49 protein-coding genes (1 of these 49 cut by a window edge) are annotated in these 56,988 nt (G+C 73.1%); 31 read left to right on the top strand and 18 right to left on the bottom strand.

Annotated elements, in window-relative coordinates; genetic code table 11:
• Positions 1-734, bottom strand: partial view of an ATP-dependent DNA ligase gene (locus ACFUJY_RS27635; protein ID WP_383304622.1) — the 5' portion only. Its footprint begins 331 nt before the window's first position; 734 of the gene's 1,065 nt are visible here — the first part of the coding sequence; the start codon lies at positions 732-734; the stop codon falls past the left edge of the window.
• A 97-nt stretch (positions 735-831) separates the two neighbouring features.
• On the opposite strand from ACFUJY_RS27635, the gene ligD reads away from it, so the two are divergent.
• From ligD to ACFUJY_RS27620, 3 genes are all read left to right on the top strand, one after another.
• A complete protein-coding gene (gene ligD, locus ACFUJY_RS27630) occupies positions 832-1,842 on the top strand; it encodes a non-homologous end-joining DNA ligase (RefSeq protein WP_383304703.1) in 1,011 nt (336 codons plus the stop codon).
• A complete protein-coding gene (locus ACFUJY_RS27625) occupies positions 1,839-2,912 on the top strand; it encodes an ABC transporter permease (protein WP_383304620.1) in 1,074 nt (357 codons plus the stop codon). Before ligD ends, ACFUJY_RS27625 begins: the two co-directional genes overlap by 4 nt.
• A 146-nt stretch (positions 2,913-3,058) precedes the next feature.
• The gene (locus ACFUJY_RS27620) at positions 3,059-4,009 is read left to right on the top strand and encodes a multicopper oxidase domain-containing protein (RefSeq protein ID WP_383304618.1); all 951 of its coding nucleotides are present in this window, start codon (positions 3,059-3,061) and stop codon (positions 4,007-4,009) included.
• Positions 4,010-4,013: 4 nt separating this feature from the next.
• Here the strand turns inward: ACFUJY_RS27620 and ACFUJY_RS27615 are convergent, their stop codons facing one another.
• Positions 4,014-6,188, bottom strand: a complete 2,175-nt coding sequence (locus ACFUJY_RS27615; protein WP_383304616.1) for a DEAD/DEAH box helicase — start codon at positions 6,186-6,188, stop codon at positions 4,014-4,016.
• 149 nt (positions 6,189-6,337) lie between these two features.
• Between ACFUJY_RS27615 and ACFUJY_RS27610 the strand changes: the two genes are divergently transcribed.
• Both ACFUJY_RS27610 and ACFUJY_RS27605 read left to right on the top strand, forming a co-directional pair.
• Positions 6,338-6,592 carry a WhiB family transcriptional regulator gene (locus tag ACFUJY_RS27610; RefSeq protein WP_018100193.1) on the top strand — a complete coding sequence of 85 codons (255 nt, stop codon included), beginning with the start codon at positions 6,338-6,340 and terminating at the stop codon, positions 6,590-6,592.
• Between the two features lie 97 nt (positions 6,593-6,689).
• Positions 6,690-8,273: a GMC family oxidoreductase gene (locus ACFUJY_RS27605; RefSeq protein WP_383304614.1), complete on the top strand. Its 1,584-nt coding sequence runs from the start codon at positions 6,690-6,692 to the stop codon at positions 8,271-8,273.
• A gap of 24 nt (positions 8,274-8,297) precedes the next feature.
• Here the strand turns inward: ACFUJY_RS27605 and ACFUJY_RS27600 are convergent, their stop codons facing one another.
• Positions 8,298-9,215: a chitosanase gene (locus ACFUJY_RS27600; protein ID WP_383304701.1), complete on the bottom strand. Its 918-nt coding sequence runs from the start codon at positions 9,213-9,215 to the stop codon at positions 8,298-8,300.
• 72 nt (positions 9,216-9,287) lie between these two features.
• On the opposite strand from ACFUJY_RS27600, the gene ACFUJY_RS27595 reads away from it, so the two are divergent.
• Positions 9,288-12,827 carry a hypothetical protein gene (locus tag ACFUJY_RS27595; protein ID WP_383304612.1) on the top strand — a complete coding sequence of 1,180 codons (3,540 nt, stop codon included), beginning with the start codon at positions 9,288-9,290 and terminating at the stop codon, positions 12,825-12,827.
• A gap of 64 nt (positions 12,828-12,891) precedes the next feature.
• Here the strand turns inward: ACFUJY_RS27595 and ACFUJY_RS27590 are convergent, their stop codons facing one another.
• The 4 genes from ACFUJY_RS27590 to ACFUJY_RS27575 all read right to left on the bottom strand — a co-directional run bounded on the left by ACFUJY_RS27590 (position 12,892) and on the right by ACFUJY_RS27575 (position 16,858).
• Entirely contained in the window at positions 12,892-13,866 is a 975-nt protein-coding gene (locus ACFUJY_RS27590) for an acyl-ACP desaturase (protein ID WP_383304610.1), read from the bottom strand.
• Between the two features lie 174 nt (positions 13,867-14,040).
• Positions 14,041-15,672 (bottom strand): ABC-F family ATP-binding cassette domain-containing protein, encoded by a 1,632-nt coding sequence (locus ACFUJY_RS27585; protein ID WP_383304608.1) that lies wholly within the window; start codon positions 15,670-15,672, stop codon positions 14,041-14,043.
• 317 nt (positions 15,673-15,989) lie between these two features.
• Complete coding sequence (locus tag ACFUJY_RS27580; protein WP_383304606.1) at positions 15,990-16,403, bottom strand: SsgA family sporulation/cell division regulator; 414 nt, start codon at positions 16,401-16,403, stop codon at positions 15,990-15,992.
• A 161-nt stretch (positions 16,404-16,564) separates the two neighbouring features.
• Positions 16,565-16,858, bottom strand: coding sequence for a YciI family protein (locus ACFUJY_RS27575; protein WP_383304604.1), 294 nt, complete (start codon positions 16,856-16,858; stop codon positions 16,565-16,567).
• Positions 16,859-16,918: 60 nt separating this feature from the next.
• Here ACFUJY_RS27575 and ACFUJY_RS27570 point away from each other — a divergent pair, with 60 nt between their 5' ends.
• Positions 16,919-17,581, top strand: a complete 663-nt coding sequence (locus ACFUJY_RS27570) for an endonuclease V (protein ID WP_383304602.1) — start codon at positions 16,919-16,921, stop codon at positions 17,579-17,581.
• Between the two features lie 6 nt (positions 17,582-17,587).
• Here ACFUJY_RS27570 and ACFUJY_RS27565 read toward each other — a convergent pair whose 3' ends face one another.
• Positions 17,588-18,778 (bottom strand): saccharopine dehydrogenase family protein, encoded by a 1,191-nt coding sequence (locus ACFUJY_RS27565; RefSeq protein WP_383304600.1) that lies wholly within the window; start codon positions 18,776-18,778, stop codon positions 17,588-17,590.
• 214 nt (positions 18,779-18,992) lie between these two features.
• On the opposite strand from ACFUJY_RS27565, the gene ACFUJY_RS27560 reads away from it, so the two are divergent.
• Genes ACFUJY_RS27560 through ACFUJY_RS27545 form a run of 4 tightly spaced genes read left to right on the top strand, consistent with a single transcriptional unit; the run spans position 18,993 to position 24,751 of the window.
• Positions 18,993-20,141, top strand: coding sequence for a CaiB/BaiF CoA transferase family protein (locus tag ACFUJY_RS27560; RefSeq protein WP_383304598.1), 1,149 nt, complete (start codon positions 18,993-18,995; stop codon positions 20,139-20,141).
• Complete coding sequence (locus ACFUJY_RS27555) at positions 20,141-21,283, top strand: acyl-CoA dehydrogenase family protein (RefSeq protein WP_383304596.1); 1,143 nt, start codon at positions 20,141-20,143, stop codon at positions 21,281-21,283. The genes ACFUJY_RS27560 and ACFUJY_RS27555 overlap by 1 nt, the downstream gene beginning before the upstream one ends.
• A gap of 49 nt (positions 21,284-21,332) precedes the next feature.
• Positions 21,333-22,547 carry an acetyl-CoA C-acetyltransferase gene (locus ACFUJY_RS27550; RefSeq protein ID WP_383304594.1) on the top strand — a complete coding sequence of 405 codons (1,215 nt, stop codon included), beginning with the start codon at positions 21,333-21,335 and terminating at the stop codon, positions 22,545-22,547.
• 32 nt (positions 22,548-22,579) lie between these two features.
• The gene (locus tag ACFUJY_RS27545) at positions 22,580-24,751 is read left to right on the top strand and encodes a 3-hydroxyacyl-CoA dehydrogenase NAD-binding domain-containing protein (RefSeq protein ID WP_383304592.1); all 2,172 of its coding nucleotides are present in this window, start codon (positions 22,580-22,582) and stop codon (positions 24,749-24,751) included.
• A gap of 55 nt (positions 24,752-24,806) precedes the next feature.
• Here ACFUJY_RS27545 and ACFUJY_RS27540 read toward each other — a convergent pair whose 3' ends face one another.
• A complete protein-coding gene (locus tag ACFUJY_RS27540; protein ID WP_383304590.1) occupies positions 24,807-25,538 on the bottom strand; it encodes a MerR family transcriptional regulator in 732 nt (243 codons plus the stop codon).
• A 114-nt stretch (positions 25,539-25,652) separates the two neighbouring features.
• Here ACFUJY_RS27540 and ACFUJY_RS27535 point away from each other — a divergent pair, with 114 nt between their 5' ends.
• On the top strand, positions 25,653-26,129 hold the full coding sequence (locus ACFUJY_RS27535; RefSeq protein WP_383304588.1) for a macro domain-containing protein: 477 nt from the start codon (positions 25,653-25,655) through the stop codon (positions 26,127-26,129).
• A 165-nt stretch (positions 26,130-26,294) separates the two neighbouring features.
• Positions 26,295-26,906 carry a TetR/AcrR family transcriptional regulator gene (locus ACFUJY_RS27530; RefSeq protein ID WP_383304586.1) on the top strand — a complete coding sequence of 204 codons (612 nt, stop codon included), beginning with the start codon at positions 26,295-26,297 and terminating at the stop codon, positions 26,904-26,906.
• 27 nt (positions 26,907-26,933) lie between these two features.
• Here ACFUJY_RS27530 and ACFUJY_RS27525 read toward each other — a convergent pair whose 3' ends face one another.
• Positions 26,934-27,836, bottom strand: a complete 903-nt coding sequence (locus ACFUJY_RS27525; RefSeq protein WP_383304584.1) for an oxygenase MpaB family protein — start codon at positions 27,834-27,836, stop codon at positions 26,934-26,936.
• A 141-nt stretch (positions 27,837-27,977) separates the two neighbouring features.
• Between ACFUJY_RS27525 and ACFUJY_RS27520 the strand changes: the two genes are divergently transcribed.
• Positions 27,978-28,874, top strand: a complete 897-nt coding sequence (locus ACFUJY_RS27520) for an oxygenase MpaB family protein (protein WP_383304582.1) — start codon at positions 27,978-27,980, stop codon at positions 28,872-28,874.
• On the opposite strand, the gene ACFUJY_RS27515 is transcribed toward ACFUJY_RS27520, so the two are convergent.
• Positions 28,837-29,877 carry a LacI family DNA-binding transcriptional regulator gene (locus tag ACFUJY_RS27515; RefSeq protein WP_383304580.1) on the bottom strand — a complete coding sequence of 347 codons (1,041 nt, stop codon included), beginning with the start codon at positions 29,875-29,877 and terminating at the stop codon, positions 28,837-28,839. The two genes, ACFUJY_RS27520 and ACFUJY_RS27515, sit on opposite strands and share 38 nt — an antisense overlap.
• 179 nt (positions 29,878-30,056) lie before the next feature.
• Between ACFUJY_RS27515 and ACFUJY_RS27510 the strand changes: the two genes are divergently transcribed.
• Positions 30,057-31,382, top strand: coding sequence for a M14 family metallocarboxypeptidase (locus tag ACFUJY_RS27510; protein ID WP_383304578.1), 1,326 nt, complete (start codon positions 30,057-30,059; stop codon positions 31,380-31,382).
• Between the two features lie 74 nt (positions 31,383-31,456).
• Positions 31,457-33,202 carry a BCCT family transporter gene (locus ACFUJY_RS27505; protein WP_383304576.1) on the top strand — a complete coding sequence of 582 codons (1,746 nt, stop codon included), beginning with the start codon at positions 31,457-31,459 and terminating at the stop codon, positions 33,200-33,202.
• 118 nt (positions 33,203-33,320) lie between these two features.
• Here ACFUJY_RS27505 and ACFUJY_RS27500 read toward each other — a convergent pair whose 3' ends face one another.
• Complete coding sequence (locus ACFUJY_RS27500; protein WP_383304574.1) at positions 33,321-34,244, bottom strand: FAD-dependent oxidoreductase; 924 nt, start codon at positions 34,242-34,244, stop codon at positions 33,321-33,323.
• Between the two features lie 77 nt (positions 34,245-34,321).
• Between ACFUJY_RS27500 and ACFUJY_RS27495 the strand changes: the two genes are divergently transcribed.
• Entirely contained in the window at positions 34,322-35,959 is a 1,638-nt protein-coding gene (locus tag ACFUJY_RS27495; protein ID WP_383304572.1) for an ABC-F family ATP-binding cassette domain-containing protein, read from the top strand.
• 286 nt (positions 35,960-36,245) lie between these two features.
• On the opposite strand, the gene ACFUJY_RS27490 is transcribed toward ACFUJY_RS27495, so the two are convergent.
• Both ACFUJY_RS27490 and ACFUJY_RS27485 read right to left on the bottom strand, forming a co-directional pair.
• Positions 36,246-38,591, bottom strand: a complete 2,346-nt coding sequence (locus tag ACFUJY_RS27490; protein ID WP_383304570.1) for a Tex family protein — start codon at positions 38,589-38,591, stop codon at positions 36,246-36,248.
• 153 nt (positions 38,592-38,744) lie between these two features.
• Positions 38,745-39,602, bottom strand: coding sequence for a hypothetical protein (locus ACFUJY_RS27485; protein ID WP_383304568.1), 858 nt, complete (start codon positions 39,600-39,602; stop codon positions 38,745-38,747).
• Positions 39,603-39,736: 134 nt separating this feature from the next.
• On the opposite strand from ACFUJY_RS27485, the gene ACFUJY_RS27480 reads away from it, so the two are divergent.
• Both ACFUJY_RS27480 and ACFUJY_RS27475 read left to right on the top strand, forming a co-directional pair.
• Positions 39,737-40,702, top strand: a complete 966-nt coding sequence (locus ACFUJY_RS27480; RefSeq protein WP_383304566.1) for a GlxA family transcriptional regulator — start codon at positions 39,737-39,739, stop codon at positions 40,700-40,702.
• Positions 40,703-40,725: 23 nt separating this feature from the next.
• Positions 40,726-41,361, top strand: coding sequence for a DJ-1/PfpI family protein (locus ACFUJY_RS27475; protein ID WP_383304563.1), 636 nt, complete (start codon positions 40,726-40,728; stop codon positions 41,359-41,361).
• Here ACFUJY_RS27475 and ACFUJY_RS27470 read toward each other — a convergent pair.
• Positions 41,348-42,115, bottom strand: a complete 768-nt coding sequence (locus ACFUJY_RS27470) for an enoyl-CoA hydratase/isomerase family protein (RefSeq protein WP_383304561.1) — start codon at positions 42,113-42,115, stop codon at positions 41,348-41,350. The genes ACFUJY_RS27475 and ACFUJY_RS27470 overlap by 14 nt on opposite strands.
• A 186-nt stretch (positions 42,116-42,301) precedes the next feature.
• Between ACFUJY_RS27470 and ACFUJY_RS27465 the strand changes: the two genes are divergently transcribed.
• Positions 42,302-42,757 carry an ATP-binding protein gene (locus tag ACFUJY_RS27465; RefSeq protein ID WP_383304559.1) on the top strand — a complete coding sequence of 152 codons (456 nt, stop codon included), beginning with the start codon at positions 42,302-42,304 and terminating at the stop codon, positions 42,755-42,757.
• Between the two features lie 21 nt (positions 42,758-42,778).
• On the opposite strand, the gene idi is transcribed toward ACFUJY_RS27465, so the two are convergent.
• From idi to ACFUJY_RS27450, 3 genes are all read right to left on the bottom strand, one after another.
• Complete coding sequence (gene idi, locus ACFUJY_RS27460) at positions 42,779-43,372, bottom strand: isopentenyl-diphosphate Delta-isomerase (protein WP_383304557.1); 594 nt, start codon at positions 43,370-43,372, stop codon at positions 42,779-42,781.
• A gap of 157 nt (positions 43,373-43,529) precedes the next feature.
• Positions 43,530-44,468, bottom strand: a complete 939-nt coding sequence (locus tag ACFUJY_RS27455; RefSeq protein WP_383304555.1) for a cation diffusion facilitator family transporter — start codon at positions 44,466-44,468, stop codon at positions 43,530-43,532.
• Positions 44,469-44,873: 405 nt separating this feature from the next.
• On the bottom strand, positions 44,874-45,008 hold the full coding sequence (locus tag ACFUJY_RS27450; protein WP_265539059.1) for a hypothetical protein: 135 nt from the start codon (positions 45,006-45,008) through the stop codon (positions 44,874-44,876).
• Between ACFUJY_RS27450 and ACFUJY_RS27445 the strand changes: the two genes are divergently transcribed.
• The 11 genes from ACFUJY_RS27445 (at position 44,946) to ACFUJY_RS27395 (ending at position 56,838) form a co-directional block, all read left to right on the top strand.
• Positions 44,946-46,655 (top strand): DUF5941 domain-containing protein, encoded by a 1,710-nt coding sequence (locus ACFUJY_RS27445; RefSeq protein WP_383304699.1) that lies wholly within the window; start codon positions 44,946-44,948, stop codon positions 46,653-46,655. The genes ACFUJY_RS27450 and ACFUJY_RS27445 overlap by 63 nt on opposite strands.
• Positions 46,652-47,389 carry a sugar phosphate nucleotidyltransferase gene (locus ACFUJY_RS27440; RefSeq protein WP_383304553.1) on the top strand — a complete coding sequence of 246 codons (738 nt, stop codon included), beginning with the start codon at positions 46,652-46,654 and terminating at the stop codon, positions 47,387-47,389. Before ACFUJY_RS27445 ends, ACFUJY_RS27440 begins: the two co-directional genes overlap by 4 nt.
• Complete coding sequence (locus tag ACFUJY_RS27435) at positions 47,377-48,438, top strand: iron-containing alcohol dehydrogenase family protein (RefSeq protein WP_383304551.1); 1,062 nt, start codon at positions 47,377-47,379, stop codon at positions 48,436-48,438. Before ACFUJY_RS27440 ends, ACFUJY_RS27435 begins: the two co-directional genes overlap by 13 nt.
• Positions 48,416-49,195 (top strand): CDP-alcohol phosphatidyltransferase family protein, encoded by a 780-nt coding sequence (locus tag ACFUJY_RS27430; RefSeq protein ID WP_383304549.1) that lies wholly within the window; start codon positions 48,416-48,418, stop codon positions 49,193-49,195. The genes ACFUJY_RS27435 and ACFUJY_RS27430 overlap by 23 nt, the downstream gene beginning before the upstream one ends.
• Before the next feature lie 8 nt (positions 49,196-49,203).
• A complete protein-coding gene (locus ACFUJY_RS27425; RefSeq protein WP_383304697.1) occupies positions 49,204-50,076 on the top strand; it encodes a glycosyltransferase family 2 protein in 873 nt (290 codons plus the stop codon).
• A gap of 106 nt (positions 50,077-50,182) precedes the next feature.
• Positions 50,183-51,112: an ABC transporter permease gene (locus ACFUJY_RS27420; protein ID WP_383304547.1), complete on the top strand. Its 930-nt coding sequence runs from the start codon at positions 50,183-50,185 to the stop codon at positions 51,110-51,112.
• Entirely contained in the window at positions 51,105-51,890 is a 786-nt protein-coding gene (locus ACFUJY_RS27415) for an ABC transporter ATP-binding protein (RefSeq protein ID WP_143623765.1), read from the top strand. Before ACFUJY_RS27420 ends, ACFUJY_RS27415 begins: the two co-directional genes overlap by 8 nt.
• A gap of 439 nt (positions 51,891-52,329) precedes the next feature.
• The gene (gene hpnC / locus ACFUJY_RS27410; RefSeq protein WP_383304544.1) at positions 52,330-53,250 is read left to right on the top strand and encodes a squalene synthase HpnC; all 921 of its coding nucleotides are present in this window, start codon (positions 52,330-52,332) and stop codon (positions 53,248-53,250) included.
• A 29-nt stretch (positions 53,251-53,279) separates the two neighbouring features.
• Positions 53,280-54,200, top strand: coding sequence for a presqualene diphosphate synthase HpnD (hpnD, locus tag ACFUJY_RS27405; protein WP_383304695.1), 921 nt, complete (start codon positions 53,280-53,282; stop codon positions 54,198-54,200).
• A gap of 149 nt (positions 54,201-54,349) precedes the next feature.
• Positions 54,350-55,738, top strand: coding sequence for a hydroxysqualene dehydroxylase HpnE (gene hpnE / locus ACFUJY_RS27400; RefSeq protein WP_383304542.1), 1,389 nt, complete (start codon positions 54,350-54,352; stop codon positions 55,736-55,738).
• Complete coding sequence (locus ACFUJY_RS27395; protein WP_383304540.1) at positions 55,735-56,838, top strand: polyprenyl synthetase family protein; 1,104 nt, start codon at positions 55,735-55,737, stop codon at positions 56,836-56,838. Before hpnE ends, ACFUJY_RS27395 begins: the two co-directional genes overlap by 4 nt.
• The last annotated feature ends 150 nt before the right edge of the window (positions 56,839-56,988 follow it).

The following is a 56,988-nucleotide window of genomic DNA, read 5'->3' as shown; positions in this document are numbered from 1 at the left end:
CGCTTCATCGGGAAGGCCGCGCACACCCCGACGTGCTGGAGCGCGCCGGTGCCGTCGTACAGGCCGAGCAGCAGCGAGCCGACGACCGGGCCGCTCTTGTGGAAGCGGTAGCCGGCCACCACGCAGTCGGCGGTGCGCTCGTGCTTGATCTTGTACATGGCCCGGACGTCCGGCCGGTACGGCGCGTCGAGCGGCTTCGCCACGACCCCGTCCAGTCCCGCCCCCTCGTACCGCTCGAACCACTCCTCGGCGCGGGCCGGATCGGTCGTGGACGGGGCCAGGTACACCGGCGCCGACGCCCCGGCGAGCGCCGCCTCCAGGACCGTGCGCCGGTCCGCCTGCGGGGTGTCCAGGAGCGACTCGTCGCCCAGCGCCAGCAGGTCGAAGGCGATCAGCGCGGCCGGGGTCTGCCCGGCCAGCAGCCGTACCCGGGATTCGGCCGGGTGGATGCGCTCGCTGAGCCGGTCGAAGTCGAGGCGCCCGTCGTGCGCGACGACGATCTCGCCGTCCACCACACAGCGCTCCGGCAGATTCTCCCGGACGGCGGCGGCCACTTCGGGGAAGTAACGGGTGAGCGGCTTGCCGGTCCGGCTGCCGATCACCACCTCGTCCCCGTCCCGGTGCACGATCGCCCGGAAGCCGTCCCACTTCGCCTCGTACTGCATGCCCGGCGGGATCTTCTTCACCGACTTGGCGAGCATCGGCTTCAGGGGCGGCATCACCGGCAGGTCCATGAACCGATTGTGAACCGCACGGCGACCGGAGTCTCCCGATATGCGGCATATGTGTGCCCGGCCTACGGTGGCCGACATGGCAGCAGCGGGCACAGCGGTGGAACTGGACGCGGCCGGGCGGGCGGTCCGGCTGTCCCATCCGGACAAGGTCTACTTCCCGGAGAAGGGCTACACGAAGAGGGACGTCGCCGAGTACTTCCTCGCGGTCGGCCCCGGCATCCTGCGCGCCCTGCGCGACCGGCCCACCACCCTCCAGCGGTTCGTGGACGGCGTCGAGGGGGAGTTCTTCTACCAGAAGCGCGCCCCCAAGAACCTCCCCGACTGGATTCCGACCACCGAGATCGCCTTCCCGAGCGGGCGGTCCGCCCGGGAGATGTGCCCCACCGAGGTGGCCGCCGTCCTCTGGGCCGCCAACCTCGGCACCCTGACCTTCCATCCCTGGCCGGTTCGGGGCGGGGACACCGACCACCCCGACGAACTGCGCATCGACCTGGACCCGCAGCCCGGCACCGGTTACGCCGACGCGGTGCGCGCCGCCCATGAGCTGCGCGGCGTCCTGGAGGAGCACGGGCTGCGCGGCTGGCCGAAGACGTCCGGCGGGCGCGGCATCCACGTCTTCGTGCCCATCGAGCCGCACTGGACGTTCACCGAGGTGAGGCGCGCGGCCATCGCGGTCGGGCGCGAGCTGGAGAGCCGGATGCCGGACCGGGTGACCACCGCCTGGTGGAAGGAGGAGCGCGGCGAGCGGATCTTCGTCGACTACAACCAGACCGCCCGTGACCGCACCATCGCCTCCGCCTACTCCGTACGGCCCTTCCCGCACGCCCCGGTCTCCGCCCCGCTGCGCTGGGAGGAGCTGGACGACGCCGAACCCCGCGACTTCGACCTCCGCACCATGCCCGTGCGGTACGCGGAACACGGCGATGTGCACGCGGACATGGAACAGGAGGCGTTCCGCCTGGACTCGCTGCTCGAACTCGCCGACCGCCACGCGAGCGACGGCGGGCCCGGCGACCTGCCCTACCCGCCCGAATACCCGAAGATGCCCGGCGAGCCGAAGCGCGTGCAGCCGAGCCGGGCCCGCCGCGACGAGGGCGACGAGGCGTGAGCGAGCCGCAGGCCGGTACGGAGCACGGGGCGCACGGCCGGCCGCTGACCCGGAGCCAGAAGTGGCAGGGATTCAAGGAGTCCCCGTACTTCCCGGCGATCGTCCTGCTGTTCATCCTCTCGGCAGCCGCCGGGCTCTTCGCCGGCTCCTACACCTACGCGATGGCCAACCCGACCCCGCACAACGTTCCCACCGCCGTGGTCAGCGAACCGGACACCTCGCGCGGCCGGGAGTTCGTCGCCGGGATGGACAAGGCCCTCGACGCCTCCCTGGTCATCCACGTCTATCCGACGCCGGCCGCCGCGCGCGAGGCCCTGGAGGAGCAGAAGGTCTTCGCCATCGTGCGGTCCGGCCCCCGGGGCGTCTCCCTGGACGTGGCCGCGGCCTCCGGGGCGGCCGTCGCCCAGCTGCTCGCCGAGTCCGCCGTGAAGGTCGGCGACGCGCTGGACATCCCGGTGGCCGTGCAGGACGTCAAACCCCTGCAGAAGGGCGACCCGCGCGGGCTCGCGCTCTTTTACATCTCGCTCGCCGCGGTGATCGTCGGCTTCGTGGGCGCCATCCAGCTCAGCGTGCACGCCCGGGCCCTGATCCCGGTGGAACGGATCGGCTTCACGGTGCTCTACTCGCTCCTGGGCGCCTTCGCCATCGCCGCCGTGGTCGACTGGCTGCTGGGGGCGGTCGACCTGCCCTTCGTCGAGTCCTGGCTGATCCTCGCGTTCACGATGTTCACCTCGGGCATGGTCTTCACCATGTTCAACACCCTGATCGGCCGCTGGGCGATGCTGCCGACCTGGGGCGTCATGGTGCTCCTGGGAAATCCGTCGTCGGGCGGTGCCGTCTCCTGGCCGCTGCTGCCCTCGCTCCTCGGGCACATCGGACGCTGGCTGCCTCCGGGCGCCTCCGTGAACGCCCAGCACACCGCCGTCTACTACCAGGGCCACCAGCGCGTCTTCCCCTACCTGGTGCTGGCGGTCTGGGCACTCGTCTCGTGCACCGTCTTCTGGGTGTGGCGCCACCGGCACCCCGGCGGGCGCGAGCACATGCCGCAGCACGCGGCGACGGTCACCTGACCGGGCAGGCGTATTCCGCGACTCGCCCACCGGGCTTGGCGGCCCGGCGACGGACTTGTCCTTACTGTGGGTAAGCGAATGGCCGGGCCGCGCCACGGTCCGTCGCCACATCCTCGGCAGCACCCGTCAGCAGTGGGGAGTTCGACATGGACCGCAGAAGTCTCAGCCGGCGGATGCTGATGGGCGGCGGGATCGCGGCGGCCGCAGGGGTGACATCGTTGTCCCTGCCGGCCCCCGGCGCCGCCGCCCGGCCCCAACGGCTCCGCCGGGCCCACGCCGGTGGAGTGGTGCGGCACATCCGCATGTACGTGGAGAAGCTGCCGGACGGCCGGACGGGCTACGGGCTGGAGAAGGGCGAGGCCACCGTGCCCGGCCCGCTCATCGAGCTCAACGAGGGCGACACCCTGCACATCGAGTTCGTCAACACCCTGGACGTGCCGGCCGGGCTCCACGCGCACGGCGTCGACTACGACATCGCCAGCGACGGCACCCGGATGAACCACAGCACCGTCGCACCCGGCGCCACCCGCACGTACACCTGGCGCACCCACACCCCCGGCCCGCGCCCCGACGGCACCTGGCAGCCCGGCAGCGCGGGCTACTGGCACTACCACGACCACGCCGTCGGCTCCGACCACGGCACCGGCGGCATCCGCGAAGGGCTCTACGGACCGCTGGTCGTCCGGCGCCGGGGCGACGTCCTGCCGGACAAGACGATCACGATCGTCTTCAACGGCATGTCGATCAACAACACCCCGGCCGGTGAGAGCCCGGACTTCACGGCCACACTCGGGGACCGGCTCGAAGTCGTCATGATCACGCACGGCGACCTCTACCACACCTTCCACATGCACGGTCACCGCTGGGCGGACAACCGTACGGGGATGCTCACCGGCCCCGACGACCCGAGCCGGGTGGTCGACACGAAGATCGTCGGCCCGGCGGACTCCTTCGGCTTCCAGGTCATCGCGGGCGAACACGTGGGCGCCGGCGCCTGGATGTACCACTGCCATGTGCAGAGCCACGCCGACCGGGGCATGGGCGGCATGCTCCTCGTCGCCGACCGGGACGGCACCGTGCCCGGACACGACGGATAGGCGTTCAGCCGCCCGCCGGTGTACCGAGGCGCCGCTGCTCCTCCTCGACGATCCGGCGGGCCAGCTCGCCCTCCGACACGTCCACCGCGTCCGGCGTCGTCTCGGTGACATCGCTGCGCCGCGCGTACGCGTCGAACAGGCGCTCCTTGCGGGCCACGATGTCCAGCATGCGCTGGTCGATGCTGTCCGTGGCGAGCAGCCGGTGAACCCGCACCGTCCGTATCTGGCCCATCCGGTGCACCCGGGCCACGGCCTGGTGCTCCGTCGTCGGCTTGATCTGGGGTTCGCACAGGATGACGACGGACGCGGCCTGCATGTTCAGCCCGACCCCGCCCGCCTGGATCTGGCTCAGCAGCACCGCGTGACCGTCCGCCGCCGTGAACGCGTCGACCAGCTCCTGGCGCCGGGCCGCCGCCACGCTCCCCGACAGCGGGCCGTACACCCCGTCACCGAGCGCCCCCCGCACCGTTTCCAGGACCTCGCGGAAGTACGAGAACACCACGGCCTTCAGGCCGTTGTCCGCCGCCTCCGCGACCAGTTCGCGCAGCCGGTTCAGCTTGGCGGAGGTCTCCGGCCGGGCGTACGCCGCCCGGCGCATCCGCATGAAGTGCCCGGCGGCCACCGCCTCCCGGTACGCCAGCAGGTCGTCCTCACCGAACTCCTCCCACTCGTCCACCTGGACCACGGTGGGCAGTTCGGCCAGGACGTCCTCCTGGTTGCGCCGCAGATAGACGGGGGCCACGGCGCGGCGGAACGCCCGTGAGCCCGCCGCGCCGTGGCCGGCGCCGACCGGGACGGCCAGCTCGGGCCGGAGCCGGCGGACGAGGCTGCGGAACTCCTCCACCCGGTTCTCCATCGGGGTCCCGGTCAGGAACAGCACCCGGTCCGTGCGTTCCGACCAGCCGGAGACCGCGCGCGACCGGCGGGTCTCCGGGTTCTTCACGTAGTGCGCCTCGTCCACCACGAGCATCCCGGGCCGCACCCCGCTCTCCCCGGCGTCCGGCAGGGCGTGCAGCGCGTCGAAGGTGGTCAGCGCGACCCCGCCGGACTCCCGCCACTCCGCGAACGCCTCCCGCCGCTCGGGCCCGTGCACCGGCAGGGCGGGCAGGGTGGACCTGGCCCGGACCTCCCGCGTCCAGTTGACGAGGACGCTCGCCGGGCACACCACCAGGAAGTGCGTCTCCCCGTGCGCCGCGAGGTGGGCCAGGGCCGCGATCGCCTGGACGGTCTTCCCGAGCCCCATCTCGTCGCCGATGATCACCCGCTTCCGGACGAGTGCGAACCGGGCACCGAACGACTGGTAGCCGCGCAGGGAGACCCGCAGCCGGGCGTCGTCCAGCCGCAGTCCGCGCACCCGGTCGGCCATGTCCGACGGCAGGTACCCCTCGGCCGCGTCCCGGTCGGGTCCCGAACCGGAGAGCTCGGCGAGCAGGCTGTAATACTCGGCGGACCGCAGTTCGAAGTCGACCCAGGCGGCGGCGGGGGACCCCGGCTCCCGCAGCAGATCGGCCGACACCTGCGCGAACAGCTGCGGCAGCCGGCGCTCCACCGCGTCGGCGACGGCCGCCCGGACCCCGGCCACGGCCTCCCGCACCCCGGCCCGCGACCGCCGTCCGGCGAACAGTATCCGCAGCCGCCCCCGCGCCGGACCGGCCGCCGCCAGCAGCGGCTCCAGGCGCCCGGCCAGCGCACGCGCCCCGGCCGCCGCCCGCCGCGCGTCCGGGCCTGCCGCCACCAGTCCGTACAGCGCGCCGAGGAGCGCGGTCACGGCCTCGTTCCGGTCGTCCACGTCCATGCGCACCGCGACGGTGTCCCGCACCGCGTGCGCGATCCCGCCCGCCGCGGCCAGGGCCTGGTCGGCCGTCTGCGCACCGACGCCCGGGACTTGGCGGAGCTCGTAGCGGCCGGCCCCGTACACCCGGCCGACCGTGGTGAAACCCGCCTGTTCGATCGCCCCGAGGCGCAGCCTGCCCTCGGTGACGTCCTTCAGCCGGGAGACCGGGATGGCGGCGAGTTGGTCGCGCACGAGGGCGTCGAGCAGGGGGTCCAGGCACGTCCGGACGGCGGTGACCGCCCGGGTGTGGTCGGCGAGGACCCCGCGCGCCGCGTCCAGCAGCTCGTCGGCGTGGACGAGCATCTCCCGAGCGGCCCGCCCGGACGGTGCCCCGCCCTCGGTCATGTGCGTCCCTCTGTCTCCGTGAACCTGCCGCCCGCCGTGCAACGCGGTGGCTCATATCGTCCCATGCGGGGCCGACACGCCGACGGAACGGACGCGCCATTGACGCCGCGTTGATCAGTCGTTTATCGCGGCAGGGCACTGTGGCCGTCATGCTGATCAACACCGCGACCGACCCCGCCTTCTCCTGGCAGGAGACAGCACTGTGCGCCCAGGCGGGCCCCGAGTTCTTCTTCCCGGCCCCGGGCAGCTCCACCCGTGAGGCCAAGCAGCTCTGCAACGCCTGCGAGGGGCGGCAGGCGTGCCTGGAGTACGCCCTCGACAACGACGAGCGCTTCGGCGTGTGGGGCGGCCTGTCCGAGAAGGAGCGGGAGCGGCTGCGCAGAGTTGGCCGGGAGCGGGCCTGAAACGGCTCCGCACGTGCGAGACTTCGGCCTCCACCGTTTCCGTCCACGGGCTCCGTGACCGTGGTGGAACCCGCGTCGACCTGGAGGAGAAGCCGAGTTGAGCGAGTACGACTACGTCGTCGTCGGAGCGGGTTCGGCCGGCTGCGTGCTGGCCGCGCGGCTGTCCGAGGACCCCACCGTGCGGGTCGCGCTGGTCGAGTCGGGCGGGCCCGACGGCAAGCGGGAGATCCGCGTCCCGGCCGCCTTCTCGCAGTTGTTCAGGACACCGTTCGACTGGGACTTCAGCACGGTGAGGCAGCCGGCGCTCGGCGGCCGTGAACTGTTCTGGCCGCGCGGTCACACCCTGGGCGGGTCGTCCTCGATCAACGCCATGATGTGGGTACGCGGCCACCGCGACGACTACGACGCGTGGGCCGGGGCCGCCGGGCCGGACTGGGGCCACGACGCGATCGTGCCCTACTTCCGGCGCGCCGAGCGCTGGTCCGGCCCGGCCGGCGGGCGCACGGTGTACGGCACCGAGGGCCCGCTGCACATCGCGCCGCCCCGGAGCCCGTCCCCGCTGACCGCCGACTTCGTCACCGCCTGCCGAGACGACGGCCTGACGTTCCTGCCCGAACTGAACGCGCCCGACCACAGCGGGGTCGCCCTCACCCCCGTCAACCAGCGGCGCGGGCGGCGCTGGAGCGCGGCCGACGGCTACCTGAAACCGGCCGCCCGGCGCGCCAATCTGGACGTCCTCACGCACACCCGCGTCCGCGCCCTCGTCTTCGACGGCGACCGGGCCACCGGCGTGGAGACCGAGGGCTCCGGGACGCTCACCGCCCGCCGCGAGGTGATCCTCAGCGCCGGGGCGATCGGCTCCCCGCACCTGCTGCTGCGCTCGGGCATCGGCGACCCCGGCGAACTGCGCCGCGCGGGGGTCGAGGTCCGCGCCGCGTCACCGGACGTCGGCCGCAACCTCCAGGACCACCTCTCCTTCGCGGTCACCCTGCGCTGCCCGCGCCCGGTCACCATGACGGGCGCCGACACCCCGGTGAACATCGCCCGCTACCTGCTCACCGGACGCGGACCGCTCAGCTCCAACCTGGCCGAGGCCGTCGCCTTCGTACGCAGCGGCTCCGCGCCGTCCGCCCCGGACCTGGAACTGATCTTCGCGCCCGTCCCGTTCATCGACCACGGGCTCACCCCGCCCACCGAACACGGGGTCACCATCGGCGTGGTCCTGCTCCAGCCCGAGAGCACCGGCCGGATCACCCTGGACACGGACCACCCGGACCCCCGCTCCGCGCTGCGCATCGACCCCGGCTACCTCGCCGCCGGCACCGATCTGCGGCGCATGATGGACGGCGTCCGCCACGCCGAACGGCTCTTCGCCCACCCGGCTCTCGCCCCGCACACCTCGACGCCCATGGGCCACTACCCGGGGGAGGCGGACGACGACCGCCTGGCCGAGGCGATCCGGACCGGGGCGGAAACCCTCTACCACCCCGTCGGCACCTGCCGGATGGGCGAGGACCCCGGATCGGTCACCGACCCCCGGCTCCGGGTGCGCGGCGTCCGGGGTCTGCGCGTGGTCGACGCCTCGGTCATGCCGCGCATCACCCGGGGCCACACCCACGCCCCCACCGTCGCCATCGCCGAGAAGGCGGCTGAGCTGATCAGACAGGACGCCCGGGTGTAGGGCCCCGTGCGGGGCCGGAGCGGGTCACGACGGGATGTGGAACGTCTCTCCGTACATCTTCCAGGTCAGCGGCGGTTCCAGGTCCAGGTTCCCGTCCTCCAGGAAGAGGCGCTGCGCGGTGTCGATGCGCGAGGTGTCGTGCTGCTGGTTCTTCTTCGCCTTCATCACGGCCCGCGCGGTGTCCAGGAAGCGGTCCAGGTACACCGACTCGTCACCGCCCTCCGCGACCGTGTCCGCCTCGGCCAGCGCCGCCTGCCGGATGCCGTAGAAGGAATCCGCCTCGTGCCCGGGGCCCTGGAGGACCATGGTGTCGAAGTAGATGAACTGGCCCAGCGTGCCCAGGCCGTCCAGCTTCGCCAGGCGCACCGCCGGCTCGAAGTACTGCTTGTCGCGCACCTCCTCCTGCGCCTTGCGGAACGCCGGGTCCTCGGCCGCCTTCTTCCACGCGCCGGTGAACCCCGGGTCCAGGCCCTCGTGCGACCCGGTCCCGTCGACCTCGCGCAGGGCGGGGAGGTACGGGGCGAGCGGATTGTCCGGGTGGTCCTTCGTGAACGCCTCGACGAACGCGAGCATGTCGTGCGTACCGGAGCAGAACCCGACGAGACCGGCCGCGTAACCGGTGCCGTCGCCGCTGTCCTCGATCGTCGCGTACTGCGTGCGCCAGTCCAGCGTCGAGCCCTCCGCGCTGGCCAGCAGCTCCCACGCGATCTCGCGCATCCTCGGCGCGGCGAGCCCGGCCGGCGCCCGGCCGACCCGCTCGTTCATCTCCGCGCGCTCCTCGTCGTCCGCGCCCGCGAACGGGTCCGGGTTCACCGGCCCGGTGGCGGACGCCTCGGCGGCCCTGGGGGAGTCGGTGGGCAGCCCGGCGTCGTCGCCGCCGGTGTTGAAGACGAGGGCGACGGCTATCGCCAGCGGCGCACCGATGAGAACGAAGCGGGTCACAGGTTTCACCGGCACAGCGTACGGTCCCCGCCCGCCCCCGGGCGGCACACCCCCGCACGGCAGAATCGCCCCATGACCGACGCCCTGCTGAAGGCCCTCGATCCGCTTCCGTACCCCCGGCGCATGCGCGAACTCGCCGCCCGGGTACGCGTTCTGTCCGCTTCGGGGGAATTGCGCCCCGTGCTGGACGCACTGGACGGCGGCGGCCCGTACGAGCGGGGCATCGCCGTCGTCGCGGCGGCCGTCGGCGGCGACGCGGAGTGGACCGGCGCGCACCTCGCCGACCCGGACCCCTTCGTGCAGGGCCACGCCCTGCGGGCCGCCCGGAGCCTCGGCGTCCCTGACGAAGCGTACGAACGGGCGCTGGACGACCTGCCCCGCACCGCGCGCCGCCGTCTGCTGCGGGCCGTCGTCCACGACCGGCGCACCGACCTCGCCGCCCGCCTCGTCGAACGGGTGCGCGCCGACTGGGGCGACGCCGAGGCGGCCGTGCTGCTGCCCGGCTGCCCCGCCGGCACCGTGGCCCGGCTGCTGCCCGAGCTGCTGTACGCCGTACGCGGCTGGAGCGGCCTGGGAAGCCGCCACCCCGACCCCCTCCTGGACGCCGTCGAACGGCAGCTCGCCGAACTGCCCGAGCCGCAGCGCCCGGAGTGGTGGCAGCGGTACGCACCCGGGGTCGCCGTCGCGGTCGCCGCCCGGCCCGGCCGCGTCCTCGATCTGCTCGACCGCTTCGGCCCCGCCACCCTGCCCCGGCCGCTGGCCCGCCGCCTCGGCGCCCTCGCCGCCGCCGACCCGGCCCGGACCGCCCGGCTGCTGCTGCGCCCGGAGACCCGGCCGATGCTGGAACGCGGCGCGCGCGGGGTGCCCGACGGCGTCCTGTTCCGCCTGGCCCGCACCGCGCCCGAAGAACTCGTCGTGGAGCTGGGCCGGGCGATGGCCCAGGACTCCGCCGGACTGGCCCGGCTCCTCACCGCCCTCCCGCCCGGCCGGCGCACCGCCCTGCACGCCTCGGTCACCGCCGGGCGCGGGCCGGGCGGCCCCGCCGTCGACGCGGAGCTCCTCGACGCACTGCCCCGCAGCGGCGTCGCCGACCAGGCGCGCCGCATGGCCGCCAGGGCCGCCGAACGCGGCGAGGAATGGCACACCGTGCTGCTCGCCGAGTCCTACCTCCCGGCCGCCGAGGTCTGGGACCGGCTGCTCGCCGCCACCCGCCGGCCCGCCGCCGCGGACCGGGCCCTCGTCTGGCCGCTGCTCGTCCGCAACGCCGGGCGCACCGGCGCGCCCGGGCCCGTCGCCGTACTCCTGGACGACATGGCCAGGCTCCGCAACGAACAGGACCCCGTCCGCTCGGCCGCCCTCCTCGCCCTGGCGGGCATTCCCGCCGGACTGTTCACCGAGGCCATGGAACCGGCCCTCGACCGGATCGCGGCCGACGCCGTCGAGGCCCGCGACTCCTCCCACGCCACCCGGCACGCCCTGAGCACCCTCGCCGTGCGGCTGCTGCGCGAACACGCCGTCACCGGCCACCCCGCCCCAGGCCCTGTCGCCGAATTCCCGTCTGCCGTTCGACGCCATGCACGCACTCTCGCCGCACCGGCCCCAGACCCCGGTACGTCCAGTACAGGGGTCTGGGGCCGGCACGCCGAGAGCACCCGCCTGACGCCGCCCGGCCCGCCCTCCGGGCGGACGACGGGAATTCGACGACAGGGCCTGGTCAGCTGGTCGCTGCGCACCCTGGTCCGCATCTCCGGCAACACCGGCGGCGCCGATCTCGGACGGCTCGACCGCACCCTGCGCAGGGGCCAGGAGCACGACGTGTTCGAGGCGCTGCGGCCCTGGCTGGACGCGGGCGCGGAGAAGAGCGACTACGGGCTCGCGTTCGCGCTCGTCCGGGCGCTGGGCCGCCGCGCGGCCGGGCTGCCCGAGCTCCAGGACCTGCTGTGGCAGGCGATCCGCTTCGGCTCGGTCACCACCGCCCGGACCGCCGTCCGGCTCTGGCTGGAACCGGACGCGGACCGGGGCGAACGCGTCGAACGGCTGCTCGCGCTCGACCCCTCGGCCGGCACCCTGCCCGAGGTGCTGGCGGTCCTCACCCGCACCCGCACCGACCTCCTCGACCCCTACCTCGCGACTCCGCCGCCGCACGGCCGCTTCCTCACCCCCGGCCGCCCGTGGACCGTCCACCCCGGGCCCGAGATCCGCCGCTGGGTGCCACGCCAGCACCGCGCCGCCGAACGCGCCCTGCGCCACGCGGCGCGCGACGGGAAGCTGCCGCTGCACGGGCGGGCGCGCGCCGTCGCCGCCCTGGCCCGCGTCCCCGGGACCGGCGCCGCATCGCTGGGGGAGTGGACCGGCTCCGACGACGTCGTGCTCGCCGAGGCCGCGCTCACCGCGCTCGGCCACACCGACCGCGCCCCCGAGGTGCTGCCCACGCTGCTCGCGCACACCGGGGACGACCGGGCCCGGGTCGCCGTCTTCGCGGCCGGCCGGGCCTCCCAGGACGTCCGCCCCTCCGTCCTCGCTCCGATGCTCCGCGCCCGGCTGGCCCCCGGGACCGGCAAGGTCACCAGCCGCAAGGAGGCCGTCCGGCTCGCCGTGGCCCGGCTGCCCCGGAAGACCGCCGCCCACTTGGTCACCGAGGGCTACGAGACGCCCGAGCAGCACCCGGACGTCCGGGCCGCCTGCGTGGCCGGGGCGATCGGACTGCTCGGCGACGCGCGGATGTGGCGGCTGCTCGCGGACGCCGCCGCCGGCCCCGCCGTACTGCGCACCGCCGTGCTGCGCGTGCGGCCCATGGACCTGCCAGGCGCGCACCGCACCGGCTACGCGCGCCTGGTGCGGGAGGTGTGCGGTACGGACGACGAGGAGCTGGCCGCCGCCGCCCACGCCGTGGTGGGCCGCTGGATACCGTGGGAGCCGGGCATCTGCGAGGTGCTGGCCGCCGCCACGACGGACCTGGCGCGCCGCCGCTCCTGGCGCTCGGCCGCCGACGCGCTGGCCGGTGCCGCGCCCGCCGCGTCCGGGGAGGCCGCGCGGGCGCTGATGGGCGCGCTGGGCACGCTCACGGACTCCGTGGCCATGGACGACGCGGGCAGCGACCGCGACCGGCCCGAGCGGCAGCGGGCCGTGCACCTGGTGAACCGCCTCGCCTCGGCGGCCGGGGCGCGCGCCGACGCGACCCTGCGGTCCGTCCTCGCCGCCGCCGGCGACCGGCTGGCCCGCCACCGCGACTACGTACCGCAGGCCGCCGAGCTGCTGGCCAGGGCGGTGGACCCGGAGAGCGACGCGGACGCGCTGCACGCCGCGCTGGACCGCATCGCCCTGCTGGTCACCGGCCGGCCCGTGCTCGCCGCCCGCATCGCGCTCCTGTACGCCGCGCACCACGGGGTCCCCCGGGGCGGGGACGGGGCGGCGACGCTGCTCGCGGTGGCGGGGCGCCTCGCCGAGGACGGCGGCCTCGCGCAGGGCCTGCTGGCGGTGCGGCTGGCCGCGGCCGGCGGGCGGCACACGGGGTGGACCGGGCCGTGGCGGACTCAGCTGCGGCTGCTGCGGCGCCACCCGGAGGCGGAGGTGCGCGACGCGGCCTACGCGGAGGTGACGGTCCGGGAGTGAGCGGTCCGGCGCGGACGGGACGCTCCGGGAGCGAGCGGTCTCCCGGGGCGTCCCCGCCGTGCGGTCACCCCTGGGCGCGGGCGGCCATCCGGGCCTTCCGGGCGGCCAGCTTCTCGTCGAACTTCGCCGCCTCGGAGTCCAGGCCGTGCATGTACAGGCCCAGCTCCTCCTGCGCCCTCAGGCCGTCCGGGCCCAGGCCGTCGATGTCGAGCACCTTCAGATAGCGCAGCACCGGCTGGATGACGTCGTCGTGGTGGATGCGCATGTTGTAGATCTCACCGATCGCCATCTGCGCCGCGGCCCGCTCGAAGCCGGGCATGCCGTGGCCGGGCATCCGGAAGTTCACGACGACGTCGCGCACCGACTGCATGGTCAGGTCCGGGGCCAGCTGGAACGCCGCGCCCAGCAGGTTGCGGTAGAAGACCATGTGCAGGTTCTCGTCGGTCGCGATGCGCGCCAGCATGCGGTCGCAGACCGGGTCGCCCGACTGGTGGCCGGTGTTGCGGTGCGAGACGCGGGTGGCCAGCTCCTGGAAGGCCACATAGGCGACCGAGTGGAGCATCGAGTGCCGGTTGTCGGACTCGAAGCCCTCCGCCATGTGCGCCATCCGGAACTGCTCCAGCTTGTCCGGGTCGACGGCGCGCGAGGTGAGCAGGTAGTCCCGCATCACGATGCCGTGCCGGCCCTCCTCGGCCGTCCAGCGGTGCACCCAGGTGCCCCAGGCGCCGTCGCGCCCGAAGAGCGTGGCGATCTCGTGGTGGTAGCTGGGGAGGTTGTCCTCGGTGAGGAGGTTCACCACGAGGGCGATCTTGCCGATGTCGGTGACCTTGGACTGGTCGGCCCGCCACGCCTCGCCGTCCTCGAAGACGCCGGGGAAGTTGCGTCCGTCGGAGAAGGGGACGTACTCGTGCGGCATCCAGTCCTTGGCGACCTTGAGATGCCGGTCGAGTTCCTTCTCGACCACCTCTTCCAGTGCGTACAGGAGGTGGGCATCGGTCCACGCCTGTGAACTGGCGAGGTGGGGAGAAGTAAGGGTCACGAGGGCTCCTGGGGAGGGGAGGACTACCTACGGCTTCGTAGGTTACGAGACCGTAGGTTAAAGCGGCGGTAAGGCTCTGGCCAAGCCCGAACGGGCGAGCGGCGCTCACTCTGTGTGACCGACGCGCGAAGGGGGTGTGCGCCGGGCCCGGCGCACACCCCCCGTGTTGCCGCGTCAGAGCCCGGCACGCACCTCCTCGGCCGTGGTGTCCCGCAGTTCGCCGTCGAGCAGCAGCCAGCGGGTGATGCCCAGCGATTCCAGGAACGGCACGTCGTGACTGGCCACGACGAGCGCCCCCTGGTACGCCGCCAGCGCCTCGGTCAGCCGCGCCACGCTCGCCATGTCCAGGTTGTTCGTCGGCTCGTCCAGCATCAGCAGCCGGGGCGCCGGCTCGGCCAGCAGCAGCGCGGCCAGCGCCGCCCGGAACCGCTCACCGCCCGACAGCGTCCCCGCCGCCCGGTCCGCCCGCGCACCCCGGAAGAGGAAATGGGCGAGCCGCGCCCTGATGTGGTTGTTGGTGGCGTCCGGGGCGAACCGCGCCACGTTCTCCACCACGCTCAGCCCGTCGTCGAGCACGTCGAGCCGCTGGGGCAGGAAGCGCAGCGGGACCTCGGCCACCGCGTCCCCGGACACCGGGGCCAGCTCTCCGGCGAGCGTACGGAGCAGCGTGGTCTTGCCCGCCCCGTTGCGCCCCACCAGCGCGATGCGCTCCGGACCGCGCACCTCGTACCGCCCCCGCACCCGTGCCCCGTACGCGAGTTCCAGATCGCGCAGGACCAGCACGCCCAGGCCCGGATGGACCCGGGTGTGCGGCAGCTCGACCCGGATCTCGTCGTCGTCGCGGACCAGCTCGACGGCGTCGTCCAGGCGCTCCTTCGCCTCGGCCAGCCGCTCCGCGTGCATGATCCGGTGCTTGCCCGCGGACTCCTGGGCGGCCCGCTTGCGCGCCCCCATGACGATTTTGGGCTCGCGCTTCTGCTCGTACATCTTCTGGCCGTACCGCTTGCGCCGGGCCAGTTTGACCTGGGCCTCGGCCAGTTCGCGCTTCTGCCGCTTCATGTCGGCCTCGGCGACGCGCACCATGCGCTCGGCCGCCTCCTGCTCGACCGCCAGCGCCTCCTCGTACGCGGAGAGGTTGCCGCCGTACCAGGTGACGGCCGAGTCGCGCAGGTCGGCGATCTGGTCGACCCGGTCCAGGAGTTCCCGGTCGTGGCTGACGACGACCAGCACCCCGTGCCAGGCGTCGACCGCCGCGTACAGCCGCTGCCTGGCGTACACGTCCAGGTTGTTGGTCGGCTCGTCGAGCAGCAGCACGTCGGGCCGGGCCAGCAGCAGCGCGGCCAGCCGCAGCAGCACGCACTCACCGCCCGACACCTCGCCGATCGTGCGGTCGAGCCCGATGCGGCCGAGGCCCAGTCCGTCGAGGGTGGCCAGCGCCCGCTCCTCGACGTCCCAGTCGTCGCCCACGGCGGCGAAGTGCTCCTCGCCCACGTCACCGGACTCGATGGCGTGCAGCGCCGCGCGGACCGCGTCGATCCCGAGCGCGGCGTCGACGCGCAACTCCGTGTCCAGGACCAGGTTCTGCGGCAGGTAGCCCACGTCGCCGGAGACGCTGATCCGGCCTTCGGTGGGTTCGAGTTCCCCGGCGAGCAGCCGGAGCAGGGTCGACTTCCCGGCCCCGTTGAGGCCGATGAGCCCCGTGCGGCCGGGGCCCACGGAGAGATCGAGGCCGTCCAGGGCCCGGCCGCCGTCGGGCCAGACCAGGGAGAGGGCGGAACAGGTGATGTGGGCTGTGGGGGTAGACATGAGGAATCTCCCGGTTGCGAGGAAGGACAGGGCAACGGGACGAGACACCGGCCACTGGCGTTCGACGCGTTCCGGCGGAGATTCCGGGATCGCGGAGGGAAGGCCCTGGTCGCGGAGGACGGCTCGGAGAGAGCTGAGGTCGCACTCGGGCGCGCGGACACGGCACAGGCCGGTCATGGCACGCGACACGGTGTCTCGGGACCTCAGACCTTCAACGGCCTGCTCCAATCGGCGACGACAAGGACACCGGGAACGTTACGCGGGGCCCGGGGAGGGAGCAATCGAATTAACGGCCCCCGCGCGAGCGGGGCGCGGACTCAGCGGGGACCGAACAGATCGGTCAGATTCCGGTCCAGGTCCAGGAACCGGTGCTCGTGGCCGCAGGGCACCAACTCCTCGGCCCGCCGCAGGAACCGCCGCAGGTCCGCGGTGCGCACGTGCACCATCGCGATCCCCTCGGCGGCGTGGAACTCCAGCACCGTACGGTCGTAGCCGAACGGCCTGACCCGTACGTCCCCGAGCCCGGACGGGACCTCCATCCCGGCGGCGAGCAGGTCCCGGGAGAACTGCCAGGAGACCTCCGTCCCTTCCAGCGTCGCCGGCGCCGGGAACGCCATGCGCACGGCGAAGGGGTCCGACCGGTCGTAGCTCAGGACGGCGGGCAGCGTCTCCATCTGCGGCGCGGACGCCACCATGCGGGCCTGTACGGACTGTTCGATGACCGTGGACACGAACCTGCTCCCTCTCGCGACCGGACGAACGGTTCCCGGCACCCGTAGAGACGACGGAAGCCGCCGATCCGTGCACCGGGAGACGGCGTGAGCTGCATCACCGCACACCGCTGCCTGTTCACGTGCCCCGTTCCGGCCGGAGCACCCCGGCCGGCCGCGATTCAGAGCTGCTGGCGGTACGGGGAGAGCGCGTCCGCGGTCTTGGTCGCGATGAACTCGGTGATCCGGTACGCGCAGACGCCCTCGGCCACGAACGGGTCGGTCGCCGCCAGCCGTTCGATCGCCGCCCGGTCGTCCCCGACCGCGAGTATCACGCCGCCGTCCCGGGGCTTCTTGCGACCGGAGGCGATGAACACGCCCGCCTCGTACTGCCGGTCGAGCCAGACGACGTGCGCGTTCAGCACGGCGTCGACGCGGTCCAGCGGGGCGGTGTAGGACAGCTCAAGTACGAACATGGGTTCAGGTTACCGGCCGGTGCGGCCCGTAGTGTGGGCGCCATCATGACTGCGCTTCAGATGCCTTCCGACGCTGCCGGGGCCCGTGCCCTCCAGGACGCCCTGCGCGGGCGGGTGGTCCTCGACGAGCCGGGTCCGCCGCCGGGGACCGGCCGGGCGACCGGCGTCGACGTCGCCTACGACGACGAGCGCGATGTCGTGGCCGCGGCGGCGGTCGTGCTCGACGCCGCGACGCTGGAGGTGGTGGCGGAGGCGACCGCGGTCGGCCGGGTCAGCTTCCCGTACGTCCCGGGGCTGCTGGCCTTCCGCGAGATCCCGACCGTCCTGGCCGCCCTGGAGAAGCTGACCGCCGACCCCGGGCTCGTCGTCTGCGACGGGTACGGCAGGGCCCACCCCCGCCGCTTCGGCCTGGCGAGCCACCTCGGGGTCCTCACCGGGCTCCCGGTCATCGGCGTCGCCAAGAACCCGTTCACCTTCACCTACGAGCCGCCCGGCCCGGAACGCGGGGACCAGTCGCCGCTGCTGGACGGGGCGGAGGAGGTCGGCCGGGCCCTGCGCACCCGGGCCGGCACCAAGCCGGTCTACGTCTCGGTCGGGCACCGCACCGGCCTGGACAACGCGGTCGCGCACACCCTCGCGCTCGCCCGGGACTTCCGGCAGCCGGAGACGACGCGCAGGGCGGACGCCCTGTGCCGCAGGGCCCTGCGCGAGGCCGTGGGCTGACGGCGCTCAGCGCACCGCCGCCACCCGGAACCGCAGCCCGGCCGCGAGCAGCCGGTCCAGCAGCGCGTCGCCCATCGCGGCGGCCGTCGTGACCTGCCCCGAGGTGGCCGGCAGCTCGTCCAGCGCCAGGCACAGCGCCGACTCCGCGAGCATCTTCGCCGTCTCGTCGTACCCCGGATCGCCGCCCGACACCTCCGTGAACACCCGCCGCCCGCCGCCCTCGCCGACGAACCGCACGGTGAACCAGCTGCGCCGCCTGCGCTCCACGTCCGGGCCCGCGCCGGGCTCGTACCGTCCCATCAGCCAGGCCCGCGCGGCCGGCACCTGGGCGGCGCCGAGCAGCGCGCCGAGCGCCGCCGTACCGCCGAGCGCCACCGGGAGGTGCTTCACCGAGGCGTAGTGGCGGTAGCGGAAGTCGGGGCCGTAGCGCGGCAGCGCCCTCGCCGAGCGGGCGATGATCCCCGCGTCGAGCGTCGGCAGCGGAAGCGCCCAGGTGCCGGTCTCCGGGCTGAAGCGCGGGCGGCCGAGCGGGGCGTGGACGCGGCGGCCGGCCGGCCGGGGTTCGTGCAGCCGCCGCTCCTTCGCCGCCCGCGCCGTCTGCGCGGCCCGGCCCATCGCGGTGAGCGCCGAGGCGAACGTACCGCCGGAGAATACGGCGTTGCTGCGGACGAAGCCGTCGATGCGCAGCGGCACGTCCCGCGGCAGCTGCCGGACCGTGAAGTAGGCCCCGAGGTCGTGCGGCACCGAGTCGAAGCCGCAGGCGTGCACGATGCGGGCGCCGGTCTCGCGGGCCCGGGTGTCGTGCGCCACGTACATCCGGTCCACGAACTCCGGCTCGCCCGTCAGGTCCGTGTAGTCCGTCCCCGCCTCCGCGCAGGCGGCGACCAGCCGCTCGCCGTACCAGACGTAGGGGCCGACGGTGGTGGCCACCACGTGCGCGGACTCCGCCAGCGCGCGCAGCGAACCGGCGTCGGCCGCGTCCGCCTCCAGCAGGGGCAGCTCCGCGCAGCGCGGAGCGAGGGCGGTCAGCCGGGTGCGCAGCTTCTCCAGCTTGGCGCGGTCGCGCCCGGCGAGGGCCCAGCGGCAGCCGTCGGGGGCGTGCCGGGCCAGGTACTCGGCGGTGAGCGCGCCCACGAAGCCGGTGGCGCCGAAGAGGACCACGTCATAGGGGCGGGCGGACCCGTTCTGCCTGTTCACGAAAGCCTCCACGGAGGACGGCGCCGGACGGAGCGAGCAGAGGTTAGCGCGGTCACCGTGGCGGTGTGCGGGCGGGAGGGGGTCATGGGGGAGTATCCATGGGTATCCGCGAAAAAGAACTAAGCGCTTGCTCGGCCCAGGGGGTTGTGCGGAGCGCGGCGCGTTCTTAGCATCATCGATGTTACATCAGTTGTGTCATACCGCTGGGGGCTCGATGGCGACGACAGGGAACGGCCCGCGCGGCCCGCTCGGCGGCCTGCGGGTGGTGGAGCTCGCCGGCATCGGCCCCGGCCCGTTCGCCGCGATGCTCCTGGCCGATCTGGGCGCCGACGTGGTGCGCGTCGACCGCCCCGGCGGCGCCGGACTCGGCATCGACCCGGCCCGCGACCTCACCAACCGCAACAAGCGCTCCGTGCTCGTCGACCTCAAGGCCCCGGACGGCCCGGACACCGTCCTCGACCTCGTCGAGCGCGCCGACGTCCTCATCGAGGGGTACCGGCCGGGCGTCGCGGAACGCCTCGGCGTGGGCCCCGGAGCCTGCCTGGCCCGCAACCCGAAACTGGTCTACGGGCGGATGACCGGCTGGGGCCAGGACGGGCCGCTCGCCGAGCGCGCCGGGCACGACATCGCGTACATCGCGCTCACCGGCACCCTCTCCATGATCGGCCGGCCGGAGGAGCCGCCCACCGTCCCCGCCAACCTGCTCGGCGACTACGCGGGCGGCTCGCTCTACCTCGTCGTCGGCATCCTCGCCGCCCTCCAGCACGCCCGTACCCCCGACGGCACCGGACAGGTGGTCGACGCGGCGATCGTGGACGGCGCCGCCCACCTCGCCACGATGATCCACGGCATGCTCGCGGCCGGCGGCTGGCAGGACCGGCGCGGCGCCAACCTGCTGGACGGCGGCTGCCCGTTCTACGGCTCGTACGAGACCGCCGACGGGCAGTACATGGCGGTGGGCCCGCTGGAGCAGCGGTTCTACGACGAGTTCGTCGAGCTCCTCGGCATCGCGGACACCGCCCCCGACCGGAACGACCTGGCCCGCTGGGAGGAGCTGCGCGGCGCCGTCGCGGACCGGTTCCGCACCCGCACCCGCGCCGAGTGGACCGAGGTCTTCGACGGGTCGGACGCCTGCGTCGCCCCCGTCCTCTCGCTCCGCGAGGCCCCGCACCACCCCCACCTGGCCGCCCGCGCCACCTTCGTGGAGCACGGCGGACTCACCCAGCCCGCGCCCGCGCCCCGCTTCTCTGCCACGCCCACGTCCGTGCGCACCGCCCCGGCCCTGCCGGGCGCGGACACCGAAGCCGTCGCCGCCGACTGGGACGTGCCCGGCCTGCGGACCACCCGGAAGGACACCCCCTGATGCAGCGGCAGATCTTCACCGAAGAGCACGACGCGTTCCGCGAGACCGTGCGCACCTTCCTCGCCAAGGAGGTCCTTCCGCACTACGAGCAGTGGGAGAAGGACGGCATCGTCTCCCGCGAGGCATGGCGCGCCGCGGGCCGGCAGGGGCTCCTCGGCCTCGCGGTGCCCGAGGAGTACGGGGGCGGCGGCAACCCCGACTTCCGTTACAGCGCGGTCCTGGCCGAGGAGTTCACCCGGGCCGGCACGCCCGGCATCGCGCTCGGGCTGCACAACGACATCATCGGCCCGTACCTCACCGGCCTCGCCACCGACGAGCAGAAGCGGCGCTGGCTGCCCGGCTTCTGCAGCGGCGAGACCATCACCGCCATCGCCATGACCGAACCCGGCGCCGGCTCCGACCTCCAGGGCATCCGCACCACCGCCGAGGACAAGGGCGACCACTGGCTGCTCAACGGTTCCAAGACCTTCATCTCCAACGGCATCCTGGCCGACCTGGTGGTCGTCGTCGCGAAGACCACCCCGGAGGGCGGCGCCAAGGGCCTCTCGCTGATCGTGGTCGAGCGCGGCGCGGAGGGCTTCGAGCGGGGCCGCAACCTCGACAAGATCGGCCAGAAGTCCCAGGACACCGCCGAGCTGTTCTTCAACGACGTGCGCGTCCCCAAGGAGAACCTGCTCGGTGAGCGCGACGGCGCCTTCATCCACCTGATGACCAACCTCGCCCAGGAACGCATGGGCATAGCCGTCGCCGGGATCGCCGCCGCCGAACACCTCCTGGAGATCACCACCGCGTACGTCAAGGAGCGCGAGGCGTTCGGCCGGCCGCTCGCCAAGCTCCAGCACATCCGCTTCGAGATCGCGGAGATGGCCACCGAGTGCGCCGTCACCCGGGCCTTCCTCGACCGGTGCATCGTGGACCACTCCGACGGAACCCTCGACGCCGTGCACGCCTCGATGGCGAAATGGTGGGCGACCGAACTGCAGAAGCGCGTCGCCGACCGCTGCCTCCAACTGCACGGCGGCTACGGCTACATGGCGGAGTACCCGGTGGCCCGGGCGTTCACCGACGGCCGCATCCAGACCATCTACGGCGGCACGACCGAGATCATGAAGGAGATCATCGGCCGCTCGCTGCTCGCCTGACCCGACTCCCGGACCGCCCTCGCGCCACCACCCTCGAAAGGCAGCTGTCTTGAGTACCGAAGCATTCGTCTACGACGCGATCCGCACCCCGCGCGGCCGCGGCAAGGCCAACGGCGCCCTGCACGGCACCAAGCCCATCGACCTCGTCGTCGGTCTCATCCACGAGATCCGCGACCGCTTCCCCGGCCTGGACCCGGCCGCGGTCGACGACATCGTCCTCGGTGTGGTCAGCCCGCTCGGCGACCAGGGCTCCGACATCGCCCGGATCGCCGCCATCGCGGCCGGCCTGCCCGACACCGTCGCCGGCGTCCAGGAGAACCGCTTCTGCGCCTCGGGTCTGGAAGCCGTCAACCTGGCTGCCGCCAAGGTGCGTTCGGGCTGGGAGGACCTGATCCTGGCGGGCGGCGTCGAGTCGATGTCCCGCGTGCCGATGGGCTCCGACGGCGGCGCCTGGGCGATGGACCCGATGACCAACTTCGAGACCGGCTTCGCCCCGCAGGGCATCGGGGCCGACCTCATCGCCACCATCGAGGGCTTCTCCCGCCGCGACGTGGACGAGTACGCCGCGCTCTCCCAGGAGCGGGCCGCCGAGGCGTGGAAGGAGAACCGCTTCGCTCGGTCCGTCGTCCCCGTGAAGGACCGCAACGGCCTCGTCGTCCTGGACCACGACGAGCACATGCGCCCCGGCACCACCGCCGACTCCCTCGCCGCGCTCAAGCCGTCCTTCGCGACGATCGGCGAGATGGGCGGCTTCGACGCCGTGGCGCTCCAGAAGTACCACTGGGTCGAGAAGATCGACCACGTCCACCACGCGGGCAACTCCTCCGGAATCGTGGACGGCGCCTCCCTGGTGGCCATCGGCAACCAGGAGATCGGCGAGCGCTACGGCCTCACCCCGCGCGCCCGTATCGTCTCCGCCGCCGTCTCCGGCTCCGAGCCGACCATCATGCTCACCGGACCCGCCCCCGCCACCCGCAAGGCTCTCGCCAAGGCCGGGCTCACCATCGACGACATCGACCTCATCGAGATCAACGAGGCCTTCGCCGGGGTCGTCCTGCGGTTCGTCCGGGACATGGGCGTCTCCCTCGACAAGGTCAACGTCAACGGCGGCGCCATCGCGCTCGGCCACCCGCTGGGCGCCACCGGCGCCATGATCCTCGGCACCCTCGTCGACGAGCTGGAGCGGCAGGACAAGCGCTACGGCCTCGCCACCCTGTGCGTGGGCGGCGGCATGGGCATCGCCACCGTCATCGAGCGTCTCTGACCGTCCCCCCTTCCTACGGAGAAGACACACCCATGACCGAGAGCACGACCATCCGCTGGGAACAGGACGAGACCGGCGTCGTCACCCTCGTACTGGACGACCCCAACCAGTCCGCCAACACGATGAACCAGGCGTTCAAGGACTCCATCGCGGCCGTCGCCGACCGCGCCGAGGCCGAGAAGGACTCCATCCGGGGCATCATCTACACCTCCGCCAAGAAGACCTTCTTCGCCGGCGGCGACCTCAAGGAAATGATCAGGATCGGTCCGGAGGACGCGCAGCTCGCGTTCGACACCGGCACCGCCATCAAGAACTCGCTGCGCCGCATCGAGACCCTCGGCAAGCCCGTCGTCGCCGCCCTCAACGGCGCGGCCCTGGGCGGCGGGTACGAGATCGCGCTGGCCGCCCACCACCGCATCGCCCTCGACGCGCCCGGCTCCCGCATCGGCCTGCCCGAGGTCACCCTCGGCCTGCTCCCCGCGGGCGGCGGCGTCACCCGCACCGTACGCCTCATGGGCATCGCGGACGCCCTCCTCAAGGTCCTCCTCCAGGGCACCCAGTACACCCCGCGCCGCGCGCAGGAGAACGGCCTCGTCCACGAGGTCGCCGCCACGCCCGAGGAGATGCTGGACAAGGCCCGCGCCTTCATCGACGCCCACCCCGAGTCCCAGCAGCCCTGGGACGTCAAGGGCTACAAGATCCCCGGCGGCACCCCGTCGCACCCGAAGTTCGCCGCGAACCTGCCGGCGTTCCCGTCGAACCTGAAGAAGCAGATCGCGGGCGCGCCCATGCCGGCGCCGCGCAACATCCTCGCCGCGGCCGTCGAGGGCTCCCAGGTCGACTTCGAGACCGCGCTGACCATCGAGGCCCGGTACTTCACCGAGCTGGTCACCGGCCAGGTCTCCAAGAACATGATCCAGGCGTTCTTCTTCGACCTCCAGGCCGTCAACTCCGGTGCCAGCCGCCCCAAGGGCATCGAGGAGCGCCAGGTCCGCAAGGTCGCCGTCCTCGGCGCCGGCATGATGGGCGCGGGCATCGCGTACTCCTGCGCCAAGGCCGGGATCGAGGTCGTCCTGAAGGACGTCTCCGCCGAGGCCGCCGCCAAGGGCAAGGCGTACAGCGAGAAGCTGCTCGACAAGGCGCTGTCCCGGGGCCGTACGACCGAGGCGAAGCGCGACGAGCTGCTGGCCCGGATCACCCCGACCGGTGACGTCGCCGACCTCGCGGGCTGCGACGCGGTGATCGAGGCCGTCTTCGAGGACACCGCCCTCAAGCACAAGGTGTTCCAGGAGATCCTGGACGTCGTCGAGCCCGACGCGCTGCTCTGCTCCAACACCTCCACCCTGCCGATCACCGTGCTGGCCGAAGGCGTCTCGCGCCCCGCCGACTTCATCGGGCTGCACTTCTTCTCGCCGGTCGACAAGATGCCGCTGGTCGAGATCATCAAGGGCGAGAAGACCGGTGACGAGGCGCTGGCCCGCGCGTTCGACCTGGTCCGCCGGATCAGGAAGACCCCGATCGTCGTCAACGACTCGCGCGGCTTCTTCACCTCGCGCGTCATCGGCCAGTTCATCAACGAGGGCGTCGCCATGGTCGGCGAGGGCGTCGAGCCCGCCTCCGTCGAGCAGGCCGCCGCGCAGGCCGGCTACCCGGCCAAGGTGCTCTCCCTGATGGACGAGCTGACCCTCACCCTGCCGCGCAAGATCCGCAACGAGACCCGCAAGGCCGTCGAGGAGGCGGGCGGCACCTGGCCCGGCCACCCGGCGGACGAGGTGATCGACCGGATGGTGGACGAGTTCGGCCGCCCCGGCCGCAGCGGCGGCGCGGGCTTCTACGAGTACGACGAGACGGGCCGGCGCACCCGCCTGTGGCCGGGCCTGCGCGAGCACTTCGCGAAGCCGGACAGCGCGGTCCCGTTCACCGACATGCAGGAGCGGATGCTCTTCTCCGAGGCGCTGGACAGCGTCCGCTGCCTGGAGGAGAACGTCCTGATCACCGTCGCGGACGCCAACATCGGCTCCATCATGGGCATCGGCTTCCCGCCGTGGACCGGCGGCGTGCTCCAGTACATCAACGGTTACGAGGGCGGCCTGCCCGGCTTCGTGGCCCGCGCCCGGGAACTCGCCGAGCGCTACGGGGACCGCTTCCTGCCGCCCGCGCTGCTGGTGGAGAAGGCGGAGAAGGGCGAGACCTTCCACGACTGACCCGGCGCGCCGGGTGCCGTACCGCCGTTCCCGGCCGGTACGGCACCCGATGCGTTCACTCGGCGGTGAACGCCGCCCGCAGCTCCTCCTTCAGCGACCGCTGGAACGCGGTCACCAGCGCCTGGAGCACCATCGGCTGCATGTGCGCGGACAGCGACTTCATCGCCTTGACGTGCTCGGGGTCCGCCTCCCGCTCCCGGTACGGGTTCCACACCTCGTCCCGGAAGAGCCGGGTCAGCTCCTGCGCGGCGGACCGGGTGTGCTCCAACAGCACCGTACGGGCGGCGAGGATCGTCTCGTGCGCGATCGGCACGTCGAGCAGTTCCACGCCGAGCCGCAGCAGCCCGGGGTCCAGCCGGAAGACCCCGTCCTCGGGCGCCGACCGCTCCAGCACCCCCATCGCCGCCAGCCGGTCGAGGTCCTGGTCCCCGAGCGGCCGCCCGGCCCGCCGCTCCAGCTCCGCCCGCGAGGCGTCCTCCGCCGAGTCCGGCGCCCAGGACGCGACGAGCGCCCGGTGGATGGCCAGATCGTGGGCGCTCAGATCGGGCGGCAGCTGCTCCAGGTAGCGTTCGATCGCGGCGAGCGTCATGCCCTGGTGCTGTAGCTCCTCGATGAGCGCCAGCCGCGACAGGTGGTCGTGCCCGTAGTGCCCGACCCGGCGCGGTCCGATCACCGGGGGCGGCAGCAGGCCCCGGGTGCTGTAGAACCGCACCGTCCGCACGGTCACCCCGGCGCGAGCCGCCAGCTCGTCGACGGTGAGCCTCGGCTCCTCGGCCTCGGTCGCCATGTCCGCTCCTCGTATCTGGTGCTGCGCCCCACTCGGTGCAACAGTATTGCTGTCTCACCAGCGATGTGAAAGTGGCAGCGGGGCCCTGTCGGTGCCGCCCTCTAACCTGAACACATGTCCGAGATCAGGTACGTACGGGGTGACGCGACCGCTCCCGGGGGCAAGGGCGTCAAGGTGATCGTGCACGTCTGCAACGATCTCGGCGGCTGGGGCAAGGGCTTCGTCCTGGCCCTCTCCCGCCGCTGGCCCGAGCCCGAGGCCGCGTACCGCCGATGGCACCGCGAGCGCGCGCGGAACGACTTCGGCCTCGGCGCGGTGCAGTTCGTCCAGGTCGCACCGTCCACCTGGGTGGCGAACCTGGTGGGCCAGCGCGGCATGCGCCGGGGCAGCAAGGGCGTGCCGGTGCGCTACGAGGCCATCGACACGGGGCTCGCCGCCGTCGCCGGCCGGGCGCGGGAGCTCGGTGCCTCCGTGCACATGCCCCGGATCGGCTGCGGCCTCGCGGGCGGTACCTGGTCCCGGATCGAACCGCTCATAGCAGCCCGGCTGACGGACCGGGGCCTGTCCGTGACCGTGTACGACTTCGACTGAGCGCCGGATCTCCTGCGCCCGGCTGGCCCCGTCCCTCGGCACGGGCCGGTGCATCGCCCGGCTCGGCACCAGCGCCGCGCTGGCCGCGCTGGTACGGCGGTACGGAACGTGTCACTCTGTTCCGGCTCCCGCGGTGGCGGTGAGCCGGCGGACCGGGGAGGGCACATGGCGGGGCGCGGCAGGGAAGAGGCGGGGGCCGGGGCGTCCGTCGACGCGCTGGGGGAGCAGATCCTCGACGCGGCGCGTGAGCAGTTCATGACCTTCGGGCTGCGCCGCTCCACCGTGGACGACGTCGCCAGGCGCGCCGGTGTCTCACGGGTGACCGTGTACCGGCGGATCGGCAACAAGGACAGCCTGGTGTCGGCGTGCCTGCTCCGTGAGTACCGCAGGTTCGTGGAGGAGGTGGACGAGGCCGTCGCCGCGTTGCCCACCCCCGAGGACCGGCTGGTGGAGGGCTTCGCCGCCGTGCTGCGGCACATCCGCGAACACCCCCTCATCGGCGGGCTGCTGCGGCTCGAACCGGAGACCATGCTGCCGTTCCTCACCGTGGAGAGCGGCCCCGCCTTCCTCGCGATCCGGGGCTATCTGGCGGGCAGGCTGCGCGAGGTCAGGCGGCTGGAGGGCGGCCCGGAGACCGACCCGACCCCCGTGGCCGAGCTCATGGTGCGGATCACCGTCTCCTTCCTCCTCAACCCGGTCAGCTGCTTCGAGCTGGACGACGACACCCAGGTCCGCGAGTTCGCCCGCCGCTGCCTGGTCCCCCTGCTCGCCGCCTGAGGCGCGCCCGTTGCCCGACCGGGCGCCTCAGCCGCCTTCCGGGCCCGGCCGGACGGTGGTCTCGTCCGGCAGCGGTTCCAGCGGCCGGCTGCGCGCCCAGTGCGGCCCGAGGTCGTCCAGCCGCCAGCCGAAGGGGTACGAACGCGGCTGCGGCCGGGACGGGAGGACGCGGGGCCTGGCCGGCATCCGGCGTACGCACCGGGCGCGCAGCCGCAGCGCCGTCGACGCCGAGGTCCGCACCCACCGGGGCTGCGGCGGGAAGCCCAGCGCCCTCAGCAGCGGTTCGTCGAGCACCGCCAGCGCGAACCGGGCGACGAGCGGCCGCAGCGGGCGCGGGTACCAGTTCGCCATCACCCGGAACGTGGCGCCGGCCACCCGCCGGTTCGCCGGGTCGTACGCGAACATCCGCTCCTCGTAGGCGTCGAGCAGCCGCTCGAACCCCTCGTACGTGTCGGGCACGCCCTCGATGCCCATCACCGCCCCGGTCCGCCGCGCCGCCTCGGCCAGCGCCCGCACCTCCTGCGCGCACAGCGGGCGCCAGCCGTACCGGTCGATCCACCGCTTCGGCCCCACGACCGTCGTCGCCAGGACGTACAGGAAGTCGTCGTTCTCGATGCGGTACTTGCCGTGGATGCGGTTCAGATGCCGCGCCGCCGCCCGCCCACGCTCCGAGTCGAAGCCTTCGACGGTCATCTCGTACCCGATCAGCACCGTGTCGTCGTACCGCTTCTGCCCGTTGCGCTCGAATTCCTGGGTGCGATCGAGGAGCGCGGAGATCCGGGGGACGCCGTAGTCGCGCAGGAACGCCACGCTGACGCCCTGCCGGTAGTCCCACGGGAACTCGTACTGGGAGATCAACCGGAGGATCTCGGCGTAATCCCGTGCCGGATCCATCCGGCGGATCTCGTGCAGGCGGCTGTACCGGCCCATGGTGCGCCCTCCTGTCCGTGTCCCGGTGTCAACGCGCGATTTCGGAGCGATGTGACGGCACGTCTGTTCCGGAGAGTCAAAGTTACAAATACTATTGACTTGTTTCATCGACGTCGTCAACACCACTGCCGGGAGCACCGCATGAGCAGCAGCAACGACCCCGCGCCGCCCCCGCCCGGCGGTGTGCTGTGGAGCCTGTCCGGCGACGTGCGGGCCCTGCTGATGCTGCCCGCCGCCCTCACCCTCCAGGTCGCCCACCCCGCCGTCGGCGCGGGCGTGGACGAGCACTCCGTGTTCCGCACGGACCCCTGGGGGCGGGGCGAGCGCTCCCTCGGCTCGCTCCAGCTCTGGGTGTACGGAGGTGAGGAAGCCGCCGAGGAGGGGCGCAGGCTCCGCCGGCTGCACCGCACCATCCAGGGCACCGACACCCGGGGCCGCCCCTACCACGCCCTGACCCCGGTGAACTACGCCTGGGTGCACGCCACCGGCTACCCCGTCTACCGGCACGGCGCCCGCTACCTGCTGCGCCCGCTCAGCCGCGAGCAGGAGCGCGCGCTGTACGCGGAATGGCTCCAGGTGGGCCGGGTGCTCGGCATCCACGACCGGGACATGCCGCCGACCATCGAGGAGTTCTGGCCGTACTACCGCGCCATGCTGGCCGACGAGATCGAGAAGACCCCCGTCGTCGCGGAACTCGTCGCCACCGACACCGCCGTCCCGCCGCCGGACCGGGGGCCCCGGGCGCTGCGGCTGCTGCTCAGGGTGCTGTGGCCGGTGCTGCTCCCGCCGCTCGCCCGGTTCCGGTCGTTCCTGACCGTCGGGCTGATGCCGCCCGACGCCCGCGAGGCCATCGGCCTGGAGTGGACCGACGCGCAGGAACGCGCGCTGCGGCGATTCTGCGCGGTGGTCCGGCTGGTCGTCCCCGCCCTGCCGGAACGCCTGCGCTACCTGCCCCGGGCCCGCCGCGCCCGGGCGGCGTACCGGGCCCGCTGCGGCGGGCTCAGGCCGAGGCGCGGCGGACCAGCCGCGTCGGGGTGATCACCGACTCCGGACCCGCGCCCCCGTTCTCCAGCCGCTCCATCAGCAGCCGCACCATCAACCGGCCCATGCCCACCACGTCCTGACGTATCGTCGTCAGCGGCGGGTCCGTCGCCTCGGCGACCGACTCCATGTCGTCGAAGCCGACCAGCGCCACGTCCTGCGGCACCCGCCGCCCCCGCTCCCGCAGCACCCGCAGCGCACCCGACGCCATCAGGTCGTTCGCCGCGAAGACCGCGTCCAGTTCCGGCCGCCGGTCCAGCAGCTCGGCCATGGCCCGCGCACCGCCCTCCACCGTGAAGTCGCCGTCCGCGAGCAGCGCCGGGTCGGCGTCCGGCAGGATGTCCGCGTAGCCGTCGATCCGGTCGAGCGCCGAGGTCTGGTCGCGCGGGCCGGCGATGTGCGCGATGTGCCGGCGGCCGAGCCCGGCCAGATGCCGTACGGCCTCCCGGGCACCGCCCCGGTTGTCGCAGTCCACGAAGGGCACCGCGTCGGTCGGCGCACCCGGCCGCCCGGGCCGGCCGCCGTACACGGCCGGGACGCGGAAACGCCGGATGGCGGCGGGGAGTTCGTCGTCGGTGTGCAGCGAGAAGGCCAGCACCCCGTCGACATGGCCCCCGCCCAGATAGCGGCTGACCCGCTCGAAGTCGCCCCGCCCCTCCACCAGCAGCAGCACCAACTGCGCGTCGTGCGCGTTCAGTTCCCGGCTGATGCCCCGGATGTGCTGGGAGAAGAAGGGGTCGGAGAAGATCCGCACCTCGGGCTCGTCGATGATCACGGCCACCGCCCCGTTCCGCCGGGTCACCAGCGTCCGCGCCGCGTGGTTCGGGATGTAGCCCAGCTCCTCGACCGCCTTGCGCACCTGGTCCACGAGCGGCTGCCGGACGCCCGCGCCCCCGTTCACCACCCGCGAGGCCGTCGCCCGGGAGACTCCGGCACGGGCCGCCACCGCTTCCAGCGTGGGACGCGTGTGGAGCGGGGCATCGGGGGACGGACCGGGCAAGGGACGCTCCTCTGTGGCGCAGCGGGGCCGGCCGGTCGGCCGGCCCCGCCAGCCTAGGGGGTTCGCCGGCCGGGCCGGGGCCGGATGCGGCCCCGGCGGCCCCGGACCGCCTGCCCGTTTCCGGAAATGACACGTGCACGGGTCTGTCGCGGGCCACGGCCCCGGAGTACCTTCCGCCCATGCCGATCGCGCCGACGGCCGGGGGACGGCGGCTGCCCCGGCGCGGCCGTGCCCGCGATCTCGCCCTGGCGGTCGCCACCGCCGCCCTGACCGTCCCCCTGCTCGGCGTCCCCTCGGACGCCGCCCGCTCCACCGCGCCCCGCACCGGCTTCGAGGTCTCCGGCGGGGCCCGCTGGACCCGGCAGTCCGAGGAGGCGTCCCTGCTCGCGGAGCTCGCCCGGCACGGCGACCGGGTCTCCGTGCGGCGGATCGGCACCACGGCCCGGGGCCGCCCCCTGCGCCTCGTCCGGATCGGGAGCGCGGAGCCCGACGCGCTCACCGTCCTCGTGGTCTGCGGCCAGCACGGCGACGAGCCCGCCGCGCGCGAGGCGTGCCTGAGCACGGTCCGGGACCTCGCGTACGCCACCGACGCCCGCACCCGCGCCCTCCTCGCCCGGACCGAGATCCTGGTCCTGCCCACCGCCAACCCCGACGGCCTCGCGGCGGGGACCCGGGGCAACGGCGACGGCGTGGACGTCAACCGGGACCACCTCGCCCTGCGCAGCGCCGAGGCCCGTGCCGTCGCCGCCGTACTGCGCGACCACGAGCCCGATGTGATCGATGACGTGCACGAGTACGCCGCGACGGCGCCGTACTACGACGCGGACCTGCTCGTCCTGTGGCCCCGCAACCCCAACACCGACGACCGGCTGCACGACGACGCGCGGGCCCTGGCCCTGGACCGGGTGCGGCCCGCCGCCGAGAAGGCCGGCTTCGGCACCGGTGTCTACGGCGTGTGGACCGACCCGGCCACCGGCCACCCGATCAAGCGGAGCGCGGGCGACGGGCAGGAGCGCATCCTGCGCAACGTCGCCGGTCTCACCCACGCGGTCGGACTGCTGACCGAATCCCGTACGGACGCGCTCTCCGCCGCCGAGCGCGCCGACCCCGCCCTGGCCGCCCGCCGCCGCGTGGCCTCCCAACTGGTGGCCCTGAAGGCGCTCTTCCGGTACGCGGACGAACGGCGCGCGAGTATCTCAGCCGCCACCGCCGCCTCCCGCGCGGCGGGGGCCGAAGACCGGGGGCCCGTGTTCCTCGGGGGCTCGGACGACGAGGCCCCGGCGCCCGACGACACCCTCTTCGACCCGCCCTGCGGCTACCGCCTCACGGCGGAGCAGTTCGCGCGCGTCCGTGACGCACTCGCGCTGCACGCCGTCACCACCCGCCCCGACGGCGACGGGGTCTTCGTACCGCTGGGGCAGCCGGCCCGGAAGCTGATCCCGCTCCTGCTGGACGGGCGGGCCGCCCATCACCTCACAAACGGTCAACCCCATACCGCTTGTTGATCCCGAAAGATGCCTGTGGGGTGTGGTACTGCCTACGGAGACCGAATTGTCAGTTTCCGTGAAAGGTGCCATTCGTGTCGCAGGACGATCAGAGAACGGGCGGCAGAGGGGACGTGCCGGTGACCGCCGACCTCCCCGGAGAACCGGGCCACGGCCGGCGCCCCGTCACCGACCGGGTGGTGTTCGGCGTCACGGCCGGCCTCACCCTGGCCTTCGTCATCTGGGGGGCCACCGCCACCGACTCGCTGGAGGACGTCTCCGACAAGGCCCTCAACGGCCTCATCCACAACGGCGGTTGGGCGTTCATGCTGGCCGCCTCCGGATTCGTGGTCTTCGCCCTGTGGCTCGCCATCAGCCGGTACGGAAACATCACCCTCGGCCAGGAGGACGAGGAGCCGGAGTTCCGCACGGTCTCCTGGGTCGCGATGATGTTCAGCGCCGGCATGGGCATCGGTCTGATGTTCTACGGCGTCAGCGAACCGCTCGCCCACTTCACCGACCCGCCGCCCGGCACCCACCCCGCCGACGCGGCGGAGGCGATGCAGACGGCGATGGCCACCACCCTGTTCCACTGGACGCTGCACCCATGGGCGATCTACGCGGTCGTCGGCCTCGGCATCGCGTACAGCACCTTCCGGCGCCGCAGACGGCAGACGATCAGCGCCGTCTTCGAGCCGCTGATCGGACCCCGGCACGCGCACGGCGGCCTCGGCCGGTTCATCGACATCCTGGCCATCTTCGCGACGCTCTTCGGCTCGGCCGCCTCGCTGGGCCTCGGCGCCCTGCAGATCGGCAGCGGCTTCCACGAGCTGAACTGGAAGGAGAAGACCGGCACCGGCCTGCTCGTCCTGATCATCGCCGTGCTGACCGTCGCGTTCATCGCCTCGGCCGTCTCCGGGGTGGAGAAGGGCATCCAGTGGCTGTCCAACATCAACATGGTGCTCGCCCTGATCCTGGCCGTGTTCGTGTTCATCGCGGGCCCCACGATCATCGTGCTCGACCTCGTTCCCACCTCGATCGCCGCCTACTTCGGCGATCTCCCGCAACTCGCCGGACGCACGGAGGCCACCGGCGAGGGCGAGGTGGCCGACTGGCTCGGCAGCTGGACCGTCTTCTACTGGGCCTGGTGGATCTCCTGGACGCCCTTCGTCGGCATGTTCATCGCCCGGATCAGCAGGGGTCGCACCATCCGCCAGTTCATCGGCGGCGTCATCCTGGTGCCCAGCACCGTGAGCCTGATCTGGTTCGCCATCTTCGGCGGCACCGCCATCAAGCTCCAGGAGGGCGGCGAGCTCGGCGGCGCCGACACCCAGGAGGCACAGCTCTTCGGGGTGCTCCAGCAGTTCCCCGTCGCCACGCTGATGAGCATCCTGGTGATGGTGCTCGTCGGCATCTTCTTCGTCTCCGGCGCGGACGCCGCGTCCATCGTGATGGGTACCCTGTCCCAGAAGGGCATCCTCGAACCCGCCAAATGGGTCGTCATCTTCTGGGGCGTGGTCACCGGCGCGGTCGCCGCCATCATGCTGCTCATCGGCAACGGCAAGGGCGACGCCCTGGCGGGCCTCCAGAACCTGACCATCCTGGTCGCGGCCCCGTTCACCATCGTCATGATCTGCATGTGCGTGGCCCTGCTGCGCGACCTGCGCCAGGACCCCCTGATCGTGCGCCGCGAGTTCGGCGTGGAGGCCGTGGAGTCGGCGGTCATCGAGGGCCACGCCAAGTACGACGGCGACTTCGAGATCCGCATCGGTCCGGGCGGCAGCCAGATCACGACCGAGCGGCACGACGGCGACCGGCCCGGCGGAGCCACCCCGGCGTGAGTCGCCCCCCCGGGCGGGACCCGCGCCCGGTACGGTCCGCCGGCACCGGACTGCGCCGTCCCGGTGCCGACGGGCGGCCCGGCGCGGTGTAGCCGCGCCGCGACGGGCCGCCCGCCCCTCACCCCACCAGCCGGGCCGCCTCACGCGCGCAGCCCAGCGCCACCGTCACGCCCGCGCCCCCGTGCCCGTAGTTGTGCACCAGCCGGCCGCCCCCGGCCAGGGACTCCGCCTCGATGCGGACCCCCGCGTCCCGGGCCGGGCGGAGGCCCACCCGGTGGCCGATGACCCGCGCCTGCCCGATCTCCGGGCGTACCCGGGCGCAGCGGGCCACGATCTCCTCCGCCGTACGGGGATCGGGCACCGCGGTCCAGTCGTCGGCCGTCGCCGTGCCGCCGAGCACCAGGCGGCCCGGCTGCGGGAAGAAGTACGTGGTCGCGCTCGACGCCGGGTCGGCCTCCGTGAACCACTCCCGTATCCCCGGGTTCTCCACCAGCACCAACTGCCCGCGCACCGGGCGCACCCCGGCATCCGGGACCAGCTCGCGGGCGCCGAGCCCGGCGCAGTTGACCACCGTCCCCGCCGCCGCGGCGGCCTCGGCGAAGGAGGCGACCGTGCGGCGCTCCACCGCACCCCCGGCCGCCCGCACCCGGTCCTCCAGCCACGCCAGGTGCGCCGGCATGTCGATCAGCGGCAGCCGGCACCGCAGGCCCTCGGCCGTCTCCACGGCGTCCTCCAGTTCCCCGGCCCACGGCCCGAGGTCCGCCAGGCGCTCGCCCCGGTGGAGTCCTTCGACGAGGCGGACACCGGTCTCCTCCGGGCGCGCGGCCAGCTCCTCGTACCACCGCAGCGCGGCCAGCGACCAGTCGCCGACGCGGTCCAGCGGCTCGATCCGGTACGGCCACCACAGGGCGCCCGCCACGGCCGAGGTCGTTTCGCCGGCCGGCTCCCGCGACCACACCCGCACCCGGTGGCCCCGCTCGGCCAGCACCTTCGCCGTGGTCAGCCCGCTGACCCCGCCGCCCACCACGATCACGTCCGCCACCACTGCCGCCTCCCGGTCCGCGTACCCTCGGCGCCCGCCCGGCAGGCCGCCCCGGGCACATTAGGATCTGCACCCTGATGACTGCCACCCTCGTCGCCAAGGATCTCGCCGCCGGACACGGCGACCGCACGCTGTTCGCCGGGCTCGACCTCGTGGTCGCCCCCGGTGACGTGATCGGTCTCGTCGGAGTCAACGGCGCCGGTAAATCGTCCCTGCTCCGGCTGCTCGCCGGTCTCGACCGGCCGGAGGAGGGCGAGCTGCGGCTCTCCCCGCCCACCGCCACCGTCGGCCACCTGCCCCAGGAGCCCGAGCGGCGCCCCGGCGAGACCGTACGGGAGTTCCTGGCCCGCCGGACCGGCGTGGCCGAGGCCCAGACCGCCATGGACGCCGCCACGGAGGCGCTGGTCGAGGGCGCCCCCGGCGCGGACGACGCGTACTCCGAGTCCCTGGAGCGCTGGCTCGCCCTCGGCGGCGCGGACCTGGACGAGCGGGCCGAGGAGACCGCCGCCGAACTCGGCCTCACCGTCGGCCTCGACCTGCCGATGACCGCGCTCTCCGGCGGCCAGGCGGCCCGCGCCGGACTCGCCTCGCTCCTGCTGTCGCGCTACGACGTCTTCCTGCTCGACGAGCCCACCAACGACCTGGACCTGGACGGCCTGGAACGCCTGGAGAAGTACGTCTCCGGGCTGCGCTCCGGCACCGTCCTCATCAGCCACGACCGCGAGTTCCTGATGCGCACGGTCACCAGAGTCCTCGAACTCGACCTGGCCCAGCAGCAGATCAACCTCTACGGCGGCGGCTACGCGGCCTACCTGGAGGAGCGCGAGCGCGCCCGGCGGCACGCCCGCGAGGAGTACGAGGAGTACGCCGACAAGCGCTCGGCGCTGGAGAGCCGCGCCCTGATGCAGCGCTCCTGGATGGACAAGGGCGTCAAGAACGCCCGCCGCAAGGCCACCGACTCCGACAAGACCGGCCGCAGGTTCCGCAGCGAGTCCAGCGAGAAGCAGGCCGCGAAGGCCCGGCAGACGCAGCGCATGATCGAACGGCTCGACGTGGTGGACGAGCCGCGCAAGGAGTGGGAACTGCGCATGGAGATCGCCTCCGCGCCCCGCTCCGGCTCGGTCGTCGCCACCCTCCGCGAGGCCCGCGTCGTGCGCGGCGACTTCGTGTTCGGACCCGCCTCGCTCCAGATCGACTGGGCGGACCGGGTCGCCATCACGGGCGCCAACGGCTCCGGCAAGTCGACCCTGCTGGCCGCGCTGCTCGGCCGCCTCCCGCTGGACTCGGGGCACGCGAGCCTGGGCTCCGGCGTGGTCGTCGGCGAGGTGGACCAGGCGCGCAAGCTGTTCCACGGCTCGGAGACGCTCCTCGAAGCGTTCTGCGCGGCGGTCCCGGAGACGGAGCCCGCCGACGTGCGCACCCTGCTCGCCAAGTTCGGGCTGCGCGCCGACCACGTGATGCGCCCGGCGACGACGCTCTCACCGGGGGAGCGCACCCGGGCGGCGCTCGCCCTGCTCCAGGGCCGGGGCGTCAATCTCCTGGTGCTGGACGAGCCCACGAACCACCTGGACCTCCCGGCGATCGAACAGCTGGAGTCGGCGCTCGACTCGTACACCGGAACGCTGCTCCTGGTGACGCACGACCGCCGGATGCTGGCGGCGGTGCGCACCACGCGCCGGATCGAGGTGGCGGAGGGCCGGGTCACGGAGGTCTGACGGCGGGCGCGCGGGCGGACCCGCCCCGGCCGGTGCGCGAGAGGGCGGGGAGGACCGCGGCGAGAACCGCACGGCGCCTCAGAGCGGCCGAGCGGTCGCCGACGGCCCGACGCCCAACGCCGCCGCGTGACCCAGCCCGTCCGGGCCGTCCACCGCCTCCGAGCCCCGCCGACCCTCTCAGCCCCTCCGGCGCTTGAGGAGCGGGGTCCGGGGCAGAGCCCCGGTTCCGGGAAGGGGCGGGCAGGGGGCAAGGCCCGCCGCAGGCGCCCCCACCCGCTCCCGCCCCCTACTTGCCCTTCAACAACCCCGCCCGCCGCAGCGCATCCGCCATCGCCCCACCGGCCGGAGCCGCCGCAGGCGCGGACCGACCACCGCCACGGGACGGGCGGCCGCCACCCTCCCGGGGCCGAGGCGGCCGTCCGCCCCGCTCACCCCCGGAGGCCCCCCGGCCACCGGCCGGCTGGTCGTCGTCCAGCCGCAAGGTCAACGAGATCCGCTTCCGCGGAATGTCGACCTCCATCACCTTCACCCGCACCACGTCCCCCGGCTTCACCACATCCCGGGGGTCCTTCACGAACGACCGCGACATCGCCGACACGTGCACCAGCCCGTCCTGGTGCACCCCGACGTCCACGAACGCCCCGAACGCGGCGACGTTGGTCACGACGCCCTCCAGCACCATCCCGGACTCCAGGTCGCCGATCTTCTCGACGCCCTCCTTGAAGGTGGCGGTCTTGAAGGCGGGACGCGGGTCGCGGCCCGGCTTCTCCAGCTCCTTCAGGATGTCGCTCACCGTCGGCAGCCCGAACTTCTCCGACACGAAGTCGTCGGCCCGCAACGACCGCAGCACACCCGTGTTGCCGATCAGCGCGGCCACGTCCCCGCCGGTCTTCTTCACCATCGCCCGCACCACCGGGTACGCCTCCGGGTGCACGCTCGACGCGTCGAGCGGGTCGTCGCCGCGGATGCGGAGGAAGCCCGCGCACTGCTCGTACGCCTTCGGGCCCAGCCGGGCCACGTCCTTCAGGCTCCGGCGGGACCGGAACGGCCCGTTCGCGTCGCGGTGCGCCACGATGTTCTCGGCGAGCCCCGAGCCGATGCCGGAGACCCGGGACAGCAGCGGCGCGGACGCGGTGTTGACGTCGACGCCGACCCCGTTCACGCAGTCCTCCACGACCGCGTCCAGCGACCGCGAGAGCTTCACCTCGGACAGGTCGTGCTGGTACTGGCCGACACCGATCGACTTCGGGTCGATCTTCACCAGCTCGGCCAGCGGGTCCTGGAGCCGGCGCGCGATCGAGACGGCACCGCGCAAGGAGACGTCCATGTCGGGCAGCTCCTGCGAGGCGAACGCCGAGGCGGAGTACACGGAGGCGCCCGCCTCCGAGACCATCACCTTGGTCAGCTTCAGCTCCGGGTGCTTCGCGCACAGCTCACCGGCCAGCTTGTCCGTCTCCCGGGACGCCGTGCCGTTGCCGATCGCGATCAGCTCGACCCGGTGCTCCCGGGCCAGCCGTTCCAGCGTGGCGAGCGACTGGTCCCACTTGTTGGCCGGGACGTGCGGGTGGATCACGTCGGTCGCGACGACCTTGCCCGTCGCGTCCACGACGGCGACCTTCACCCCGGTACGGAACCCCGGGTCGAGCCCCAGCGTCGCCCGCGTCCCGGCCGGCGCGGCGAGCAGCAGATCGCGCAGGTTCGAGGCGAAGACGCGCACCGCCTCGTCCTCCGCCGCCGTACGCAGCCGCAGCCGCAGGTCGATGCCGAGGTGCACCAGAATCCTGGTCCGCCAGGCCCACCGCACCGTGTCGGCCAGCCACTTGTCGCCGGGGCGCCCCCGGTCGCCGACGCCGAAGCGCCGGGCGACCATGTTCTCGTACGAGGAGGGGCCGGGCGTCTCGGACGGCTCCTCCGGCTCCAGGACCAGATCGAGCACGTCCTCCTTCTCGCCCCGGAGCATCGCCAGCACCCGGTGCGAGGGCAGCGCGGTGAACGGCTCGGCGAAGTCGAAGTAGTCGGCGAACTTGGCACCCGCCTCCTCCTTGCCGTCCCGCACCCGGGCCACCAGCCGCCCGCGCGTCCACATGCGCTCACGCAGCTCGCCGATGAGGTCGGCGTCCTCCGAGAAGCGCTCGGTGAGGATGGCGCGGGCGCCCTCCAGCGCCGCCGCCGGGTCCGCGACGCCCTTGTCCGCGTCCACGAACGCCGCCGCCGCGGCGAGCGGGTCCACCGAGGGGTCGTCGAGCAGGCCGGAGGCGAGCGGTTCGAGGCCGGCCTCCCGGGCGATCTGCGCCTTCGTCCGCCGCTTCGGCTTGAACGGGAGGTAGATGTCCTCCAGGCGCGCCTTCGTGTCGGCGGCCCGGATGCGCGCCTCCAGCGCCTCGTCCAGCTTGCCCTGCTCCCGTACGGATTCGAGGACCGCCGTCCGGCGCTCCTCCAGCTCCCGCAGATACCGCAGCCGTTCCTCGAGCGTGCGCAGCTGCGCGTCGTCGAGCATCTCGGTCGCTTCCTTGCGGTAGCGCGCGATGAACGGCACGGTGGACCCGCCGTCGAGCAGCTCGACGGCCGCCTTCACCTGCCGCTCGCGTACGCCGAGCTCCTCGGCGATCCTGCCTTCGATGGACGTCGTCACGGTTCTACCGACTCGCCTTCTCCTGCTGGCTGTGCTGGTCGGGCCCCGGGCCGCCACGGGGACGGTCCCGGAGTCACACGTCCTGCATTGTGCCGGGTGGCCGGGTGCCGTGTCGCCCGGCCACCCCAGGGAGCGGTCCGCGGTTTTCGCGGGTCAGCCCGTGGCGCTCGCCGGGAAGGCGCCCGCCGCCGCGGCCGTGGCCAGGAAGCCGCGCCCCAGCTCGGTCAGCCGGGCCACCCCCGGTCCGCCCAGGTGCTCGTACGGGCCCAGGTCCATCCGGTCCGTGGCCTCCTCCAGCTCCTTGCGCAGGGCCGCGCCCGCCTCGGTCAGCTCGCCCTCCGCCGTGAGCAGCCCGCGCCCGCGCAGCCGCTCCGACGCGTCCTCCCAGTCGGTGCGCCGCCAGCCCCGGCTGGACAGAATCCAGCGGATCGCCATGCCCTTGCCGGTCGCGGTGTGGCTGACCAGCGCTTCGAGCGGGTCGAGCCCCGCGGTGAGGAGTGCGGCGAGATGGGCGTCGCCCCGGTGCTCGCGGAGCAGTGCCGCCGCGTGCCAGAGCGCCAGGTGCGGTTCGTCGGGCACCGGCAGGCCGGCGTGGGCGGCGTACAGCGGCCGGGCGTGCCGGGTGCAGCCCTCCGTGGCCCGCAGGGCGAGCTGCGCGGCCTCGGCCATCTCGGGCGAGGCGATGATCTCCTCGCCGAGCAGCCGGCGCAGCGTCGCGTCGGCCGCGCGCAGCCGCGCGTCCAGGACCTTCGCGGGCGGGGCGACGTCCCAGACCGCGGGCACGTGCCGCGCCACGAGCGCGTGGTTGAAGTTGTAGAAGGTGGCGGTCACGGTCTCCGCCCCGACCGCGCCCATCGCGGCGGCGCGGGTGGCGAAGTAGGCGGCGGAGGGGTCGTCGATCCCGATCCCGCCGAGCTCCTTGCCGAGGTCGGGGGAGAAGTAGAGCGACGAGTGCAGCGGGTTCAGGGCGTTGTGGCAACGCCGCCCGGCACGGGGCGGGAGAGTACTCATACCCGCACGTTACCGACTGGTTGGTACGGGCAGGAACCCCCGGGCCCACGTGAGCTGCGCCGCAGCCGGTGATGGCAGGAAAGGTGGGGAACCCGTCATTGCGGCCATCCCGGGGGCCGCCCAGGATGGCGGACATGAAGCAGCGATCCGTGCTCGTCGTCCTCTTCGACGGCGTCCAGAGCCTCGACGTCACCGGCCCCATGGAGGTCTTCGCCGGGGCCTCGCGCTTCCCGGACGTCTCGTACGAGCTGCGCACCGCCTCGCTGCACGGCGCCCCGGTCCGCACCTCCTGCGGCCTCACCCTGGTCCCCGACGCCGGCCTCACCGACGCGCCGGCCCCGCACACCCTCCTGGTACCCGGCGGCCGGGGCACCCGCGACCCCGACCCCGGCCTCGTCGACTGGCTGCGCGCCCACGGGCCGCTGCCCGAGCGGCTGGTCTCCGTGTGCAGCGGGGCGCTGCTGCTCGCGGCGGCCGGACAGCTGGACGGGCACCGGGCGACGACGCACTGGAACGTGTGCGGGAAGCTGGCCCGCGAGTATCCGGCCGTCGAGGTCGACCCGGAGCCGATCTTCGTACGGGACGGCAGGATCGCCACCTCGGCCGGGGTCACCGCGGGCATCGACCTCGCGCTGGCCCTGGTCGAGGAGGACCACGGACGGGACGTCGCCCTGACGGTCGCCCGGCATCTGGTCGTCTTCCTGCGCAGGCCGGGCGGCCAGTCCCAGTTCAGCGCCCAGCTCAGCGCCCAGACCGCGCGCCGGGAACCGCTGCGCGAGGTGCAGCACTGGATCACCGAACACCCCGGCGCCGACCTCTCCGTCGAGGCCCTGGCCGCCCGCGCCCGACTCTCGCCCCGCCACTTCGCCCGCGCCTTCCAGGCGGAGACGGGGACCACGCCCGGCCGGTACGTCGACCGGGTCCGCCTCGAACACGCCCGCCGGCTCCTGGAGGACACCACCGACGGGGTCGCCGGGATAGCCCGCAGCTGCGGCTACGGCACGCCGGAGGCGATGCGCCGGGCCTTCGTCAGGGCACTCGGCGCGGGCCCGGCCGAATACCGCCGCCGTTTCGCCTCCCACACCACCGACCCCTCCTGACCCACCCGAGAGACAGGAAACCCATGCAGATCGCCATCGCCCTCTACGACCGCTTCACCGCGCTGGACGCCGTCGGCCCCTACGAGATCCTGTCCCGCGCCCCCGGCGCCGAGACGGTCTTCGTTGCCGAGCGGGCGGGAGCGGTACGCAACGACAGCGGCACGCTCGAACTGGTCGCCCACCGCACGTTCGAGCAGGTGCCCGCCCCGGATCTGGTGATCGTCCCGGGCGGACCCGGGCAGTACCACCAGATGGAGAACGAGAACCTGCTCGGCTGGCTGCGCCGGGTGGACGAAACCACCACCTGGACGACGTCCGTCTGCAGCGGATCGCTGCTCCTGGCGGCCGCGGGGCTGTTGCGGGGGCGGCGCGCCACCTCGCACTGGCTGGCGCTCGACCAGCTCGGGGACCACGGCGCCGAGCCGGCCCGCGAACGCGTCGTCCTCGACGGCAAGTACGTCACCGCGGCCGGGGTGTCGGCCGGGATCGACATGGGCCTCACGCTGCTCGGCCGCATCGCCGGCGACCGCACCGCCCAGGCCGTGCAGCTCCTCACCGAGTACGACCCCCAGCCGCCCTACGACGCGGGGTCGCCGGACAAGGCGCCGGCCGGCCTGGTCCAGGAGTGGCGGGACCGGAGCCGCTTCATCCTTCAGTAGGCGCGGGACGCCAGGTGAACCGGGGCGTGCGGCGTTCCAGGAAGGCGGCGACCCCCTCCGCGGTGTCGCCGCAGCCCCACGCCTGCCCGGCCCAGTACACGTCCCGGTCCTCCCGCCCGGCCGCGAACTCCTTGGCGGCGGCCTGGGTGAGCCGGGACCGGGACACCAGAGTGCGTACGTAGGCGGCGACCCGCTCGTCCAGCCCGTCGGCCGGCAGCACCTCGTCCACCAGGCCCGTCCGCAGCGCCCGCTCGGTGTCGATCAGCTCACCGGAGAACAGCAGGTGCTTGGCCGTCGCGGGACCCGTGAGGGCGACCAGCCGGCGGGTGGACGAGGCGGGGTAGACGATGCCCAGCTTGGCCGGGGTGACTCCGAACCGGGCGCCCTCGGCCGCGAAGCGCAGGTCGCAGGCGGCGGCGAGCTGGCCGCCGCCACCCACGCAGTAGCCGCGCACCGCCGCGAGCGTCGGCAGCGGGAACGCCGCCAGCGCCTCCTCGGCCGCCACGGCCAGCCCCTGCGGGTCGCGCCCGGGGTCCCGGAGCGAGGAGATGTCGGCGCCCGCGCAGAAGGTGTCGCCCGCGCCCGTCAGGACCAGGGCGCCCACGGAAGGATCGGCGGCCAGCTCGCCGAGCAGCACCGGCAGCGCCTCCCACATGGCGGCCGTCATCGCGTTGCGTTTGGCGGGATTGCTGATGACGACGGTGGCGACGCCGTCCGCGACGGTGTGCTCCAGCCGGGGTTCCGTACGGTCCATGGCCGGATGCTATCCGTGGCCTCCAGGCCGGTCAGAAGCGGCCTGAAAACCGACACTCTCACGCAAAAGAAGTCGATTTCTCTCGATAGGAATCGACTTGTGTTCAGTAGCACGGGCCGGAGCAACCTCGACCGCCACCCTGTACTCGACGTGAAGTCACTACGAGTGGAGAGCGGGTACCGGACTATGGAGAGCCGCGGGAGTGTCCCCGCCCGGCCCGTGCCGTACGAAGGGGTCTGGCGGTTCACCGCCCCGGCCTCGGACGTCTCCGTACCCCAGGCCCGGCACGCCGTGCGTGATCTGCTGAAGCGCCAGAACGTGCCGATCGAGGACGACATCACCCAGGGGCTGCTGCTCATCGTCTCCGAGCTGGTCACCAACGCCGTCAAGCACGCGGCGCTGCTCTCGCCCGAACTCGCCGTGGAGGTGGCGGTGGGCGCGGACTGGGTCAGGGTGTCCGTCGAGGACAACCACCCGTACCGCCCGACCGCGCTGGAGACCGACTACGCGCAGACCGGCGGCCGGGGCCTGCTGCTGGTCCGCGAGATCACCCGGGAAGCGGGCGGCACCTGCGACGTCGAGCACACCGCGGGCGGCGGCAAGGTCATCTGGGCGGCCCTGCCGCTGAGCCCCGCCCTCTGACCTCCCCGCCGGCCAGCCGACCTACCAGCCGGCGCCGTCCCCGGTCAGCTCCCGGATCGCCGGACGCGCGGCGTCCAGCACGGTCATGAACCACGCGGAGAACGGGTCGCGGCCGTGCCGCTCGGCCAGCTCGGCCGCCGTCACGAAGGCCGTCCCGCCGACCTCCTCCGGGTCGGGCCGCAGCCGCTCCTGCGCGAGCCCCACGAAGAGGTGGTTGAACTCCTGCTCCACCAGGCCCGAGGCCGGGTCCGGGTGGTTGTAGCGGACGGTGCCGGCCTCGGCCAGCAGCGAGGGGGAGATCCCCAGCTCCTCGTGCGTACGCCGGGCGGCGGCGGCGAACGGCGCCTCGCCCGGGTAGGGGTGGCCGCAGCACGTGTTGGACCAGACACCGGGGGAGTGGTACTTGCCCAGGGCGCGCTGCTGGAGCAGCAGCCGGCCCTGCTCGTCGAAGAGGAACACGGAGAACGCGCGGTGCAGCCGGCCGGGCGCCTGATGGGCGGAGAGCTTCTCCGCCGTGCCGATGGTGGTGCCGCTCTCGTCGACCAGTTCGAGCATGATCGCTTCCGCTGTGCCGTTCGACGAGGTGTTCGCCGCGGTGACTGGTGTGGTCGGCATACCCATCCTTCGCTGTGGTCCCGGCCCCGTGCAGCCGGTCCCGTCGAGTCTGCTCAAGTCTGCCGTACAAAAGCGGCTTGTCCGTACTTGAGGGCCTGGCATGTCCGCCCGCACACGTCCGCGAAACCCTACACCTCGGGCCGTACCGCCCCAGGGCTCAGTGGCAGAGCCTGGCCTCGTGCTCCGCGTGCCCGCTGGGCTCCAGCTGGAAGGTGCAGTGCTCCACGTCGAAGTGGTCGCCGAGGCAGCCCTGGAGCTCGTGCAGCAGCTTCTCGTGGCCGATCGAGTCGAGCAGGTCCTGCTGCACCACCACATGGGCCGAGAGCACCGGCATCCCCGAGGTGATCGTCCAGGCGTGCAGATCGTGGACGTCCAGCACCCCGGGCAGCGCGGTGATGTGGTCGCGTACCTCGCCCATGTCGACGCCCGGGGGCGCCGCCTCCAGGAGCACGTTCAGCGTCTCGCGCAGCAGCCGCACCGTACGCGGGACGATCATGAGCCCGATGACCAGCGAGGCGATGGGGTCCGCCGCCTGCCACCCGGTCGCCATGACGATGCCCGCCGAGATCAGCACGGTCACCGAACCCAGCGTGTCCGCCAGCACCTCCAGATAGGCGCCGCGCACGTTGAGGCTGTCCTGCTGCCCGCGCGTCAGCAGCGACAGCGACACCGCGTTCGCGACGAGGCCCACCAGGGCGAAGGCGATCGTGAGCCCGCCCCGGGTCTCCGCCGGGTCGATGAAGCGCTCCACGGCCTCGAAGAGCAGATAGCCGCCCACCCCGAGCAGCAGGCAGCAGTTGGCCAGGGCGGCCAGGATCTCCGCCCGGGCATGGCCGAAGGTGCGGTTCGGGCCGGCCGGCCGGTTGGCGAAGTGGATCGCCAGCAGCGCGAGCCCCAGCCCCAGGGCGTCGGTCGCCATGTGGGCCGCGTCGGCGATCAGCGCCAGGGAGCCGGACAGCACACCGCCGACGATCTCGATGACCGTCACGGCCAGGGTGATGCCGAGCGCGATGCGCAGCCGCCCCCGGTGCGCGGCGGCCGCCGTGCCGGTGAGCGCCGGCCCGTGCGCGTGTCCGTGATCGTGCCCTGCCCCCATGGGGACGCCTCCCGGTCGTCTCGCGGACCCGGGCTTCCGGCCCGGGCCCTGTCAGTCAACTACGGGTGGGGGGTATCGGGCAACACGGCACTGAACACCGTTGTCATTGGCTCTGACCTGCGCAAACGTGCGCAGGTCAGAGCCTGGCGCGGTGCGGAGCCACCCGGCTTTGTCAGGCGGGGCGGCCATCGACGATGATGATCGCGGGCGGAGCGCGTGGTCCGGCCCCGCCCGGAACGGGGCACCAACGGGCAGTGAACTCGCGCCTCCGTTCATCCGATAGCCTCTGCCGACATGCCGCCGGCCGCTTCTGGCCGCACTGTCGCGTGCCGATCCGTGTCAGCACCCAAGGAGTGAGTTCGTCTGTCGACCGCCATTCTCACAGGTGCTCCGCTGCCCGGATCGTCACTGGAGGACGATCTGCGGGCGCTGGGCTTCGACGTCCGGACAGCCGCCGACGTCACCGAAGCGGCCACCCTGCTGGCCGCCGTCCCGGCGGCCCACCGCATCGCCCTGGTCGACCCCCGCTTCGTCGGCCACCGCCACGCCCTGCGGCTCGCCCTGACCGACCCCCGCTTCCCCGCGGCGGCCGTGCCCGGCGCCCTCACCGCACAGGCCGAGGCGCGCCCCGCCCTGGTCGGCGCCCTGCGCGCCACCACCGACGCGGTCGGCGCCGGACAGCCCGCGAGCGGCACCGCCACGGTCACCGACCGCACGGTGCCCGGCAGGCTCGCGGCGGCCATGGAGGCCGAGGGCACCCAGGTGCAGCGCCCGGAACTGGGCTCGCTCGTCGCCACCGTGCCCGCCGACGAGACCGCCCGCGCCGCGGCCCGCACGGACGTCGAGGCCGTGGACGACGAGGCGGTCCGGCTGCGCAGCGCGGTGAAGGCCCGCGACGGCTTCTTCACCACCCACTTCATCAGCCCGTACTCCCGCTACATCGCACGTTGGTGCGCGCGCCGGGGGCTCACCCCGAACCAGGTCACCACCGCGTCCCTGCTCACCGCGCTGATAGCGGCCGGCTGCGCGGCCACCGGCACCCGGGGCGGGTACGTCGCGGCGGGCATCCTGCTGCTGCTCTCGTTCGTCCTGGACTGCACCGACGGGCAGCTCGCCCGCTACTCGCTCCAGTACTCCACGATGGGCGCCTGGCTGGACGCCACCTTCGACCGCGCCAAGGAGTACGCCTACTACGCGGGCCTTGCCCTCGGCGCGGCGCGCGGCGGCGACGACGTCTGGGCGCTGGCCCTCGGCGCGATGGTCCTCCAGTCCTGCCGCCACGTCATCGACTTCTCGTTCAACGAGGCCAACCACGACGCGGTGGCGAACAGCAGCCCCACGGCCGCCCTCTCCGACAAGCTCGACAGCGTCGGCTGGACGGTCTGGCTGCGGCGCATGATCGTGCTCCCGATCGGCGAGCGCTGGGCGATGATCGCCGTGCTCACCGCCGTGACCACCCCGCGCATCGTCTTCTACGCCCTGCTTGCCGGCTGCGCCTTCGCCGCCTGCTACACCACCGCGGGCCGCCTCCTGCGCTCCCTGACCCGCAAGGCCCGGCGCACCGACCGTGCCGCCCAGGCCCTCGCCGACCTTGCGGACTCCGGCCCGGTCGCCCAGCTGATCGCCGCCCGGGGCCCGAAGGCCGGCGGGTCCTGGACCGCCCCCGTGGTCGCCCTCGTCGGCACCGGCGCGCTGATCGCCGCCGCGCTCCAGCAGCCCTTCGGCAGCCGCCAGACGATCATCGCCGCCGCCTTCTACGCGATCTGCTCCGGCATAGCCGTGGCCCGCCCCCTCAAGGGCGCCCTCGACTGGCTCGTACCCCCCGTCTTCCGGGCCGCCGAGTACTGCACGGTCCTGATCCTGGCCGCCCGCAGCGACCTCGACGGGGCGCTCCCCGCGGCCTTCGGGCTGGTCTCGGCCGTCGCCTACCATCACTACGACACGGTGTACCGCATCCGAGGCGGCACCGGCGCCCCGCCCCAGTGGCTCGTGCGCACGATCGGCGGACACGAGGGCCGGACCCTGGTCGTGGCCGTGCTCGCCGCCGCACTCACCGGAGCCTCCGGCTTCACCACGGCGCTCACCGTGCTCGCCGTGGCCGTGGCAGTGATCGTGCTGGTGGAGTCCATCCGCTTCTGGGTGTCCTCCGGGGCGCCCGCCGTCCACGACGAAGGAGAACCCGCATGATCGGCCTCGTACTGGCAGCCGGCGCAGGACGGCGCCTGCGCCCCTATACCGACACCCTGCCCAAGGCGCTCGTGCCGGTGGACGGCGACACGACGATCCTCGACCTCACGCTGGCCAACTTCGCCGAGATCGGGCTCACCGAGGCCGCGATCGTCGTCGGCTACCGCAAGGAGGCCGTCTACGCCCGCAAGGAGGAGCTGGAGACCACCTACGGCCTGAAGCTGACCCTCGTGGACAACGACAAGGCCGAGGAGTGGAACAACGCCTACTCCCTGTGGTGCGCCCGTGACGTGCTCAAGCGCGGCGTCATCCTCGCCAACGGCGACACCGTGCACCCGGTCTCCGTCGAGAAGACGCTGCTGGCCGCCCGCGGCGACGGCAAGAAGATCATCCTCGCCCTCGACACGGTGAAGTCCCTCGCCGACGAGGAGATGAAGGTCGTCGTGGAGGACGGCGAGGGCGTGCGCCGGATCACCAAGCTGATGGACCCGGCCGAGGCCACCGGTGAGTACATCGGCCTCACCCTCATCGAGGCCGAGGCCGCCGAGGAACTGGCCGACGCGCTGAAGGCCACCTTCGAGCGCGACCCGGACCTCTACTACGAGGACGGTTACCAGGAGCTCGTCAACCGCGGCTTCACCGTGGACGTCGCCCCCATCGGTGACGTGAGCTGGGTCGAGATCGACAACCACGACGACCTCGCGAAGGGCCGGGAGATCGCGTGCCGGTACTGACCCGACTCATCCCGTCCCCGGTCTTCGTGGACATCAGCCGGGGCGCCATGCACGACCTGGCCGGTCTCCTCGCCGACCAGCGGATCTCCGCCTCCGGCAAGCTCGCCATCGCGATCAGCGGCGGCTCCGGGCTCGCCCTGCGCGAGAAGCTCGCCCCGGCCCTGCCGGGCGCCGACTGGTACTGCGTGGCCGGCGGCGACATCGACGCCGCGGTGCGGCTGGCCGACGACATCAAGGGCAAGCGCTACGACGCCGTGGTCGGCCTCGGCGGCGGCAAGATCATCGACGTGGCGAAGTACGCCGCGGCCCGGGTCGGGCTGCCGCTGGTCTCGGTCGCCACGAACCTCGCCCACGACGGCCTCTGCTCGCCGGTCGCCACCCTGGACAACGACAACGGCCGGGGCTCCTACGGCGTCCCCATGCCCATCGCCATGGTGATCGACCTGTCGGTGATCCGCACCGCCCCCGACCGCTTCGTACGGTCCGGCATCGGCGACGCCATCTCCAACATCTCCGCCATCGCCGACTGGGAGCTCTCGCACCAGGTCAACGGCGAACAGATCGACGGACTCGCCTCCGCCATGGCCCGTACCGCCGGCGAGGCCGTCCTGCGCCACCCCGGCACCGTCGCCGACGACGAGTTCCTCACCGTCCTCGCCGAGTCGCTGGTGCTCTCCGGCATCGCCATCTCGATCAGCGGGGACACCCGGCCCTCGTCCGGCGCCTGCCACGAGATCAGCCACGCGTTCGACCTGCTCTTCCCGAAGCGGGCCGCCAGCCACGGCGAGCAGGTCGGCCTCGGCGCCGCCTTCGCCATGCACCTGCGCGGCGCCGTGGACGAGTCGGGCCTCTTCGCCGACGTACTGCGCAGGCACGGCCTGCCGGTCAGGCCCGAGGAGATCGGCTTCACCGCCGACGAATTCGTCCAGGCCGTCGAGTACGCCCCCCAGACCCGTCCGGGACGCTTCACGGTCCTGGAACACCTCAGCCTCTCCACCGACCAGATCAGGGACGCGTACGCCGACTATGCCAAGACCATCAGTAGCTGAACTCCGCCCGGTCGTTCACCCGCCGGGCGTCAAGGACCGGCGCAGCGGTGAACACTGGGCGGGCCGGATATACATGCGCGAGGTCTCCCTGCGCATCGACCGGTACCTGGTGAACACCAGGGTCACGCCCAACCAGCTGACCTACCTGATGACGCTGGCCGGTGTGCTGGCCGCCCCCGCGCTGCTCGTCCCGGGCATCTGGGGTGCGGTGCTCGGTGTCGTCATGGTCCAGCTGTACCTGCTGCTCGACTGCGTGGACGGCGAGATCGCGCGCTGGAAGAAGCAGTTCTCGCTCGGCGGCGTCTACCTGGACCGGGTCGGTGCCTACCTGTGCGACGCGGCCGTGCTCGTCGGCTTCGGCCTGCGCGCCGCCGACCTGTGGGGCACCGGCCGCATCGACTGGCTCTGGGCCTTCCTCGGCACGCTCGCCGCGCTCGGCGCGATCCTGATCAAGGCCGAGACGGACCTGGTCGGCGTCGCCCGCCACCAGGGCGGACTGCCGCCGGTCAAGGAGTCCGCCTCCGAGCCGCGCTCCTCCGGCATGGCGTTCGCCCGCCGGGCCGCCGGCGCGCTCAAGTTCCACCGGCTCATCCTGTGCGTCGAGGCGTCCCTGGTCATCCTGGTCGCGGCCGTCCTGGACGAGGTGCGGGGCGACTTCTTCTTCAGCCGTCTCGCGGTCGCGGTCCTGGCGGGCATCGCCCTGCTCCAGACCCTGCTGCACCTCGTGTCGGTCCTGGCGTCGAGCAGGCTGAAGTGAGCACACCCATGAAACTCGGCGCGGTCATCATCACCATGGGCAACCGCCCGGCCGAGCTGCGCGCCCTGCTCGATTCGGTCGCCGCCCAGAAGGGCGACCGGATCGAGGTGGTCGTCGTCGGCAACGGCTCGCCGGTCCCCGACGTCCCCCCGGGCGTCCGCACCGTCGAGCTGCCCGAGAACCTCGGCATCCCCGGCGGCCGAAACGTCGGCATCGAGGCGTTCGGGCCCTCCGGCGCCGACGTGGACGCCCTGCTCTTCCTGGACGACGACGGGCTGCTGCCCCTCACCGACACCGCGGAGCTGTGCCGCGAGGCGTTCTCCGAGGACCCCCGGCTCGGCATCATCAGCTTCCGCATCGCGGACCCGGAGACCGGGGTGACCCAGCGCCGGCACGTGCCGAGGCTGCGCGCCGCGGACCCGATGCGCTCGTCCCGCGTGACCACGTTCCTGGGCGGCGCCAACGCGGTGCGCACCCGGGTGCTGGCCGAGGTCGGCCCGCTGCCGGGCGACTTCTTCTACGCGCACGAGGAGACGGACCTCGCCTGGCGGGCGCTGGACGCCGGCTGGCTGATCGACTACCGCGCGGACATGGTGCTGCACCACCCCGCCACGGCCCCGTCCCGCCATGCCGTCTACCACCGCATGGTGGCCCGCAACCGGGTCTGGCTGGCCCGGCGCAACCTCCCCGCGCCCCTCGTGCCGGTGTACCTCGGGGTGTGGATGCTGCTGACCCTGCTGCGCAGGCCGTCCGGCGAGGCCCTGAAGGCGTGGTTCGGCGGCTTCCGGGAGGGCTGGCGGACCCCGTGCGGACCGCGCCGCCCGATGAAGTGGCGTACGGTGTGGCGACTGACCAGGCTGGGCCGCCCTCCGGTCATCTGAGAGGCTCCCCTCTGGGAGCATGAGGCGTATTTTTCTTGTCGGGACCTGTCCGCCCTGAGCCGCGCCCGCGACTGGCTGCGCATTTCGAATACGAGAGTTTCTTCTGGTGAGTGACACAACCCATGGTGGCGCGGTTGCGGTGAGCAGCCCGCCGTCAGCCGACGACGGCCTGAGCGCGGCCGAGCTGGCCGCCAAGTACGGTCTTGCGGTCAGCGGTGCCCGGCCCGGACTCCTCGAGTACGTGCGCCAGCTCCAGGGGCGACGCCATTTCATCCTGGCGTTCTCCCGGGCCAAGCTGACCGCCCAGTACAGCCAGGCGAAGCTGGGCCAGCTCTGGCAGGTGGCGACCCCGCTCCTGAACGCGGCGGTCTACTTCCTCATCTTCGGGCTGATCCTCGGCACGAAGAAGGGGATACCGCAGGAGGTCTTCATCCCGTTCCTGGTGACCGGGGTGTTCGTCTTCACCTTCACGCAGAGCTCCGTGATGGCCGGCGTGCGCGCGATCTCCGGGAACCTCGGCCTGGTCAGGGCCCTGCACTTCCCGCGCGCCTCGCTGCCCATCTCCTTCTCGCTCCAGCAGCTCCAGCAGCTGCTGTACTCGATGATCGTGCTGATCGCGGTCACCGTCGGATTCGGCAGCTACCCCCGGCTGTCCTGGCTGCTGGTGATCCCGGCCCTGGCGATGCAGTTCTTCTTCAACACCGGACTGGCGCTCGCCATGGCCAGGATGGGCGCCAAGACACCCGACCTGGCCCAGCTCATGCCGTTCGTCATGCGTACCTGGATGTACGCGTCCGGGGTCATGTTCTCCATCCCGGTGATGCTCGCGGACAAGCCGGCCTGGATCACCGACGTGCTCCAGTACAACCCGGCGGCCATCTACATGGACCTGGTCAGGTTCGCCCTGATCGACGGATACGGCTCCGAGAACCTGCCGGACCACGTCTGGGCGGTGGCCCTCGCCTGGTCGATCGTGGTGGGCATCGTGGGCTTCGTGTACTTCTGGAAGGCAGAGGAACGGTACGGCCGTGGCTGACGACAACACCGCGGGGCGCGTCCCCACCGTGATCGCCGACGACGTGCACATCGTGTACCGGGTCAACGGCGGCGGCGGTGGCAAGGGCAGTGCCACCGCCGCACTGAGCCGGATCATGCGCCGCGAGAAGGGCGAGGCACGCGGGGTGCGCAAGGTGCACGCCGTGCGCGGGGTGACCTTCACCGCCTACCGGGGCGAGGCCATCGGGCTCATCGGGACGAACGGCTCCGGCAAGTCGACCCTGCTCCGCGCCATCGCGGGACTCCTGCCGACGGAGAGCGGCAGCGTCTACACGGACGGCCAGCCCTCGCTGCTCGGCGTCAACGCCGCGCTGATGAGCGACCTGACCGGCGAGCGCAACGTGGTGCTCGGCGGCCTCGCGATGGGCATGAGCCGCGAGGAGATCCGCGAGCGCTACGACGACATCGTGGAGTTCTCCGGCATCAACGACAAGGGCGACTTCATCACCCTGCCGATGCGCACGTACTCCTCCGGTATGGCCGCCCGCCTCCGCTTCTCCATCGCGGCCGCGAAGAACCACGACGTCCTCATGATCGACGAGGCGCTGGCGACCGGTGACCGCAAGTTCCAGATCCGCTCCGAGGCACGGATCAGGGAGCTGCGCAAGGAGGCCGGGACGGTCTTCCTGGTCAGCCACAGCAACAAGTCGATCCGGGACACCTGCAACCGGGTGCTGTGGCTGGAGAAGGGCGAGCTCCTGATGGACGGGCCGACCGAGGAGGTCCTGCGGGCCTACGAACGGGAGACCGGCAAGTAGGACGCTCCGCGTCGCACGGCACACGGCCTCCGCCGGACCCTTCCGGCGGAGGCCGCGCCATGTCCGGATGGTGGACCGGAGTCCGGACATCCGCGCCTCGTCGTACGGCGGCCGTCGCGATCTCCTACCGCCGGATGACGTGAACGCGCTCCGGTGGGGGGAAAGTTGACGCGGGCCCCGGGTCCGGTGCCGTACGGCCCGTACCCCGGCGTTTGGATGAGCGTTGTACAACGTAAGCTGTACCGGTGCTGATTCGCCGCAAGTGGGGCGATACCGCCCGGGGGACGGTCGGGAGCCGTCCTCGGCACTCGGAAGGGCGGGCGGCGTGTCCGGAATGGGGTATTTTGGGTCAGCAGTGTAGAACGGGAGTTGTGACGGCTATGACGGAAGATCTCCCGCTCCGAGGTGCTCACGCCGTCCCCGCGCAGGGCGGTCCGCAGTGACCCGTACCCGGCAGGCGCGGCTCGATACCGCCGCATCCGGAACCCTCGACAAGGCAGCCCACGAGAACTTTCCGGTCGCCCCCTTCTTCCTGCCGCGCGCCTGGCGCGACGACCTGATGGCCGTCTACGGCTTCGCCCGGCTGGTGGACGACATCGGCGACGGCGACCTCGCCCCCGGCGGCGCCGACGCGACGTACCTCGGCCTCGACCCGGCCCAGAGCGACGACAGGCTCGCGATGCTGGACGCGCTGGAGCGCGATCTGCGCCGCGTCTTCGCGACCACCGGCGAGACCCCGCACCATCCGTTGATGCGGGCGCTCCGCCCGACCGCCCGGCGCCGCGCGCTCACCCCCGAACCGTTCATCGGTCTCATCGAGGCCAACCGGCAGGACCAGAAGGTCCGTCGCTACGGCACGTACGAGGAACTGCTCGCGTACTGCGAGCTCTCCGCCAACCCCGTGGGCCGCCTCGTCCTCCAGCTCACCGGTACCGCGAGCCCCGAACGGCTGCGCCGCTCCGACGCCGTGTGCACCGCACTGCAGATCGTGGAGCACCTCCAGGACGTCGCCGAGGACCTCGGCCGCGACCGCGTCTACCTGCCGTCCGAGGACATGGCCCGGTTCCACGTCGGCGAGACCGACCTCGCGGCGCCCACCGCGAACGCCTCGGTCCGCTCCCTGATCGCGTACGAAGCGGAACGCGCCCGGGATCTGCTGAATGAAGGCACCCCCCTGGTGGGTAGCGTCCACGGCAGGCTCCGGCTGCTCCTCGCCGGATTCGTGGGAGGAGGACGCGCCGCCCTCACCGCGATCGCGGCCGCCGGATTCGACGTACTGCCCGGACCACCCGGACCCACCAAGCCCAGCCTGCTGCGCGAAGTGGGAGTTGTCTTGCGAAAAGCGCGTAGAGAGGGGTGAGCCGGACCGTGGAGGGACAGACGACGTACATGTCGGCACCGGTGCAGGCCGCATACAGTTACTGCGAGGCGGTCACCGGACAGCAGGCGCGTAACTTCGCGTACGGCATCAGGCTGCTGCCGGCCGAGAAGCGGCAGGCCATGTCGGCGCTGTACGCCTTCTCCCGTCGCGTGGACGACATCGGTGACGGCGAACTGGAGCCGGAGACCAAGCGCGTCCGCCTGGAGAGCACCCGCACCCTGCTCGACCGGGTCCGCGCCGGCGAGGTCGAGGACGACGACACCGACCCGGTCGCCGTCGCGCTCGCCGACGCCGCCCGCAGGTTCCCGCTGCCACTCGAAGGGCTCGACGAGCTCATCGACGGCGTCCTGATGGACGTGGACGGCGCCGTCTACGAGACCTGGGACGACCTCAAGGTCTACTGCCGCTGCGTCGCGGGCGCCATCGGGCGGCTGAGCCTCGGCGTGTTCGGTACGGAGCCGGGCGCCCCCGGCGCCGAGCGCGCCCCCGAGTACGCCGACACGCTCGGCCTCGCCCTCCAGCTGACGAACATCCTGCGCGACGTCCGCGAGGACGCGGGCAACGGCCGCACCTACCTGCCCGCCGACGACCTCGCCAAGTTCGGCTGCTCCGGAGGCTTCCAGCGGGCCACCCCGCCGCCCGGCTCCGACTTCGCGGGCCTCGTCCACTTCGAGGTCCGGCGTGCCCGCGCCCTGTTCGCCGAGGGCTACCGGCTGCTGCCGATGCTCGACCGGCGCAGCGGCGCCTGCGTGGCCGCCATGGCCGGCATCTACCGCAGGCTTCTCGACCGCATCGAACGCGACCCCGAGGCGGTGCTGCGCGGCCGGGTCTCGCTCCCGGGGCACGAGAAGGCGTACGTCGCGGTGCGCGGCCTGTCCGGACTCGACGCCCGGCACATCTCGCGGCGCACGGCCCGAGGGCGTGTCTGAATGCGCCTCAGGTACATCTCGCGCACCATGTGCATCACGAACGAACACGGCGGACGGCGGGCAACCCCCGGCCGGGCGGTCGCGTCCCTGTCTGGGCAGGACCGATCCGAGCAGCACCCATGGGCAAGCAACCGGCGAGAGGGGGACGCGTGAACGACGACGCGCCGCGCCCTTCCCGCGCGGTCGTGATCGGCGGCGGCATCGCCGGGGTCACGGCGGCGCTCCGTCTGGCCGACGCCGGGCTTGACGTGACCCTGCTCGAAGGGCGGCCCCGGCTCGGCGGGCTCGCCTTCTCCTTCCGCCGGGGCGAGCTCACCGTCGACAACGGCCAGCACGTCTACCTGCGCTGCTGCACCGCCTACCGCTGGTTCCTCGACCGGGTCGACGGCGCCCGCCTGGCACCCCTGCAAAACCGTTTGGACGTGCCGGTTCTGGACGTCGGACGGCCCTCGGGCCCCCGGCTCGGACGGCTCCGCCGCAACGCGCTCCCGGTCCCGCTGCACCTCGCGGCCGGCCTCGCCGGGTACCCCCACCTGTCCCTCGCCGAACGCGCCGGCGTCGCCCGCGCCGCCCTCGCCCTCGGCCGGCTCGACCCGGACGACCCCGCTCTCGACGCCGTGGACTTCGGCAGCTGGCTCGCCCGACACGGCCAGTCGCCGCGCACCATCGAGGCGCTGTGGGACCTCGTCGGCGTCGCCACCCTCAACGCCACCGCCCCCCACGCCTCGCTCGGGCTCGCCGCGAAGGTCTTCAAGACCGGGCTGCTCTCCGAACCGGGCGCCGCCGACATCGGCTGGGCCGCCGTACCGCTCGGCGACATCCACGACACGATGAGCCGCAAGGCCCTGGACTCCGCCGGCGTCCGCACCGAACTGCGCACCAAGGCCCACGGCCTCGCCCGCACCGAGGACGGGCACTGGGTGGTGGACACCGGCGCCGAACGGATCGAGGCGGACACGGTCGTCCTGGCCGTCCCGCAGCGCGAGACCCACGCCCTGCTGCCCGAGGGTGCGCTCGACGCACCGGACAAGCTCCTGGAGATCGGTACGTCCCCGATCCTCAACGTGCACGTCGTCTACGACCGCAAGGTGCTGAAGCGGCCCTTCTTCGCCGCGCTCGGCTCCCCGGTCCAGTGGGTCTTCGACCGTACCGGGACGTCCGGCCTCACCGGGCCCGGGCAGTACCTCGCGGTCTCGCAGTCCGCGGCCGGCGACGAGATCGACCTGCCCGTCGCCGAACTGCGCGCCCGCTACCTGCCCGAACTGGAACGGCTGCTGCCCGCCGCCCGAGGCGCCGGCATCCGGGACTTCTTCGTCACCCGCGAGCGCACCGCGACCTTCGCGCCCGCGCCCGGCGTCGGCCTGCTGCGCCCCGGGACGCTCACCCGCGCCCCCGGACTCTTCCTGGCAGGTGCCTGGACCGCCACCGGCTGGCCCGCCACGATGGAGGGCGCGGTCCGCAGTGGCGCGAGTGCCGCGGACGCGGCGCTCCTGGCGCTCGGCCGCCCCCATGAACATCCGCTGCAGGAGGCGGCATGAGCAGTACCACCGGAACAAGAGGAGAGTCAGTGACCCCGGCGAATCCGGCTTCCGACACCGTGGCGGACACCACGGACGTCACCGCGCTTCTGGAGCGCGGACGGGCCCTTTCCGCGCCGGTGCTCCGGGCCGCCGTCGACCGGCTCGCACCGCCCATGGACACCGTGGCCGCCTATCACTTCGGCTGGATCGACGCTCAGGGCAGGCCCGCCGACGGCGACGGCGGCAAGGCCGTCCGCCCGGCGCTGGCCCTGCTGTCCGCCGAGGCGGCCGGCGCCGCGGCCGAGGCCGGCATCCCCGGCGCCGTCGCCGTCGAGCTCGTGCACAACTTCTCGCTGCTGCACGACGACCTGATGGACGGCGACGAGCAGCGACGCCACCGCGACACCGTGTGGAAGGTGCACGGCCCCGCCCAGGCCATCCTGGTCGGCGACGCCCTGTTCGCCCTGGCCTACGACGTCCTGCTGGAGCTCGGCACGGCCGAGGCGGGCCGCGCGGCCCGGCGGCTGACCACGGCGACCCGCAAGCTCATCGACGGGCAGGCCCAGGACATCTCCTACGAGCACCGCGAGAGCGTCACCGTCGAGGAGTGCCTGGAGATGGAGGGCAACAAGACCGGCGCCCTCCTCGCCTGCGCCTGCTCCATCGGCGCGGTGCTCGGCGGCGCCGACGACCGCACGGCCGACGTCCTGGAGGCGTACGGCCACCACCTCGGGCTCGCCTTCCAGGCGGTCGACGACCTCCTCGGCATCTGGGGCGACCCCGAGTCCACCGGCAAGCAGACCTGGAGCGATCTGCGCCAGCGCAAGAAGTCCCTGCCGGTCGTCGCCGCGCTCGCCGCGGGCGGACCGGCCTCCGAGCGCCTCGGCGAGCTGCTCGCCGCCGACGCCAAGAGCAGCGACTTCGACAGCTTCTCCGAGGAGGAGTTCGCCGCCCGTGCGGCGCTCATCGAGGAGGCGGGCGGTCGCGAGTGGACCGCCCAGGAGGCGCGTCGTCAGCATGCGGTCGCCATAGAGGTGCTGCACGGTGTCGACATGCCGGAACCCGTGCGGGCGCAGCTCACGGCGCTCGCGGACTTCGTCGTCGTACGAAAGAGATGATCACCATCTGGTCCATATGACTCGCAGTCGCCGGGCGGCGCCCCCCCCGGCGCCCGCCCCCCGCGCCCCCCCCCCCCCCCAGGCCCCCCCGCACCCACGGGGAGCCCAGAAACCCCCCACCCCCCCAACCCCCCGGGGCGGTGTACCCCC

Source organism: Streptomyces sp. NPDC057249 (assembly GCF_042669245.1).
Taxonomy (GTDB): Bacteria; Actinomycetota; Actinomycetes; order Streptomycetales; family Streptomycetaceae; genus Streptomyces.
This window is presented reverse-complemented; position numbering and strand designations above follow the sequence as displayed.

Coding starts and splice junctions, on each gene's coding strand:
- ACFUJY_RS27620 (WP_383304618.1), top strand. CDS start 3,059: ATGGACCGCAGAAGTCTCAGCCGGCGGATGCTGATGGGCGGCGGGATC.
- ACFUJY_RS27615 (WP_383304616.1), bottom strand. CDS start 6,188: ATGACCGAGGGCGGGGCACCGTCCGGGCGGGCCGCTCGGGAGATGCTC.
- ACFUJY_RS27610 (WP_018100193.1), top strand. CDS start 6,338: ATGCTGATCAACACCGCGACCGACCCCGCCTTCTCCTGGCAGGAGACA.
- ACFUJY_RS27595 (WP_383304612.1), top strand. CDS start 9,288: ATGACCGACGCCCTGCTGAAGGCCCTCGATCCGCTTCCGTACCCCCGG.
- ACFUJY_RS27585 (WP_383304608.1), bottom strand. CDS start 15,672: ATGTCTACCCCCACAGCCCACATCACCTGTTCCGCCCTCTCCCTGGTC.
- ACFUJY_RS27575 (WP_383304604.1), bottom strand. CDS start 16,858: ATGTTCGTACTTGAGCTGTCCTACACCGCCCCGCTGGACCGCGTCGAC.
- ACFUJY_RS27570 (WP_383304602.1), top strand. CDS start 16,919: ATGCCTTCCGACGCTGCCGGGGCCCGTGCCCTCCAGGACGCCCTGCGC.
- ACFUJY_RS27560 (WP_383304598.1), top strand. CDS start 18,993: ATGGCGACGACAGGGAACGGCCCGCGCGGCCCGCTCGGCGGCCTGCGG.
- ACFUJY_RS27555 (WP_383304596.1), top strand. CDS start 20,141: ATGCAGCGGCAGATCTTCACCGAAGAGCACGACGCGTTCCGCGAGACC.
- ACFUJY_RS27545 (WP_383304592.1), top strand. CDS start 22,580: ATGACCGAGAGCACGACCATCCGCTGGGAACAGGACGAGACCGGCGTC.
- ACFUJY_RS27540 (WP_383304590.1), bottom strand. CDS start 25,538: ATGGCGACCGAGGCCGAGGAGCCGAGGCTCACCGTCGACGAGCTGGCG.
- ACFUJY_RS27535 (WP_383304588.1), top strand. CDS start 25,653: ATGTCCGAGATCAGGTACGTACGGGGTGACGCGACCGCTCCCGGGGGC.
- ACFUJY_RS27530 (WP_383304586.1), top strand. CDS start 26,295: ATGGCGGGGCGCGGCAGGGAAGAGGCGGGGGCCGGGGCGTCCGTCGAC.
- ACFUJY_RS27525 (WP_383304584.1), bottom strand. CDS start 27,836: ATGGGCCGGTACAGCCGCCTGCACGAGATCCGCCGGATGGATCCGGCA.
- ACFUJY_RS27520 (WP_383304582.1), top strand. CDS start 27,978: ATGAGCAGCAGCAACGACCCCGCGCCGCCCCCGCCCGGCGGTGTGCTG.
- ACFUJY_RS27510 (WP_383304578.1), top strand. CDS start 30,057: ATGCCGATCGCGCCGACGGCCGGGGGACGGCGGCTGCCCCGGCGCGGC.
- ACFUJY_RS27495 (WP_383304572.1), top strand. CDS start 34,322: ATGACTGCCACCCTCGTCGCCAAGGATCTCGCCGCCGGACACGGCGAC.
- ACFUJY_RS27485 (WP_383304568.1), bottom strand. CDS start 39,602: ATGAGTACTCTCCCGCCCCGTGCCGGGCGGCGTTGCCACAACGCCCTG.
- ACFUJY_RS27480 (WP_383304566.1), top strand. CDS start 39,737: ATGAAGCAGCGATCCGTGCTCGTCGTCCTCTTCGACGGCGTCCAGAGC.
- ACFUJY_RS27475 (WP_383304563.1), top strand. CDS start 40,726: ATGCAGATCGCCATCGCCCTCTACGACCGCTTCACCGCGCTGGACGCC.
- ACFUJY_RS27470 (WP_383304561.1), bottom strand. CDS start 42,115: ATGGACCGTACGGAACCCCGGCTGGAGCACACCGTCGCGGACGGCGTC.
- ACFUJY_RS27465 (WP_383304559.1), top strand. CDS start 42,302: ATGGAGAGCCGCGGGAGTGTCCCCGCCCGGCCCGTGCCGTACGAAGGG.
- idi (WP_383304557.1), bottom strand. CDS start 43,372: ATGCCGACCACACCAGTCACCGCGGCGAACACCTCGTCGAACGGCACA.
- ACFUJY_RS27455 (WP_383304555.1), bottom strand. CDS start 44,468: ATGGGGGCAGGGCACGATCACGGACACGCGCACGGGCCGGCGCTCACC.
- ACFUJY_RS27440 (WP_383304553.1), top strand. CDS start 46,652: ATGATCGGCCTCGTACTGGCAGCCGGCGCAGGACGGCGCCTGCGCCCC.
- ACFUJY_RS27430 (WP_383304549.1), top strand. CDS start 48,416: ATGCCAAGACCATCAGTAGCTGAACTCCGCCCGGTCGTTCACCCGCCG.
- ACFUJY_RS27425 (WP_383304697.1), top strand. CDS start 49,204: ATGAAACTCGGCGCGGTCATCATCACCATGGGCAACCGCCCGGCCGAG.
- hpnD (WP_383304695.1), top strand. CDS start 53,280: ATGTCGGCACCGGTGCAGGCCGCATACAGTTACTGCGAGGCGGTCACC.
- ACFUJY_RS27395 (WP_383304540.1), top strand. CDS start 55,735: ATGAGCAGTACCACCGGAACAAGAGGAGAGTCAGTGACCCCGGCGAAT.